We start from the raw sequence: 50,949 nt of genomic DNA, 5'->3' as shown, positions 1-50,949 counted from the left end.
CGTATACTCCGTAGACTACGAATACGACCAGGCCGGAAATATAACAGCGTTAACCTACCCCGGCGGCCTGCGGGTAAGCTACACATATAACAGCCTGAACCTGCCCGTATCGGTATCCGACTCGGTCTATTCGGCAAGCATATCCTACGACGAAGCAGGCAACAGGCTTCAGGAAATCTGCCCAATGGCATAATGGTAAACTACGGTTACGACCTTAGCGGTCGCCTGACAGTGCTGGAGCACGTTTACGGTCAGAGCGCCATCGCCAGGGCGGCCTATACACTGGACAACGTGGGTAACAGGCTGAGCGTGACCGACGAACAAGGCAACACCACCCAATACACCTATGAAGATCTTTATCAACTAACCAGGGTAGAATATCCCGACGACCAGACAGTGAATTACACATACGATCCGGCAGGCAACAGAACAAGCGCGAACGGTGTTACCTATACCTATGATAACGCCAACCGCCTGATCCAAGCAGGTGCCAATACCTATGGTTACGACCTTAACGGCAACCTGACATCAGTCAGTGATGCCACCTACAACAATTGCAGTTATAATTACGACTACGAAAACCGGCTGATCAACTTCTCCGACGGAACCCGAACCATCCAGTACACCTACGACGGCGACGGTAACCGTCTCAGTCAGAGCGTATCAGGTTCAGTCTACGGCTCAGACGAATATAGTTATATTTACGATATCAACACAGGAATACCGCGCCTGCTCGTAGAAAAGGATGATACGGGAAATACAAATAATTATACCTACGCTGGCAGGCTTCTGAGCAGGATTGACCCCGCAGGTATCGCATATTACCACCAGGATGGGCTAGGCAGCATTTCGGTAATAACCGATGTTTACGGCAACCCCCTCAACCGTTACACATACGATGCTTTCGGTAGTCCGCGTTCGGTTTCGGAGAGTGTTTACAACCCGTTCCGTTTCGCCGGGGAGCCTTACGATGCAAACGGTCTGATTTACTTACGTGCAAGATACTATGACCCGATAACCGGCAGGTTCTTAAGTCAAGATACGTTCAACGGGAATCTTAACGACCCGCTGTCGCAGAATAGGTATGTTTACTGTGGGAATAACCCGGTGCTGTATGTTGATCCCTCAGGGCGAGTTGTCGTATGTGTTGGTTTAGTGGCAGCTCCAGAAGCAACTGCTGCTGCGGCAGCTGTTGGCGCAGCGGCTGTGGCAGCTACTGTGGAGCTTGCAAATGAAGCCAAGGAAGCTTGGGACCGCTATTGGGCTGAAGAGGAAGTATTTAGGAATAAACTCAAAGATATGAGAATAACCCTGAAAACTGGGAAGAGACAGGATATTCCAGTGAACCTGCAACAGGGTTAAGAAATAGAGGTGGTGAAAGTATCGAAGAAGAATTCACCAATAAGTATACGGGGGAAAAAGTTTGAAACGAACACCTAACGGAAGCGGATAATGGGCGCAAAAAAGTGCCGTAATCCAATTACGGTACATTGAAAAAGAAAATATAATCGGACTAAGAAGCGATAACGCCATCGGAATCTACGACCAGAAAGCCGTGACGTCGAACAAAAGCGACGGCCTGCTCAACGGTAAAAGCCCGGGTAGCAGGAATGGACACCACCTTTCTATAGAGATTGGGGTTGTAGGCTTCGGAATTTTTGAGGATGGCGTAGATCGCGGTCAACAACATCCTGCAAATGGCAATGATGGCTTTCTTGTGCCCACGACGCTTTTTGAGCGCAAGATAACGACTTTTGATTTCAGGGTGCTTGTCTGAATTGCAGACGGTAAGAGCGCACTGAACCAAAAGCGGCTTGATGTAAGCTCCGGCACGGCTGATACGGGTAGTCTTTTTCTTGCCGGCACTCTCGTTGTTTTGCGGTGTAAGTCCCGCCCAAGAGCAAAGGTGCTTGGCCGTAGGGAACACGGACATATCCACGCCGATTTCCGAAATAATAGCGATGGAGGAAAACAGTTGGATACCCGGTACGGTCATGACCAGCTCAAATTGAGAACGAAACTGCTCGGCAAGGGAGAGGATGGCAGATTCAAGATTGGCCTTGCAGAGCTAAAGACTATCCATGTGGGAATGGATAATCTTTAGCTTTTCAGCCTGCTCGGAGCACATCAAGCCGTCAACAGCAGCTTGGACCTTGTCCGGTGATGCTTTGCAGCGACGATGAATAAACGGAGCAACGTCAAAGTCCCCATCGGGATGCGCAAGCAACTGTTCAGTAATAGCGGAAGCACTTTTACCAAAAACATCAGAAAAGACATCATCCAATTTGATATTGGAAACGGTAAGGCAATTTTGAGCGCGGTTCTTCTCTCCGACAGAGAAGCTAGTCAACTTGACACGGTAGCGCATGAAGTCGCGGAGTTGCCGGATGGCAAAGGGTGGGATAAAGCTGCCGGAGACCAAATCGTGCTTGAAGATATCGGCGATCCATTTGGCATCTTTGGTGTCGGTTTTCTTGCCGCGGATGGCTTTGACGTATTTGGGATGAGCGAGAACCACCTTACAGGTGGATTCGAGCATGTTGTAGACGGGTATCCAGTATTTGCCCGTAGACTCCATACAAACATCCCGGCATCCGTGCTCCGCAAGCCATTGGGCAAGCAGGCGGAGGTCACCGGTGAAAGTAGAGAACCGGCGCCGTTGGTAAGTCGTAACGCCCTTGTCGTCGGTTGCCGCGATACAAGCTACGACGAAGGACTTGTGGACGTCGATGCCACAGCAGACTGGATAAACGATTTTGAGTGCCATATTCGACCTCCTCGTAAAAGAATACGAGGATACCGACAGGGACTGACCGCTCACACAAAAAACGAGTAGCGTCTTTACAAAGATAAGTTTACGGGCTCAATGTCCCACTTATTTGTGCTTCACTGAGCGGCCGGCACACATAATTATTCGGTCAGCGAAACGCTGGGCCCACTCCCCTCCACGTGCTCTGTAGTGTGCCGGCATCCTCGCTGATATTGTACAACAAACTTCGCGTGAGGGCCGACGGTTTCATTCCGTTTTGTGCCTTTCGCAGAAAGGAATGGTCATAATTATGGAAACATACTTTGAAAAATCGTAATGGTGAGATTATTGATCAACACTATCGCCCTTATCCAAAACAGTAGTAATAAAGGGAGAATATTAATTGGAAAAACAAATGAATTTGCGTCAGAGTATACTTGATGCATTAGTTGATGATTCAGAAAGCATAGTTCAAATTAAGAATTACTTAAAATACTATAGAGTATCGCATACAGATGAAGCTTTAAGAGAAACAATACTTGAACTCCTAAATGAATCAGTAATTAAAATAAAATACCCTCCTAATAGTAGTATAATTGATATCGTCAATGCTGATAGCCTTATAATTAGAGATTACTGGTTTAAATTAACTGAAAAAGGTTACGAGGAATGGAATAATATTCAACTCTAATATGAAACACAGGCCTATAATGAGTAGTGTTTTACGGGTGTCGCGGGGACGGTTATATTGACAGATCCAGACCGGACGCTCCAAAAGTTTACCGTACTCCGATGGTAAAACAATCCAATACGATACACCTACGACAAGCTTAGGAGAAAACTAACACATACCCGGTTAGGAAATACTACCGATTATACCTATCATAGCATATATTTTTTTGAGGAGTATTCTGCTTGAGCAGGATATTTCGGCTTACTGTAAAAAACTGGTAATGGTAAAATTTAATTAGTTAATTGTAGAGACATTTAATTATTTTAAATCTTCCACATATTGGTTTATATCCTTTGATCATAATATTGTATATTCCGACATCTTGTTCCATTAATCCTGCTATCAGTTAAATATTTAGACAGGCTGCTAGGGAGCCTGATGATTATTTCGTACATTACAGTCCAAGTGTAAAAGTAAAAGTCGTGCATTCATTTTCCACACTTGTGACATTTATTTTGCCGCCCAATCTGTCTATAATTGTCTTTGCAATTGACAACCCTAAACCATAACCGCCGGTTTCCTGCGTTCTGGAGGGATCGGCCCGGTAGAACCTGTCAAAAACTTTTGGCAAATCTTGTTTTGCTATTCCTTTTCCACTGTTCTTTATAGAATATATAATTTTGTTTTTTGCTTTTTTTAGTAATATATCAATTTGTCCGTTATTATTTGTATATTTTACAGCGTTATCAAATAAAATCGTGACAACTTGTTTAACTCTTTCCGGATCGCCTTTTATAATTATGTCTGGCTCTATCGCATGACGGAGCTTAATGCCTTTTTCTATCACCAAAGCTTCCATCGACAATATCACATCATTAATAGCGTTGCTAATATTAAACGGCCTTTTTTGTGCTTTTAAATTTACATCCTCTATTTTAGCTAAAGATAAAAGGTCGTTAATAAGTTTTGCCATCCTGTCACTGCCGATTCTTATATAATCAAGCCACTTTATTTGACTTTTAATGCTTTCATTCTGATTTGCCAAAAGCGCATCATAGTTGGCGTTGATAATTGTAAGCGGTGTTTTCAATTCGTGAGATGCGTCAGCAACAAATTGTTTCTGTTTTTCCCATGTTTCTGCTATCGGTTTAATTGCCCGGTTGGCAAAGTAAAGGCTAATGATAAAAATAACAAAAAGCATTATTAAGCCCACTAAAAGTAAAGTGGTCAGCAGTGCCAGCAACGTATTTTTTGATTCCGTGACATCTAAAAATGTAATCTGATACTTGCCTTCGATGGAGGTATATGGTTGTCCGCTGATAATAACATGCATGAGTATTGGGGTTATAGTATACTGCCATTGTTTCCCTTCCAGTGTTATTGTGGAATTGTTTTTTTTGTCGCTCCAGGCAGTCTCGGCAGCTTTATAATAAGCTTCGTCAGGCAAAGCAATAAAAGAGTTGATTCCCCAAATTCTGCCATCCGCGTCTACTTCAATATTAAATGAAAGAGAATCACCTAAAGAAAAATTTGCGAGGGTGGAGAAGGTTTCTTTTTCCTTATCAGCAGGCAAGCCGACTCCTGTTATTGCTATCGGCTTATCAGATGGTGATGCGTCCAATTTATTTTGTTCTTCCGAATGTATGGTTATTTGCTTGCCGGATGACAGTGAATTCAGTTTTTTCAGATTCTCCGAGTGTATGTTGTTATAGGTAATGAAATAAATGATTGCAAACGCGGCAACCATCACAACCGAAGTAATTGACATATTCAGTATGAGAAATTTGTTGCGCAGTTTTGTGAACATTCTATTTCCTATCCTTTTAACGTTTGTAAGACATATCCTGCGCCCCGTATGGTGCGAATGAAAACATCAGATTCCAAGTGTGTTAATTTCTTTCTTAAAAGGGATATATATGTTTCCACATGGTTATCCTCGGCGCTGGTATCAAAACCCCAAAGTTTTTCAATAATAATCTCTTTGGAAATAATAGTGCTATTTCTTTTTATAAGCAATTCCAGTAATTGGGATTCTTTTAGAGTCAGTATAATCTCCTTGTTTCCACAGCCAAGCAGCAAGGTAAGCGGATTCAGCTCAATATCTCCGTATTTAAGCTTGCCGTCATTGATTAGTTCTGTTTTTCTGCGCCCCAATGCGCGCAAACGAGCTAACAGCTCGTCAGTGTGGAATGGTTTTGCCAAATAATCATCAGCGCCGCTGTCAAGGCCGCGTACCTTGTCCTCGGTTTCACCTCTTGCCGTCAACAGAATAACAGGTGTTTCAATGCCGTTTCGACGCAATTCTTTGAGTACGCTTATGCCGTCCATTTTGGGAAGCATGATATCAAGGATGATGATATCATAAATATTGGAATTCCCGCAATCCAATCCGTATTCTCCATCATAGGCCAAGTCAACGCTGTAATGATTCTTCTTTAAGACTTGAGCGATGGCCTCAGCCATATACTTCTCATCTTCCACCATTAAAATCCTCATTTCTATCCCTACTTCGTCATTAAATTAAAATATAAAAATAAGATGCATCCGCAACATAGGAACTGATAACGGCTCCTATGCTGTGGATGCTTTTCCGTTTATTCTATGCAAAGCGACAGCATCCGTCGTTTTGCGCTGATTAGTTCCCGTAAAATTACCGATCAGTTAGCATTTTCAGACGTAACAACCTTCATCATTCTGACTTTGCCGCCTTCGGTCACTGTTGCGCCTTCAGGCACCTCTTCACTCCAGGTCTTGCCGCCGTCCGTGGAGAAGCTTCTAACGCCGTTTTCCACTTTGCACAGCAAGCTTTTCCCCTCAGCATCTTTCGGCGAAAGAGTCGGGAGGCCGTTAAAAACAGTAAATTTACCGTCTTCGGATTCGCTGACCGTTACACCGTCGGGAGCTTTTTTACTCCAGGTTTTGCCGCCGTCCGTGGAGAAGCTTCTAAGGCCGTTTTCCACTTTGCACAGCAAGCTTTTCCCCTCAGCATCTTTCGGCGAAAGGGTTGGGAGGCCGTTAAAGACAGTAAATTTACTGTCTTCGGATTCGCTGACCGTTACACCGTCGGGAGCTTTTTCACTCCAGGTTTTCCCATCGTCCGTGGAGTAGCTTGCAATACCGCCTTGAATTTTATACAGCATGGAAGTGTCAGGGTTTGCCGCTAAAGCCGCCCCGGCGCCTGCTGTGGTAATAAGCGCTCCGCAAAGAAGAGCAACGGCCGCTTTCTTTTTTGTTGCCTCCATGATTGATAAAATTTTGCTTTTCATAGCGTAATACCTCCAAGAATTTTTTGTAAGCAGCTGCCTTACATTTACCATCATAAACCCATAACCTTTAGCGAACCTTTAATAAAAATTAAATTGAAAATTTTTATATCCGTATACTTCGTTTTCGAGTAAAAGTAATATTTTGTGAGTTCAGTTTCTAATATCTGGAGTTTAGTTCTAATATCTGCAAAAAATGGTTTTATCACAGCCGTATAACTTTAAGACGGAGTATCATAATACAAAGTAACCTGCTAATAAAGCGTATTTGTAAAATAATTTGAAAGAAATGGGGGTCATGGTAATCTTGCGGAAAAAAGCCCTGATACTTTTAATGGTCTTTGTATTAATTGCCGGTCTGCCGGCTGGTCAAATTGAGGGAGCGGCTTCCGGATATGTGGGAGTAGAAAAAACAGAATTGGAGGCTGCCGCGCCTGCCGTTCCGGAAACGACTGCCGTGGCGGCGGTGCTTTTGGAGCCTACGAGTAATAAGATTATTTATGAAAAAGAGCTGAATGAGCAGTTGCCGATGGCCAGTGTCACAAAATTAATGACGCTGCTGCTGGCGGTGGAAGCAGTGGAGCAGGGCAAGTTCAAGCTCGACGATAAAGTTGTCACCAGTGAAAACGCGTGGGAAATGGGCGGTTCGCAGGTCTATCTGGAACCCGGTGAGGAAATGAGCCTCTGGGAAATGCTCATGGCAATAGGCTTGCAGTCGGCGAATGACAGCAGTGTGGCTGTCGCGGAGCATATAGCCGGCAGTGAAGAGGCTTTTGTGCAGGCCATGAACGACAAAGCAAAAGAGCTGGGCTTGGTGAACACCAATTTTGTCAACTGTCATGGCCTGACTGCTGACAACCATTACACCAGCGCCTATGATATGGCTGTCATATTGAAGGAAGGATTGAAGTACCCGTTATTCCGGAAGATAACTTCCATGAAAGAATCGGAATTAAGGGGCGGGGCGTTCAAGCTTTGGAATACGAACAAGCTCTTATGGTGGTACGATGGAGCGGACGCCGGCAAAACCGGCTGGACGGAAGCGGCAAAGTACTGCTTGGCCTCGTCGGCCGAAAGGGACGGTTTGCGGATAATCTGCGTAGTATTGGGCACGTCTGAGCCGGGAAGTCATTTCCGGGAGTCGACAAAACTGCTGGATTACGGTTTCGCCAGGTATAAAGCGGTAAATTTTGCCGAACAGGGCGCCAGTGTGGGCGCTATAAAAGTAGGCAAGGGGCAAGCGGACCGGGTGGAGGCTCAAACTGCTGAAAAGGTTAGCGTGGTGGCTCTAAAGGGAGAGGAAAAGGGCTTTGAATCACGGGTTGAACTGGCGGACCACCTGGACGCTCCCGTGCGAAAGGGACAGGTAGTGGGAGCTTACGTTGTTACCAAAGGCGGCCAGGAGGTCAAGCGGGTTAATCTGGTGGCTGGCGACGATGTTCTGAAAACAACCGTGTTCGAACAGGTGAAACGTGTTATCGATCACGTATTCTGATATAAAAAAAATAAATAGCGGAAATAATATGCATCTATTTGGCGCGGATTGACTCCGGGCCTTTTTTATCTGTTGACACGCCTTGCCTTTTTAAAATATATTTGGTAAGATTTAGCAGTAAGGCATATATTAATTGGGGGCTTGCGTCAAGTCGTAAATTTATAGAAAAGGTGGTGCCTGTACGCTTGGAGCTTGAGCAAATACAAGATACATTGATTGCCCGGCTGAGCGGGGATCTTGACCTGGGTGTGGCCGATCATTTGCGGAACACTTTAGATGAAGCCCTTGACAATCAACCGGTTAGAAACATTATTCTAAATCTGGCGGGAGCGTCATTTATTGATAGTTCGGTCTTGGGGGTGCTGCTGGGAAGGTATAAGCGGGTTAGCAGAATAGGCGGCAGGGTTTGTATTGTTGAGCCTCAGCCGCAAGTGCGCAGGATCCTGGAACTATCGGGTTTGCTCCGGATTATGGACGAATTCCCCGGCGAAGCCGCCGCGTTGGAGAATATCGGTTAGGGGGTATTGTTTTGCGCTTGATTAATCAAATGAAATTGGAATTTCTAAGCATTCCCGCCAATGTGGCTTTTGCCCGCGTGTCTGTCGCCGCTTTTGCTTCGCAAATCGAATGTACTCTGTCCGACCTGGAAGAAATCAAGGTAGCGGTGTCCGAAGCGGTAGAGAATTCCATTATCCACGGTTATGAAAATGCCGCGGACCGCTTGGTGAGGATATACGCCGCGTTAACGGCGGACACCGTTGAGATCAGGGTTGAGGATGACGGCAAGGGCATTGAAGATATCGACGATGCTCTGCAGCCTACTTTTTCCACCGACGCTGAACGTTTGGGGCTGGGTTTCGTATTTATCAATTCGTTTATGGATAATTTCAAGGTGGAATCAACTCCTGGTCACGGTACTGTGGTAACAATGAACAAAAGAGTTGGTTCCGGAGTGGCTCGGATAAGCCCGGAGCAATAGGCAGGAGATGAAGAAATGAGTGGCAGGCTGGTTGAAATGAACCTGCCCCGCTTTCCGTTGCTGAAAGATCAGGAAATGAAAGAGTTGCTTGGCAAGGCAAAGGCGGGTGACGGTTACGCCAGGGACAGGCTGATCAATTGCAACCTGAAGCTGGTATTTAACCTGGTCAAGCGTTTTCAGAACCGTGGCTACGAGCTGGAGGACCTCTTTCAAATCGGTTGCATCGGGTTGATTAAAGCGATAGATAAATTTGACCCCAGTTATGAGGTTAAATTTTCAACATATGCCGTACCGATGATTATCGGTGAGATCAGAAGATTCTTAAGGGATGACAATCCGGTTAAAGTCAGCCGTTCGGTAAAGGAAATCGCTTACAAGATCCAGCAAGTCAGGGACATCCTCACCGCGAAGCTGAGCCGCGAGCCGTCAGTGGGAGAAATAGCCGCGGACATGGGGTTGTCCAGGGAAGAAGTCGTCAACGCGCTTGAAGCGGCTCAAGCCCCGACGTCAATTTATGAGACTCTGCACCAGGATGACGGCGATCCGATCTATCTGCTGGACCAGCTAAAAGGCAAGGAAGACGGAGAAACGCCCTGGCTGGAAAGAATATCCATGAAAGAACTTTTAAACAACCTTCCTGAACGGGACAGGCAGATTATCGCCTGGCGGTTTTTTGAGGATAAAACTCAGTCGGATATCGCGCAAAAACTGGGATTATCGCAAGTGCAGGTGTCGCGCCTGGAAAGACAGGCCTTAAAGAAACTTAAAGAATTGATGGAAAAGAGTGGCTGAGCAAACGTATAAAAAATAGTATTGCTGGTATAATACAATTGCTTTGAAAAATTAAAGGAGGGATGATGGTTGCACGTCAAAGTGTCTGAAATAGTGGGTGAATCTCCCGATAGCTGGAAGGGCGCCGTGCAGTCAGCCATTACGGAGGCCTCGCGGTACGGGAAGAACATCGTAGGCGTGGAAGTTGTCAATTTTACTGCCAATGTGGAAAACGGGCAGTTGGTGGAATACAAAGCCAACGTGAAAATTGCCCATACCGACTAAAACAGCGGGTATATCGCAGTATCTCCGGGCTGCTGACTAGAAAGTCAGCAGCTTTTTTGTATAAGGAAGATTTGAGTTGGTAAATATAAATTACGGGGTGACAAAAATGCCGGATAATTCAATGCCACTAATCAAACAAAAACAACGCTACATGGAAATGGTTAAAGAAAGCACGCCGAAGCCCAGGGTTCTAAGAAATGTTTTTTGGGCTTTTGTGGTAGGCGGTTTGATTTGTTTGGTAGGTCAGTTCATTCTCAGCTTTTTCCTGGCCAGGGGGTTGAGCTTTAATGAGGCGGGCGCGGCAACTTCCACCACGTTGGTCTTTCTGGCGGCGTTTCTTACCGGTATAGGTCTGTACGACGAAGTCAGCAGGTTTGGCGGGGCCGGCGGCATTGTCCCAATTACAGGCTTCGCCAATTCAATGGTGGCTCCGGCGTTGGAGTACCGGGCGGAGGGGCTGGTTTTCGGCGTCGGGGCACGGCTTTTCACTATTGCCGGGCCGGTGCTGGTGTGGGGCATAGTTACAGCCTGGATAGCAGGACTGCTATATTATTTTTTTAGGTAGTCAGGAGTCAGGAGATAGAAGTCAGGAGTCAGGAGTCAGGAGTTGGAAGACGAAAGTTGGAAAACGGAGCCTGGGAGCAGGGAGGCCAAGAGTCAGAAGACTGGAGCCAGGAATCAAGAGACGGAATGAAAGCATGTAACATTGGTATTTCTTGAGAGGTGAGAATTTGGCAGCGCCTAAAAAAAACGGAATGCAAACCGTTTATTTCGAAAAACCGCCCGTCATTATCGCGTCTGCGTCAATTGTCGGATATCTGGAAGGCGAGGGACCGCTGGGGAAAACATTCGACCAGGTGGTTAATGATACTTACTACGGCGAAAAAACCTGGGAAAAGGCCGAGCAGCGGATGATGCTGGAGACTATGCAAAAAGCCCTGGAAAAGGCCGGCTTGCAGGTGAAAGATATTGATTATATGCTGGCCGGCGATTTGCTGAATCAAATTATCACGGCAAATTTCACCGCGAGAGTATTGGGCATACCTTTCTTGGGATTGTACGGCGCCTGCTCTACCATGTATGAAGGCATGGCGCTGGGAGCCATGCTGATAGAAGGCGGTTTTGCCGAAAAGGTGCTGGTCGGTTCTTCCAGCCATTACAGCACCGCCGAGAGGCAGTACCGCTATCCCACCGAAATGGGGAACCAGCGTCCCATGACCGCTCAATGGACAGTGACCGGAGCGGGCGCGGCCGTGCTGGCCCGGGAAGGAAGCGGGCCGGTGATTACCCACGCCACCATCGGCAAGGTTGTCGACTTGGGGCAGGGGGATGCGCAGAATATGGGCGCCGCCATGGCGCCGGCGGCGGCGGATACGATAACTTGCCATTTAAAGGATACCGCGCGGCAGCCTGATAATTACGATCTGATCATCACCGGCGACCTGGGCTCTTACGGCAAGAAGCTTGCTGAACAGCTGGTAACGCAGGACGGATATGATATTTCCGATCGGTATACTGACTGCGGCATTTTAATTTACAGCGCCGCGCAGGATGTCCACGCCGGGGGAAGCGGCTGCGGTTGTTCGGCGGTAGTCACCTGCGGCTATCTTATGGAAAGCCTCAAAACGGGGAAATATAAACGCCTGCTTGGCATCGGCACCGGCGCGCTGTTGAGTCCGTGCAGTGTTCAGCAAGGGGAAACTGTGCCGGGGATCGGGCATGCCGTTGTAATCGAAATGAGATAGGAGGCTTGCGAGATGCAATTTTTTTGGGCTTTTGTGATCGGGGGCGCGCTCTGCGTAATCGGACAGTTGCTGATGGATTTGACCAGCTATAAGTTCACGCCTGCCCATGTGCTGGTGACTTTTGTCAGCGCGGGCGCGATCATCAGCGCTATCGGCCTGTACCAGCCTTTAGTGAATCTGGCCGGGGCGGGGGCGACTGTTCCCTTGACCGGTTTTGGCCACCTGCTGGCCCAAGGAGCGTTGAACGGGGTTAAACAGCACGGGCTGCTGGGCGTATTCAGCGGCGGAGTGACCGCGGCGGCGGCGGGTATTACCGCGGCAGTGGTTTTTGGCTACCTGGCGGCGCTTACTTTCCGGCCGAGAGGGTAGCGCCCGGGTGAAAGGAGAGCGAAGGCAATTGAAGGTTGGTATTCCCAGAGCGCTTCTATACTACTATTATTACCCGATGTGGCGGACTTTCTTTGAAGAGTTGGGCGCCGAAGTGGTGCTTTCATCGCCGTCAACCAGGGTGACATTGGCCCAGGGGCTAAAACATGCCGTGGATGAGGTCTGCCTGCCGGTCAAGCTGTTCTTTGGCCATGTGCTGGACCTGGCCGGGAAGGTTGATTATATTTTTTTGCCCAGAATGGTGAGTGTGGAACACCATAAATATATCTGTCCAAAGTTTCTCGGCTTGCCCGACATGATTCGCCGGCTGGAAGGCCTGCCTGACTTGATTGGCGTTGACGTCAACCTGTACAGAAAAGACAGGGATTTATACACGGTGATAAACAATGTGGGCAGTCTCTTTACCGGCAATAAGTTAAAGATATTTAGAGCTTATCGCAGTTCAGTCAAAACCCTGCAGAAATATTACCGCTTGCTGCACCTCGGACTGATGCCTGCCGAGGCCTTAGCTGTCCTGGATAACAAGGTTGGTGATAAACCGCTGAATTATCCGTTTGAATTAAATGTGGCCGTAATCGGCCACCCGTATAACATCTATGATTCTTATATCAGCATGAATCTGACCGGACGGCTGAAAGAGATGGGCGCCGCTGTTTTTACCGCTGAGCACGTGCCGGAAAAAACCTTGAGGAGCAACGCGGCCCGGTTGCCGAAAAAATTATTCTGGAGTCTCGGTCAGCGGATGATCGGAGCCGCTTTTCACTACCTTGACCGCCCGGATATAAGCGGTTTGGTGCATGTGGCTGCTTTTGGGTGCGGGCCTGATTCCATGACCGGCGAGTTGATCGAGCGGCATGCGCGCGCCTTGCGCGCGCCTTTCTTGAATCTCACTCTTGATGAACATACCGGGGAAGCCGGTATTGTCACCAGGCTGGAAGCTTTTTTAGACATGGTGCGGTGGAAGAAAGCCGAAGCTGCCGGGATATGAAACGGAGGTAAACAATGCGCGCAACTTTTCCGCATATGGGCAACCTGTATATTCCTTTAAGGGCGATGCTGCAGTATCTGGACGTGGACGTGGTGGTGCCGCCGCCTTCCAGCAAAAGGACTTTAAACCTGGGGGTCAAGCACGGACCTGAATTTGCCTGCATGCCTTTAAAATTAAATTTGGGTAATTTTATCGAAGCCCGCGAAATGGGCGCCGACACTATTATTATGGCCGGCGGGTGCGGTCCGTGCCGCTTCGGATATTACGCCCAGATTGAGCACGCCATCTTGAAGGATATCGGATGTGACATGCAGTTAATTGTACTCGAACCGCCTGAAAAAAATATATCTGAATTAATTATTAAAATCAAGAAAATAACCGGGCGCCGGTCGTGGTGGCAGGTGATCCAGGCTATCCGGTTTGGCTACCAGAAAGCGCTGGCAGTGGACGAGCTGGAAAGAAAGGTGTTTCAGGTCCGGCCCAGGGAGGCAAGGGCGGGTGCCGGCGAGCGAGCTTTTAGTGAAGCATTAAAACTGATAGACAACGCCGCGTCGCCGGGTGAAATGGCAGAGGCCAGGAAAAAAGCCGGCGCGATCATGGCCGGAGTGGCGTGTAAACCCAGCGGACCGCTGGTCAGAATCGCTGTTATCGGTGAAATCTATACTTTGCTGGAGCCTTTTGCAAACAACCGGCTGGAACGGCACCTGGGACTGCTCGGAGCCGAAGTCGACCGTTCGCTCTATTTGAGTGAGTGGGTGAACGACCATCTGTTGTTCGGGCTGGTTAAGGGGCTTCGTTCCAGCAAAGAGACTTGCGCTTCAGCCAGCCCTTATCTGTGTCACTTTGTGGGCGGCCATGGCCAGGAGACGATAGGCAGTGCCGTGAACTATGCCCGGGCCGGATACGACGGGATAATCCAGGTGTACCCTTTTACCTGCATGCCGGAAATAGTGGCCCAAAGCATCCTGCCCGGCGTGGGTTCGGATTACGACATACCGATACTGACTTTGATTATGGACGAGCACACGGGGGAGGCCGGCTTGCAGACCAGGCTGGAAGCTTTTATTGATCTACTGGCAAGGAGAAAGGAAACCAGGGAGGTTATCTGTAAATGAAGGGATATCTTGGCATAGATGTTGGATCTGTCAGCACTAATCTGGTTTTTCTGAATGAAGGCGGTATAGTCCGTGAAGCAATCTATCTCAGAACACAGGGACAGCCAATCGCCACGGTGCAGAAAGGGTTAAAAGAATTAAACGGACGCCTGCCTGACGGCGTGAAGGTAAGGGGCGCGGGGGTAACAGGCAGCGGCAGGCATCTTACCGGGGTGCTTGTCGGCGCCGACACGGTGAAAAACGAGATAACCGCCCACGCCGTCGCGTCATTGTTGCTGGTGCCGGGAGTGCAGACAATTTTGGAAATAGGCGGGCAGGATTCAAAAATCATTATATTGCGCAACGGTGTGGTGACTGACTTTGCCATGAACACCGTTTGCGCCGCGGGTACAGGATCTTTCCTGGACCAGCAGGCTGCGCGGCTGAATATACCGATAGAGCAATTCGGGGAAATTGCTTTGCAGGCGGAGTCGCCGGTGCGGATTGCCGGGCGGTGCGCTGTCTTCGCGGAGTCGGATATGATTCACAAGCAGCAAATGGGATGCGGCCTGCCGGATATCCTGGCCGGCTTGTGCGAAGCGCTGGTGCGCAATTATCTGAACAATGTCGGCAAGGGCAAGGAAATCCTGGCCCCGGTGGTTTTTCAGGGCGGCGTGGCGGCCAACGTGGGGATGGCCAAAGCTTTTGAAAAAGCGCTGGAATTACCCGTTACAGTTCCTGCGCACTTTGACGTAATGGGAGCGGTGGGCGCCGCCCTGCTGGCCCGTGAAGCGGTGGCGCGGACCGGTGTGAGCAGGTTCAAAGGCTTCAGTGTGGCGGACTCGTTATTTAAGACAGGCAGTTTTGAATGTTCCGGATGCCCCAATATGTGTGAAGTGGTGGAAGTAGCTGAGCAGGGGAGCGTTATTGCCCGCTGGGGCGACCGCTGCGGCAAATGGAGCGAAGACGTCGGCAAAAAAGAAAAGATAAGCTAAAAATGACGAATAATCTTGCATGGCGAAAAACATTGAGCTAAAATATTTGTAACTAATCAGGAGTCAGGAGTCAGAAATCAGGAGTCAGAATGAGAAAATGATTTGTCTCTAAATGTGATGAATTTTGACTAATGAATTCTAAACACCTGAATGGTTTAGTTTTTGCATATGTTGATTCTTAATAAACCAGAGGAGAGAGGAGTTCTTTAGAGGAGATGAGTGAAACTAAAATTCTGCTCAGCGAAAAAGAAATGCCGACAAAGTGGTACAACATCCAGGCGGACATGCCTAATTTGCCAAAACCTGCTTTGAATCCTATGACCAAGCAGCCTGCCGGACCGGAAGACTTGTCCCCTATTTTCCCAATGGAGTTAATTAAGCAAGAAGTAAGTGGGGAGCGCTGGATTGAAATACCGGAAGAGGTGCGGGAAATCTACCGGCTCTGGCGGCCGTCTCCACTTTGCCGGGCGCGGCGGCTGGAAAAGGCTCTGGATACGCCGGCAAAGATTTATTATAAATACGAAGGCGTAAGTCCGGCCGGCAGCCATAAGCTCAACACTGCCGTTGCCCAGGCTTATTACAATAAGGCGGAAGGAATCAAACGGCTTTCCACTGAAACAGGGGCCGGCCAGTGGGGTATTGCCCTGTCCCAGGCCTGCAACTTCTTCGGCTTGGAATGTACTGTTTATATGGTGAAGGTTAGCTATCAGCAGAAGCCTTACCGCCGTTCCGTGATGGAGATTTTCGGCGCTAATTGCATTGCCAGCCCCAGCAATCAAACCAATTGCGGCAGGCAGATTTTAGAGAAAGATCCCGAATCCCTGGGCAGCCTGGGGATGGCTATCAGTGAGGCTGTGGAAGATGCGGCCGGCCGTAGCGATACAAATTACTCCCTGGGCAGTGTCTTAAACCACGTTTGCCTGCACCAGTCCATTATCGGCCTGGAGGCCAGGGAGCAACTCGCCAAGGCGGACGCTTATCCCGACGTGGTCATCGCCTGCTGTGGCGGCGGCAGCAACTTCGCGGGCATCGCTTTCCCGTTTGCCCACGATAAGATTGTCAATGGCGCCAAGGTACGGCTTGTGGCCGTTGAGCCGAGCGCCTGCCCCACTCTGACACGCGGACACTATGGCTATGATTTTGGAGACGTGGCCGGGTTTACCCCGCTTTTGTGGATGTATACGCTTGGCAAAGACTTCATGCCGCCGGGAATCCACTCGGGCGGCTTAAGGTACCATGGCGCATCAACGCTGGTCAGCCAGTGCATCCATGACGGAATAGCCGAGGCGTTTGCCTACGGACAAACGGATACATTTAAATCCGCCGTTCTCTTTGCCAAATGTGAAGGTGTCGTGCCGGCTCCTGAATCTTCCCACGCTATTCACCATGCCGTGGTGGAAGCTGTTGCTGCGAAGGAAGCAGGCGAAGCCAGGACGATACTATTTAACTTGAGCGGCCACGGACTGCTGGATTTGCCCTCTTACGACACATACCTGGCTGGAAAACTGGAAGACTACCCGTTACCGGAGGAAAGCCTGAAAAAAGCTTTGGAAAAGTTGCCAGAAGTATAAATATCAAGAGATGGTAATAATTTATTTTTGAAAAAAAGCGGCCTTCCCGTATTTAACCAGGGCCGCTTTTTCTTTTAATTACAGCCGTTTGCCGCGCGTTCGGCAGGGGGAGGCAAAGCCGTATTTTACTCCGGTGCGTCCGCTTTAATATTATCCGTCATCCGGCGTACCGGCCTTTCGCCGTATTTGACGAGCCAGTCCAGGATTTGGCTGATATTGCCTATCGCCACGGCGATTGAAGTGTCGGCGGCCCCGTAATACAGCCGGAGTTCGCCGGTTTTTTCGTTTAGCGTGTAACCGCACGGGAAAACCACGTTATTAACGTCACCAACCAATTCATAAGAAGCCTTTGGCCCAAAGATCCATTCCTTGCTGCGGGAGATAATCCGTTTCGGATTTTCCAGGTCCAATAGGGCGACTCCGATGCGGTAGATGCATCCTGCCGCTGTATTGCGCACACCGTGATAGAAGAGCAGCCAACCCTCTTTAGTTTCTATGGGAGGTGTCGAAAGGCCGATCTTATTGGCATCCCACCATGAGCCCATGCGTGCTTTGATTAATGGAGTAGTCGAGGTCCATGTTTTTAGATTGTTGGAATATGATAGCCAGATGTGAGAGCCGGCGTAGATATCGATGGCGTGGGCAGTTTCCGGACGATGCACCAATAACCAGTTTCCGCCAATTCTGCGGGGAAAAATACACGCGTCTTTATCGTGCGGGAGAGTGATGTTGCCGATTTTTTCGAACGTGACAAAGTCTTTTGTCATGGCCATCGATACAAGCGGCCCGCTGGTGGAAAACGCCGTGTAAGTAATAGCGTATTGCTCCAGCTCAGGCACGTAAATTATCCTCGGGTCCTCAATTCCCCACATTTCTTCCGGGAAAATATCCGGTTCGGGAACCAGGGCGGGATTTGGGTCAATATGCCAGCCGGTCAACCCGTCATCACTGCGGATAACGTTTAAAAAAGAAACCCCGCGCCGGCTTTCCACCCTGGCCAGTAAAACTGTTTCGCCGCTCGGCAATTTGACGGCGCCCGGATTAAAAACCGAGTTGACCGGATAAGGCCAGTCATCCGCTGTAACGATCGGATTGCCGCTATACCTGTGAAATAATTCGCCGTTAATGAATTGTTCTTGTCTAGCCGTGATGATCTCCACCGTTCCTGTCTAATTTTGATTTTTTATTATTCCCCGTTTTTCCTTGTTGCCGATAGCCTTGCGTATTTTTGTTTCTTTTAAGGCGGTAACCGCGAGGGCGAAACTAATAACAGATTCAGCCCCGCTGTTGCTATTGCTGCCTGAGGCGTGCAGACCGTCAAGAGGATAATCATAATTGGCATTATAAACCGGCACTCCCAGACGGTTATTGCCGAAAAACCAATTGAAAGCTTTTGTTGCCAGCGTACGGTATTCTTCTTTACGGGTCAGACGCAAAGCTTCGCAATATGCTTCCACCAGATAGCCAATCTCAATTGGCTGCTGATCGAAACAAGCTCTTTTAGCTCCTTTATACAGCCAGCCCTTGTTGCCTATTAAATCAAAGCAAGTACCGTCATACTGGATGTTTGTGAGGAAATCCAAGGATTCCAAAGCTGTATCCAGGTATCTTTTATCTTTAAAAACATTATATGCCAGCATCAAAGAATAGGGCACTTTGGCGTTACCATAAGTGACGGCATGCTCAAACCAGTGCCAGTTCGTGCTCTTGTTGGTTTCGTAGAGTTCTATCAGATAATCCGCTCCGGACCGGAGCAAGCCTGCTGCTTTTAACGACTCCGGATATTTATGAAGATAACCGTATAAACCGCAGATAGCGTAAGCCAGTGCTTTAGGGAAGTCTGACAGCGGCCGGTCCGGCGGCAGGCGGTCTATGGCCCGGTCAAATATGTCTCTGGCAAACAAGGTGATCGACTGGTCGCCGCTCCAGGCAATGGCGCTGCCCAAGCCCGCAAGAACCCGGCCGAAGGTGTCTTCGCTGCCGACTTCATCCAGATACCTCCGGTCATAGCTGACAAAGTTGTGAAACCTGCCGTCTTCTATCTGAACGTAGTGAAGAAAAGATAGATACTTTTGGGCCAAACGATATTCACCGGAGAAGTTATTGTCAATATGATTGACGGCGCGAGCCCACCTTATTATTACTTCCAGCGCCCGGCCGGCGTCGTCGGCGGAATAACCGTGCTTTAAGTCCGGTATTCCATGCAAGGTAAATTGAAACATGCCGGTGTCGTCGGTGATGCGCTCAAACATATTCAGTATTTTATGGTTACCCAGGTTGTCCAGGCTGCCTTTGCGAATCGCGCTTACTCTTTTTATCACTTTCAGTGAATGTTCCTTGCACACTTCTCTGAATAAGGCGTGGTACTTTTCCGACACCCTGGACCAAATCATTTCACGTCCGTAAGCGTATGACGAAGAGCTCATTTCATTCAGGTATTCTCTTTTGGAGAGCAGCTCGTTCAGGGTATCGGCCAGGGCTTTAGGATTGCTGAAAGGCACCAGGCGGCCGCGCCCATCCGCCAGCAGTTCTCTGGCATACCAATAAGGGGTTGAGACAACAACTTTGCCGAGTCCAACCGCGTAAGCCAGGGTGCCGCTGGTAATTTGCTCCGGTGAAAGATATGGGGTTATATAGATATTTGCGCCGCTGATATACCTGAACAGTTCTTCATTGGAAAAAAACTTGTCAATGAACATCACATTATTTTCCAGTGAATGGTCGCGAACAATTTTCTGCAGGCTTTCCCGGTAGCTTTCCCCGTGGATCCTGGCAACTTCCGGGTGGGTTTTGCCAAGAATAATGTATATTACTTCGGGATGCTCCCGCACCACGCCGGGCAGGGCTTCCAGCACCATTTCGACGCCTTTGCCGGGGCTGAGCAAACCAAAAGTGAGGAGCACAAACCTGCCTTCAACACCCATCTCCGCTTTAAAATTATCCGGGTCCGAAAAAGGCAGATCCGGCACGCCATGCGGAATCATCACTATCTTTTCAGGAGGTACGTAATATACTTCCTGGAGAATTTCTATAGCCTTGTGGCTCATTACCACCAGGCGGTCGGAATGCTGAATGACCTCCATGAGTGACGTATAATAGCCCAGGTTGGGATCTTGCAGCACTGTGTGAACGGTGGTTACCACCGGTTTTTTTAACTTCTCCAGCAGCTTGGTGATCAAACGTCCTTCCGGACCGCCGAACAAGCCGAATTCATGCTGCAGGTTGACCACGTGCAAATCCGAAGAGTTGATATGTTCCGCCGCCCTGGCATAATCGGAAGCTTTGTTTCTGTCAAAAACAAAATCGACTTCAGAGGGAAAATTACGGTTCAACTGGTCGTCTACGGCAATGACTCGTCCCTTATTGGCAAATGAGTTTTGATAAGAATGAAATAGATTTTGTGTGAATGTGGCGATTCCGCATTTTTTGGGAACATAGGAACTGATAAAACATGGGTTGATATCCCTTTTCATTAATTATTCACCCCGCTTCTCATCATTATGTTCCAATAGTTCCATAAAGACCAACGCAGTTAATTTTACCTCTTTATAATTTATTTAGTATCTATATAAATTATATAATAATTCAGTCAATAATACAACGAGTTGATAATAAGAGTATCGTTTGCAATAAATTCTTACATAGCGGATATAGTAGTTGCGTGGCGCTTTTTTTGAATCAGAGGGTATGATATAATATTGTTCATGTTATTTAACCTGGGAGTAGTATATTATGGCGGAGGGCAGCAGTGGAGATAATCACCACCCATGTAAATACTGACCTGGACGCGTTAGCGTCAATGGTTGCCGCCCGGAAGCTTTACCCAGACGCTGTAATGGTCTTTCCCGGCAATCTGTCCAGGAGTGTGGAAGCTTTCATGGCTTTACACAGGGACGCTCTTGACATAAAATCTGCCAGGGATATTAAGCCGGATCCGGTTGAACGGGTGATCTTGGTGGATACCAAATCTCCCGGAAGACTGGCCAATCTGGCAGTTCTTCTTGAGAGGCCGGGAGTGGAAATACATATATACGACCACCACCCCAGAGAAACCGGTGATATATCGGGCACGGTCGAGGTGGTGGAAATGATCGGGGCCGCCACCACCTTGCTGGTGGAAAAGATCAGGGAGCGTGGACTGAAGGTCACCCCGCTGGAAGCGACCATTCTAGCCCTGGGTATTTACCAGGACACCGGTTCGCTTGTTTTTTCCAGCACAACGGCCAGAGATGTGGACGCAGTATCCTATTTGCTCACTAATGGAGCGAATCTGGCTGTTGTGGCTGATTTCCTCGACCGGCCGTTTACCGCGGACCAGCGCGTACTGCTAAGGGACCTGCTTTCTTCAGCGGAACATATTCAGGTCAACGGGGTAAAATTATTAATCGCCAAGGGGAATGTCGATGAATTTGTCGGCGGTCTTGCCGTCTTAACACATAAGCTTGCTGATTTTGAACGGCCGGACGCTGTTTTTACCGTGGTGGAGATGGATGACCGGGTTCATGTAGTCGCCCGGAGCAGTGTGCCGGAAGTGAATGTTAGAGAAATACTGGCTGTTCTCGGCGGGCGTGGCCATAACGCCGCGGCCTCGGTCTCAATAAAAAAAGCCGGTGTGGAGGAAGTAACCGGCCGGCTAATGGATGCTATCCGGGCAAGAGTAAAACCGCCGGTGACAGCGGCAGCCATAATGAACAGCCCGGTGAAGACAATTACTCCGGAAACAGTGGTAAATGAAGCGGAAAAAGTCATGCTGCGTTACGGCCATACCGGCTTGCCGGTGGTAAGAGACGATCGGCTGGTAGGAATAGTCTCGCGCCGTGATGTGGAAAAAGCGGCTCATCACGGCCTCGGACACGCCCCTGTTAAGGCTTTTATGACCACCAGTCTGGTGTCTGTCGGTCCCGAAACGCCGGCTTCGGTGGTGCGTGATTTGATGATCGAACATGATATTGGAAGGCTTCCGGTAATCGAAAATGGAAGGCTGGTAGGGATCGTCACCCGCACGGATGTTTTGCGCACCCTGCACGGCGGCGGTGAGCCGGGCCGTAACCAGACAGTCAAAACAGGCCGGACCCGGGCAATGTCCCCCGTGAACATAAGGGAATTGATGTACAGCAGCCTGCCGGCTGGGTACGTGGAGATATTAAAGTGGGCGAGTGAAACAGCCTCGGCTATGGGAGCCAGGGTGTACGCCGCCGGCGGCATAGTCCGCGACCTGCTCCTGGGCATGGAATGCCTGGATATTGATCTGGTGGTGGAAGGGGACGGCATTGAGCTGGCGCGAACCCTCAGCAGGGAGCGTCAGGGGCGGTTGCGTGAACATCCTCAGTTCGGCACGGCGAAAATATTGTTTCCAAACGGCAAACAGGTAGATGTCACCACGTCAAGGGTGGAGTTTTATCAATACCCGGCGGCCATGCCCCAGGTAGAGGCGTCATCACTGCACCAGGATCTTTACCGCCGCGACTTTACCATCAACGCAATGGCGGTTTCGCTTAATAAAGAAAGCTTTGGCGACGTGGTCGACTTCTTCGGCGGCCGGGAAGACTTGGAACGCGGTCTTATCCGGGTGCTGCACAATTTGAGCTTCATCGAAGATCCCGTGCGTATTCTGAGGGCGGTGAGATTTGAAAAGCGCTATTATATGAATGTGGAATCCCATACTCTCAAATTGGCGAAGGAAGCAATCAGCAATAAAATGCCGGCCAGGGTGTCCGCGGAACGAATTTGGGAGGAACTGCGTCATGTCTTTCTGGAACCGAGGCCGGGCCCGGTGCTGGCCCGTTATATAGAGCTGCGGTTATGGCGCTTTTTGTTTCCGGGCGTTGAGCCTCAGCGGGTGCGTCCGGTCCTCGGGGAAATCGCGCGGTCGGTGAGAACATTGCGCTCCTGGGATGTAGCGGAGCCCGGCGATATATGGATGGTCTATTTTTTAGCGGTGCTTCATATTTCCGACTGGACCGTTGCGGCAGCGGTTTGCGGACGCTACCATTTAAGCAAACGACAGACGAATAAAGTGGCGGCGGCGCTGGGCGGCTGGCGCAATTTGTCGAAAAACCTGCAAGAACCTTTTGAAATTACTCTGAGTGAACTGGCCAGACAGGTGAAGTCATTGCCTGTGGAAATTTATCCGCTGATTTTGTGCTATCTCACCAAAAACTCTGCCAGAAAACGCTTCCAGCATGTGCTTGCCGCCATATGCAGCAATAAGCTTTCCATTAACGGCAAGGACCTGCGGCTGCTCGGATATAAGCCCGGGCCGCAATTCAATAAGGCTATGGAAGCGCTGTGGCAGGCCCGCCTGGACGGAGCGATACGCACCAGGCAGGAAGAATTGAATTACGTTAAGGAGTATCTTGCGGAATCCGGAGGAGAGATGGAAATTGTTTAATTTGCCTAGTTTGCATACTGTTGCCTTAATGCTGCCGGCCATCGTCCTGGGCTTGACTCTCCACGAGTTTGCCCATGGCTGGATGGCTGACCGGCTAGGTGACCGGACCGCCCGTCACATGGGGCGCCTCACGGTTAACCCGGCGGCTCATATTGATCCAATCGGTCTGCTTCTTTTGTTTTTCATGGGTTTCGGCTGGGCTAAACCGGTACCCGTCAACCCATATAATTTGAAGCTTGATCCAAGACAGGGCATGCTGCTGGTGGCCCTGGCCGGCCCGGCGACGAACATGTTGCTGGCCGTTATTTCCGCAATTGCCTCCGGCGCTCTGGCCGGTCTGAATTTGCCTTATTTCGGGGGAATCATGCTGTATATGATCCATATCAACGTGGTTTTGGCAGTATTTAATTTAATCCCGATCCCGCCGCTGGACGGCTCGAAGATCCTGGCCGGCATTCTGCCGGGACGGCAGGGCTGGTTGGACCAATTTGAGCAATACGGGACAATAATATTGATAGTACTTGTTTTTACCGGGTTGATTGGGGTTGTTTTCAATGTTGTAATCGAACCGATTGATAGGGTGTTGTTTGCTCTAGGAGGGTTATCCACAAGGTAATATTGTAAGAGGGAAAGGGAGATGTGAAGAATGTCAAAAGGAATAATTGTCAGCGGCATGCGCCCAACGGGCAAGCTCCACCTTGGCCACCTGTATGTTTTGGAAAACTGGGTCAGGCTGCAGAAAGAGTATGACTGCCATTATTTTGTCGCTGACTGGCATGCTCTCAGCACGTCATTTGAAGATAACTCTTCTATGCGTGATAATACAAGGGAAATGGTGACGGACTGGCTGGCGGCGGGAATGGATCCGGAAAAAAGCGTGATTTTTGTCCAGTCGGATATAATGGAGCACGCTGAACTGCACTTGATTTTTTCCATGATCACGCCCTTGTCGTGGCTGGAGCGGGTGCCGACCTTCAAAGACCAGGTGCAGCAGTTGAAAGAACAAGGGAAAGACATTAATACCTATGGCTTTCTCGGTTATCCTCTGCTCCAGGCGGCGGATATTCTCCTGTATAAGGCGGACGCGGTGCCGGTAGGGGAGGATCAGCTTCCACACCTGGAATTGTGCCGGGAAGTGGCCCGCCGGTTTAATTACCTGTATCGCCCGGTATTTCCCGAGCCGCAGGGCCTCGTGGCCAGGGTGCCTTTGCTGCCAGGTATCGACGGGCGCAAGATGAGCAAAAGTTACCATAACGATATAGTGATAGGCGCGGAGCCGGACGTGCTAAAAGAAAGGGTTAACGCCATGATTACCGATCCCGCCCGCATCCGCAAAACTGACCCCGGTCATCCGGAAGTCTGCATTGTTCACGAATATCACAACATTTACGCGTCAGACAAGCTGGCCGGGTTGGAAGAAGAATGCCGCGGCGGCAAGATTGGCTGCGTTGCCTGCAAGAAGATGCTCGCCGCGAGCATAGAGGAGGTCATGGCTCCCGTCAGGGAGCGCCGGGCGGACATATTGAAGCGGCCGGGTTATATCGATGATATTCTCGCGGAAGGCGCCCGGAAGGCCAAAGCCAAGTCGGCGGAGACCATGAAAGAAGTAAGGGAGGTCGTGTCCGGCATTAAGAACAACTCTCACAATTAGCAATTGTGCATAGTCCCGGGAAGTCGTGGAAAAATAATGCAGAGGTGGGGTCGGGTGGGCAAGGTGTTCCTTGTTTTCTTGATGTTTTTAATCCTTCTTCTGCTTTTTCTTTCCCTGACCGTTGTGCGGGTGCAGGTGAATTATGCCAGGCGGGGAAAGGATGATCAGTTTACCGTGAAGTTTTCCACATGGCGTGGGCTGGTTCATTATAGCTTTGAGCTTCCCAGGATAAAAGTCAAAAAGGAAAAAGCAATATCACCGCCGAAGTGGTTAGGCATCGCATCCAGATTTTTTAAGCCTTTGCGTATAAACAGCGCCATTATTTTCTATCTGCTGGAGAAAGTCCGTTTGCGGCGGTTAACCTGGCGCACGGAGATTGGGACAGGCGATCCCGCGCAGACCGGGCTTCTGGCTGGCGTGATATGGGGGTTGAAAGGGTTGATATTCGCCGCCTGCAACCGTTTGCTTGCCCCCGGCGGCGCCGGGCCGGTGGTGGAGATTCGGCCAAGTTTTGATAGAGCTTGCTTTAATATGGCATTTAACTGCGTTTTAGATGTGCGGCTCGGTCATATTTTTATTACCGGTTTAAAGTATCTAAAAATAAAGCGCAAGTAATCAGGTGTTATGCTTTGCCTGAATACTTATCCCGCCGAAAATCCTTGTCTTGCCTGGGAGGAAATGTTTCTTTCTTGCAGAATTTTTACTAAAATTAAACATTATGTCGAGGTGAAATAATTGTGAGGTTATTGACTCGCTCAGATTTCGACGGGTTGGCATGCGCGGTTCTTTTAAAAGATGCGGGTATAATCGACGACAGGGCATTCGTCCACCCAAAAGATATACAAGACGGCATGATCAAAGTGACGGAAAACGATGTGCTGGCCAATGTGCCTTTCGATGCAGGCTGCGGCTTGTGGTTTGACCATCACTCCAGCGAGGAAGAGAGACTGGCATTAAAAAACAAGTACAAGGGAGACAGCCGCCCGGCGCCCAGCGCGGCAAGAGTAATATATGATTATTACGGCGGCAAAGAGAAGTTCGGGCACTTGGAAGAAATGATGTCTGCCGTTGACAAGTCGGATTCCGGCCAGTTTACCGCTGATGAGATATTAAATCCAAAAGGCTGGGTGCTGCTCTCTTTTATCATGGACCCGCGCACCGGCCTTGGTCGTTTCAGGGATTGCCGGATCAGCAATTACCAGCTTATGGACGACATGATCGACTACTGCCGGAAAATGTCAATAGATGAGATCCTGAAAGTGCCTGACGTACTGGAAAGAATTAAACAGTTTGAAGAACAGAGCGGGAAGTTCAAGGATATGCTGAAAAAGTATACAAATACAGACGGCAAGGTAATTATTACGGATCTCCGGGGTGTTGCCCCGATATACAGCGGCAACAGGTTTTTGATTTATGTTCTTTATCCGGAGCAAAACATTTCAATTTGGGTCGTTGACGGAAAGAATAAACAAAATTGTGTCTTTGCCGTTGGTCGCAGCATTATCAACAGAAGTTCCAAAACAGACGTTGGTTCGCTTATGTTAAAGTACGGCGGAGGCGGCCACAAGACGGTGGGAACTTGCCAGGTACCTTATCAAGAGGCCGGTAAAGTACTGGGAGAGCTGGTTGCTAGCATGAAAAAAGACGGTTAACTAACGGATTGGTTTACCGGATGCAGAGAAAGTTTTGGAGCACATGACCAATTAAGAAGAAAAGCGGAGGTCGCCACCGTACGGTGGAACCTCCGTTTAACATATAATCAAGCAGTTACGCGCATGCTTGATTCTTTATTGTTAGTCATCCAGTGTGGACAAATCTCCGACCGGTAAACCCATTTCCTGAGCTTTTAGAACCCGGCGCATGATTTTCCCGCTGCGGGTTTTCGGCAGCTTGTCCCGCACTTCGATTTCTTTTGGCGCGGCGTGAGCGGCCAGACCTAATTTGACGAATTGCTTGAGTTCTTTATCAAGCTCATCACTCCAGGTATAACCAGGCGCCAATGCGATAAACGCCTTGATGATGTTACCGCGCACCTCATCCGGCTTGCCGATAACGCCGGCCTCGGCCACTGCCGGGTGTTCAACCAATTTGCTTTCCACTTCGAAGGGGCCGACCCTTTCCCCGGCGGTTTTAATCACGTCGTCGTTCCTGCCCTGGAACCAGATATAACCGTCTTCGTCCATAAAAGCCTGGTCTCCTGAAACATACCAGGGATCGTTTTGGAAATACTCGTTATACTTTTCAGGGTTTTTCCAAATCTCCACCATCATGCCCGGCCAGCCTTTTTTCAAGGACAGGTTGCCCATTTGCATCGGGGGCAGGACATTCCCCTCGTCATCGGTAATGGCGGCTTCCACGCCGGGAATCGGTTTGCACATCGAGCCGACCCGGATTGGTTCGCACGCATAGCAGCAGACCATATTTACGCCGGTTTCAGTCATGAACCAGGTTTCGTGAATACGCACGTCGAAAACCCTCTTGGCCCAAATGATCACTTCCGGGTTTAAGGGTTCGCCCACGCTGGTGATATGCCTGAGGCTGGACAGATTGTATTTTTTAACAACTTCGTCCCCGGCTGCCGCCAGCATTCTGAAGGCGGTAGGAGCGCTGTACCATACTGTCACACCGTATTTTTCCAGAGTGGCATACCAGTCTTCGGCACTAAAGCGGCCGCCTCTGATGATCGTAGCTTTGCCTACCAGCCAGGGTCCCCATACTGAATAGGAAACACCCGTGACCCAGCCCGGGTCGGCGGTGCACCAGAAAACATCGTTTTCCTGCACGTCATGGGCGATTCTCATGGTAAAGTACTGGCCGACCATAATATTGTGGGTATGCAATACCCCCTTGGGTTTCCCGGTAGAGCCCGAGGTGTAAAGCAGGAACATCGGGTCTTCTCTGGTCAGCCAAACCGGTGTAAAATCTGCGGAAGCCTCAGCCATTTCCTTTTCGTAAGAAACTTCAAGAGACTCCAAGTTGTTCTCATCGGCTCCAATGACGATCACGTGCTTCAAGTTGGGCAATTCATCTTTTTTAATTCTGCTTTTTTGTCCGACGGTAGTGACAATGGCCACAGCCTCGCTGTCCAGCATGCGGTCTTTGACGGCTTCTTCCATGAAAGCTTCAAAGAGCGGTCCGGCGATAGCGCCCGTTTTTACGATACCGGCGAAAGCTATTAACATCTCCGGGCTCCTGGGGATAAAAAGAAACACCCGGTCACCCTTTTTGATTCCCAGCTTGGTCAGGACGTTGGCAAACTTGTTGGTCTGCTCTTTTAGTTGGGCAAAGGTAACTGTTACTTCTTTCTCAGTGTCACTATAAAGTATCGCAGCGTCATTGCCTTTATTCTTTTCGTCTACCCACCGGTCAATGGCTTCGTAGGCGATGTTTACTTTGCCGGTAGTATACCAGCTGAATTCTTTTTCAACGTTTTCCCAGGAGAAATTCTTGCAAAACTCCTCATAGTTCTCCATATTGTGTTTGCCTGGCGACGGCGGTAGTACTTCATAATCCATTTATTTCCCCTCCAATTGTTAAGATGTTGTATTGTAAAAAGGCCGTAAAAGTTCACCTCCTGGCGGCCTTAAGCTTTTTTTCGTAGTATTGGTACGGACACTTTAACCCAGTCTTTTCCTGGCCCGCGGCCGGAAACGGAACGGCACGGTGATTGTGTGCACCAGATTTATGGCCATTTCCCGGAAAATATCTTCCATTGTTTTAAGTGAGTATGTCTGATTAAGCCGGTATGGATGGTAGAGGATGTTGATTCCTGATTTGCTTACCACCGGGTCCAGAGAGAAAAAATCAAGCGCAATGGGAATGCAGCCTTGTTTAAGAAAGAATGATTTTCTTTTTTGGTAATTTTCTTTTTGACGGCATATTTCAAGAACGTGGCCGGCGCATTGCGGGTAATGTTTCTTTAATAAATCCATCATGTGACCGTATAGCTGAGTGCCGACACCTTGGTTGCGATAGCCCTCCAGCACAACCAAAGCCTCAATAAATCCAACCTGGTTCTTGGGGAAATAATAGAATATGGCAAAACCGAGCAGCTCTCCTAAACAATCAGCGTAGATAATGTGGGCTCTGACCTGATCGTTTTCATTGGCCTGCAGCTTGCTGATCAGAGAATTTATTTCTTTGATTGAATAGTTAAAGGTTTCCCTGCAACATTCGATAACCTTACTGAAATAAATAGAATCAAGGTTGTGCAATTCAAGGAACTTGTACATGTTCGTCCCCCTCCCTGGTTCCTTATGTCCCCATGTCCCTTGTGTTATTAATGCAATTACTGTGCCACTAATAACAGTGAAGAAAAAGCCCCGTATTTAAGGGATCTGTGTTTATGATTATCTCAGTGGGAGGTAGGAAAATGAAAAAAACTGCCTGCAATAATTGCAGGCAGTTGCAAATTAATTAGTCATGCATGAGTATTTTTCAGCAATTTGGAGTGGCGCTTGTTTAAGGAAGTGATGATTTAAGCCAACCCGTGTTTTTCCATTTTGTAATACAAACTCCTGACGGCAATGCCGAGCAGGTTGGCGGCTTTTGTTTTATTGCCGTTAGTCCTTTGCAGGGTTTCCAGCAAAATATTTTTTTCGGTCATATCCAGCATGTTGCCGAGGCTTCCTTCCCAATGGATCTCTGTTGCCGGTTTGGGAAAACGGTTGTCTGCTGTTGAACGCTGCATAGACGTTCTTTTGATAATGAATTCCGGAACATGTCTCGATAAAATAATTTCTTCGTTTTTATCCATTTTGATGATTGTTCTTCCCACCATATTTTCGAGTTCTCTAATATTGCCCGGCCAATCGTAATTCATCAGTATTTTGAAAACAGCCGGGGATATTTTAGAGATTTTTCGTTTATACTCATGTTCAAGTTTTTTAACCAGGTGGGTTGTCAATAAGGGTATATCATCTTTGCGGACCCTGAGCGGCGGCACGAAAATCGGCACAACATTCAGCCGGTAATACAAATCTTCACGAAAAGTACCTTCGCTGATCCTCTGTTCCAGATTAGCGTTGGTAGCGGCGATTATCCGTACGTTTACAGGTATCGGCCTGGTGCCGCCCACCCTGATGATCTCTTTTTCCTGCAGCACTCTGAGAATTTTTGCCTGCAAAGCGAGGTTCATATCACCGATTTCATCAAGAAAAATCGTGCCGTCGCTTGCATCCTCAAAGTAACCCTTTTTACCGCCCCGGATAGCCCCGGTGAAAGCCCCTTCTTCGTATCCGAACAACTCGCTTTCCAACAATGACTCGGCAATTGCCACGCAGTTGACCCTGACAAAAGGTCCCTTGCTTCTGCCGCTGACATTGTGAATGGCATGGGCGAATAACTCTTTGCCGGTGCCGCTCTCTCCCCGCAAAAGCACGGTGGCGGGAGTGTCGGAAGCGTGTCTGGCCTGGGCTATGGCCGCCTGAATCGGCTCACTATTGCCAATAATGTCGTCAAAAGTATATTTGGCCTGCAAGCGCCGGATTAATTTTTTGACATTAGCCAATTCTTCCGACAAGTGCATTATTTCCGTAATATCATGTATTACCCCGACACTTCCCCGCAGTATGCCGTCCATAATTATTGGAGCTACGTTTACCACGACTTCTTTTTTCATCGGCCCCATTTTAAGCCTGACCCCGCGCACCAGCTGCCTGGTTTGCAGCACCTTCAGGTGCATGCTTTCCCCTTCGGTCACCGCTACCGAAGCAGGTTTGTTGATCACGTCCGCCTCCGTGAGACCGGTAATTTTCGTGTAGGCGGGGTTGATTAAAATACCGTTTCCTTTTTCGTTGACCACTGTTATAGCGTCTTCAGTCGCGTAAAGAATGGCTTCCAGCAGGGACCTTGTTTCTTTTAATTCTGCAACCTGCCTCTCCAGGCTTCTTAATGAAGTGATATCGCCCATGATTGCTGCCGCGCCGGTTATTTTTCCTTGCCTGTCTTTCAGTGGGATAAAGCTTGCAACAATGGTGAGATCTCCGCTCTGCAATTGGTGGTTAAGCTCGGCAGTGCCTGTTTGCAGCACGGTCTGCAGCATTTGTGGCAGGGCGGGAACCGGAAAATCGTCTGCCAACGGTTTGCCCAGCACGTCGGCCGCCTTTAAGCCGGTGGTTTTCTCAGCCGCCTGATTGAATAAAGTAACCATGCAGGTTTTGTTTACCGCAACTAGAGCATCGTTAGAAGCGTCAAGAATTGCTTCATATGTCGCATGAGTGTTTTTACTTTGCATGGGATCACCTCGCAGATATTTATTCTACAATTGTGTGAAAGATCCTGCATGGTTTTCTGTTAAATGATGATATTACTCCACATAAGTGCACCAATCCCGGGCCAGGCTATTCACGAGATTCTTTCATGACTGTCCTGAACAAATATATTGCAACGGATTCAATTGAACTGAGTTAGAATATGAGATTTCACTCCGTGGCACAAATTCGGCAATTATGGGTTATAATGAATATATCATTAAATATCATTTATTATTTAGGAGATTTCTTGTGAATACTGTTTACGTTTTTGGAGCGGGAGCGTCGGCCGCGGAGGGCGCGCCGGTGCTGCACGATTTTCTCAAAATAGCCTTTAAGTTTTTTAAGGAAGAGCATTATAGTACTGAGCTGGATGTTGTTTGGGAGTTTCTTGAGCATTTTAATGGTTCCGGGGAGGTACTAAGCCATTCCGGTGAACTTGAAGATTTTCCCGGCTTGGAAGAAATATTCAATATTGTTGACTGGTCCCTGCTGCAAAACCAGGCGTTTTCAATCAGGTTTCCGAGACCGCGGTTGCATGAACTGAAAACGGCTTTGGTAAAATTAATCAGCATGACTCTTGACAAGTCACTTCCCTCATACAACGGCATGCATCAGTCTTTTGTGGCTGAGGTAATCAGGGGTGGGGAAGAGATCCCGACTTTCATCTCTCTTAATTACGATATTGTTCTTGACAATGCCATCCGAGCCACCGGTTATGAACCGGAATACGGTTTCTATGGCAACCATCTGAATCACATGGATCATTGCCGGAAAATACCTCTCTACAAGCTGCACGGTTCCTTGAACTGGTCATTTTGTCCCCTTTGCGGAGAAATTTCCGAACATAATGAAAAAGTTGCGCACCTCCTCTTCAAAGACAAGTATTCAATTGCCTGCCTGAACTGCGGGAGTGATAGTTCTCAGGCAATAATTATTGCTCCGACTCTTTATAAATCTTATAATATCAGCAGATTGCAGAATGTTTGGGATTGCGCGGTAAAGTCCATAAGCCTGTCCGACCGGTTGGTTTTTGTCGGTTATTCGCTTGCTCCGGCTGATACTTCAATAATAACGACGATAAAAAGGGCGCTTAACATAATAAATAAAGAGCGTGAGATAGTGGTAATCAACCCGAATGAACAGGCATGCCGCAGGTATAAGCAGATCTTTGGAAAGAACTGCCGGGTGCTGTGCCATAAATTTACCGGGGAGCATATATAAAATATGAAAGGAAATAAAAGACCTTGAATAATGAATTTAATAAAAAGATTATTGTGCGTGTGGATAAGGACCTTGCTGAAATTATTCCAGTTTTTCTGGAGAACAGGCAGAAAGACTGCAAATCTATAAAGGAGGCTTTAGAAAAGGGGGATTATGAGACCATCCGGATTTTAGGCCACAGTATGAAAGGAGTTGGCGGCGGCTATGGCTTTGACGCCGTCACTGATTTAGGAGCCTCCATAGAACAAGCCGCAAAGAATAAGGATGCCGCGGAAATAAACAATCTGATTGATGAATTGATGACATACCTTGACCGGGTTGAGGTTGTTTTCGTAGATTAGTAGATTAAATATTATTATGGTTATGGATGGGTTTAATTAGGGATTTCTAGTATTCCCTGTCAAATCGAGGCGCAGGATGCGTATGTATACCGCGCCTTTTTTATTTTGGCATTTGTCGTCAAAATAATCTAAGGAAGGAATTGCTGGAGTTTAAGGGTGGAAGAATATGATTACCTGATTGATTCGGACATCTAATAATAGGGTGGTAAATGTGTATGAATCCATATGTGCTTGATTTTCAGGAGATCGATAAAACAAAGCTCATAGTGGCCGGAGGTAAAGGCGCCAATCTGGGGGAACTATCCAGGATTGAGGGAATAAGGGTGCCGGAAGGCTTTTGTGTCACCACCGAAGCGTATAAAAGAATAATTGGGCATAACGAGGAGTTTCATGCACTGCTGGAGCAACTGTCGTTAATAAAGTTGGAAGATCGGGAAAGAATTACTGAAATCAGCGGAAAGATTCGCGGGGTTATCGAAAGGATATCCATTGCAAAGGATATAGAAGAAGAGGTCGCGCGCCATCTCTTAAAGCTTGGGGGAAAAAACGCCTATGCCGTACGTTCCAGCGCCACGGCCGAGGACCTGCCCCTGGCCTCCTTTGCCGGGCAGCAGGACACCTATTTAAATATCAAAGGAAAAGATGCCATCCTGCAGCATATCAGCAAGTGCTGGGCCTCGCTGTTTACCGACCGGGCAGTGATCTACCGCATGCAAAACGGCTTCGAGCACCGCAAGGTCTATCTGGCTGTGGTCATCCAGCGCATGGTTTTCCCAGAGGCGGCGGGGATTATGTTTACCGCCGATCCTGTCACATCAAACAGGAAGGTGCTGTCCATCGACGCCAGCTTCGGGCTTGGCGAGGCGCTGGTCTCCGGCTTGGTGAATGCCGATATCTACAAAGTGCGGGAAGGCAGGATCGTGAATAAGAAAATATCCAGCAAGAAACTGGCCGTCTATGCGTTAAAAGAAGGCGGCATTGAGGAACGGGAGATCGACGCCGAACAGCAGAACAGGCAGACGCTGACCGATGAGCAGATTTTGCAGCTTGAAGAGCTGGGCCGAAGGATCGAGGCCTATTTTGCCTGCCCGCAGGACATTGAATGGTGCATTAGCCGGGGACATTCCTCCGGCCCCGGAGCCAGTCTCCCAGATGAGGTCCGTCCCCTTTCATCCAGACATGAGTTTTATATTGTGCAGAGCCGCCCCATCACCACCTTATACCCCATACCGGAAGTGAACGATGAGAAAAACCATGTGTTTATGTCTCTGGGCCACCAGCAGATGATGACGGAAGCCATAAAACCATTAGGTATTTCTTTTTTTCAGTTATTGGGGTCTGATGAGGTCCCCATGGGTCAGGCCGGCGGAAGGCTGTTCTTCGATTTGGCCCATGATTTAGCTTCTCCTCTGGGGCGAAAGATAGTACTCGGCACTATGGGCAGAAATGACCCTCTTACGCATAACGCTATCTTGAGTCTAATGAAGCGGAAGGATTTTATAAAATCATTGGCGCGCGGAAAGAGATACATCAGGATGGGTACAGAGTATTTCTCCTGGGCGCTACCCATTCAGGCTATAAAGATCTACCGCCAAAACGACCCGGCCGTAGTGCAAACGCTAATGTCTCGCCATGAGGCGTCTATCAGAGAGCTGCGGCGCAGGATCGCAGGCCTGTCTGGAGATGAACTGTTTGCCTTTATTATAGAGGATCATAAGGAACTAAAGGAAATTATGTATAATGCACGAAGCCTGGCTGTAATTATGGTCGGGTTATATGCCGCAAACTGGATCAATAAGAAAATGGAAAAGTGGCTGGGTGAAAAGAGTGCAGCTGACACCCTTTCCCAATCGGTAGCCAACAATGTCACGTCCGAAATGGGGTTGGCCTTATTGGATGTAGCGGATACAGTCCGGCAATATCCCGCAGTGATGGAATATTTTCATCATGCCCATGACAAGACCTTTTTTGAGGATTTGGCCTCACTGGAAGGCGGCGATGCTGTCAGCGGCTCCATGCGGGATTTTCTTGATAAATACGGCATGCGCTGTTCCGGAGAGATCGATATCACCAGGCCGCGCTGGAGTGAGCGGCCGACCGCGCTTGTGCCTATGATTCTCAGCAATATCAAAAACTTTGCGCCGGATGCTCATAGGGCCATTTTCGAGAAGAGACGGCTGGAAGCAGAGCTTAAGGAGCGGGACCTGTTAAGACGCCTGAAGCGGCTGCCCGGCGGCAGACAAAAGGTTAAAAAGTCAAAGCGGATGATTAGCATTTTGCGCAATCTCATCGGCTACCGGGAATATCCCAAATACACTTTCATTCAACGTTACCATATTTATAAACAGGCCCTGCTGAAGGAGGCTGCTTTGCTGGTGCGAAAGAGTGTCATTAGAAAAGAGGAGGATATCTATTATCTTACCTATCAGGAACTCCGGGAAGTTGTCCGCACCAATAAGCTGGATTACCACATTATTAACAGCAGAAAAGAGGCGTACGAGGCATATGAAAAACTGACCCCGCCCCGGATGATGACATCAGAGGGCGAAGTGATATCCGGTGAATATGACACCAGCAATATCCCCCAGGGTGCCTTGGCAGGCGTACCGGTTTCAAGCGGCGTCATTGAGGGGCGCGCGCGGGTCGTTTTAAAAATGGAAGACGCTCATATGGAAGAAAATGATATTCTGGTCACTGCGTTCACTGATCCCAGTTGGACCCCGCTGTTTGTATCCATCAAAGGTTTGGTAATCGAAGTTGGGGGACTGATGACCCATGGCGCCGTTATTGCGCGGGAATACGGCATTCCGGCAGTTGTGGGCGTGGAAAACGCCACGAAGCTGATCAAAGACGGACAGAAAATCCGGGTGAACGGTACGGAAGGGTATGTGGCAACACTGTAACAAAATCAAAATGAATCTAGGTAAACGGCACGGAAGGGTATGGCGAATCCTATAACCTGTGCCGTTTACTTTTTATAATGAAGCAGCTTTGGGAAGCTCGTTTGTGTTGGTGTACCAGCTATAATCAAGGTCCGGGAAAATATTGTTTCTGTATTCCAGGTTGCCAAGGTATCCTTCGTCAATACAATTACCTTTAATTTCTTTTTGCAGCCGGAAAAAATTCAACAAGTGATTTTTGGTGCGTTTGACGGCATATTCAACCATGGTCCCGGTACTCATGATGAAGGCCCAATCGCTGCTTTGCGCCAGAAGAAGTTCGCGGGCCGCCTGATTTAACGCCCGCCGGTACAACCCTCCGGCATTGCTGTGTTGACTGGCGAGTGATATCATCATTTCGGACGCCATGTGCAAGTGCCGGTAGATCCAATCATTGGAACCGCACAGCCATACTTCGTGATAGCCTTTGTTGCCCCAGCTGGAAGAACAAGGTGTGGCCACCTGATTGCAGGGAAAATTCCGCAGGTAGTCGCTTGGTGTGGCCATTTCAACGACATCCTGATCGAAGGCTGTTTTACGGATGAGATAATCAAGCCATTTAGGCCCTTCAAACCACCAGTGCCCAAAAAGCTCGGCGTCGTAAGGCGCTACAATGATGGGCGGCCTGTCCATCAAATTGGATAGGTGGTATATTTGATGCTGACGGTTAAACATAAAGTTGCCCGCGTGTAAAGCTGCTTTTTCATCAGCCTGCCTGGGATTATAAGGCTGTTTTTGACTTAAATCCACCTTGCCGGTAATTTTGTAATATTTAATGCCGGTGTGAACCCTGATCCCGTCCGGGTGGATGTAAGGGCCAATATAATCAAGTCCGAGGTCGAAGCCAATGTCCCGGTAGAATTCGCGGTAGTCAAAGTCGCCGGGGTAGCCCTCCTGAGTGCTCCAGACTTGTTTGGATGATTCAATATCCCTGCCGAAGGCGGCAACTCCGGACGGACAATATATCGGCGCGAAAATACCAAAACGCGGTCTGTGTGAAGCGTAGAGCACCCCGTGCGAGTCGGTGAAGAAGAATTTTAAGCCGCATTCTTTTAATATTTCGTCAAGGCCGGGAGCAAAAGCGCATTCAGGCAGCCAGACTCCCGCCGGCGGCCGGCCCAAATGGCGGGTGTGCAAGTCAACGGCGGTTTTGATCTGGCCCCTGATCGCCTCCGGATAAATCATCATAAACGGCAAATAGCCGTGCGTGGCCGCGCAGGTGATGATTTCAATTCTTCCTTGGTCTTGGAAATTTTTAAAAGCAGTAACTAAATTGCGGTTATAGCGGTCACAAAAAGTAAACATAGCCTCGTGGAAGCGTTTTTTGTACATTAGCGCGGTCTCGTGGAAGGGGCCGCCGTATGTGCGGCCTTCCTCTTTATCCGCCAGTTCGATAAGTTTTTCTAAATGCCGAACATAACGCTCCTGGAGGAGCGGGTCTGTAAACATTGAGATTAGGGTTGGAGATAGAGTTAGGGTTACCCTGAACTTGACATTATCTTCAATAAGTCGTTCAAAAACTTGAATTAATGGAATATATGTTTCTGTGATAGCTTCGTAAAGCCATTTTTCCTCCAAGAAATTTTCATGTTCAGGGTGGCGTACAAAAGGCAGGTGCGCGTGCAATACTAAACAAAGATAACCTCTGGGCATTGATATGCTCCTTTCACATTTAACGATATTCGTACATGAAATAGTTTTTTTATTTTATTTTTCCTGTTTAAAACCCGGTGAGCTTATGCCAAGGGGTAAGCCAGCCGAGCGCATGGCCAGTTCTTCGACAATCATTGGTGAACCGACGCCAAATTGAAACTTGCCGATAGTACGGTACAGACCTTCAATCCACATCCATTCTTCGTCCAGGCGATCGGAAAGAGAAGCCCGCGGAGTGGTGACAGCGTTGGATCTCAATAAAGTAATAAAACGGCCGTCCGGAAACATTCTGCCCAGGTCCACGCAGAATGAACGGTCTGGTTCCCCCACCTGAACGTACCAGTTATCTGTGCTTTCACTAATATGGATGTCTGTATAGCCGAGCGCGTTTTTACCGTTGAAGTCGATACCTGTTATATCATATACTCTTAAAACCGGGTGTGTTGCCGACCATGCCTCCGGCCCGTAATGATTAGCAAATTCATCTTGTTTGGTTGCGGTGAGCTCCCAATAAGCAAAAAGCCAGTGCGGATCGCGTGCGAGAAGAACCATCCTGTCTATACCGTAATAATGAGGCAGTTCAGGCTCCGGTAGACACTGGAGTTGCTGCGCGGATAAATCAGCCGGTGGTAGACTCAACCCTTCGGCAAACTCCTCATTAAACAAAGGAGGCGACGGGTTTTCATATTCATTTTTTTTGACGCTGCGGCTGCGTCTTAATGGCCATAAAAAAATAACTGCCGCTGCCAGTATTACAACTAAAAAAAGCAATGGAAACAAAACATTCATTGATTTTTGTCCCCCCATTAAAAATAATAAGCCTTGCAAAAGCTTTGTAACATTATAAAATTAATCTGAAAGCTTTTTTTATTATTACCCGGATGAAAAAGGTTTATTTACGATCTTTAAAGCTTAAAATAATTTTTAAATTACAATTTAGCATAAGCAATGGCAATTGTTGCAGAGCTTGTGCCAAAGTCTTGGCGACATTAAAAATCAAGGGGGGGGCTGTTTTTTGCCTTTCAACTCAATTGAAAAAGAAATTAAAGAACTGTTAAAGAATAGCCGCTGTATTGCTGTAGTTGGCTTATCCGATAAACCGGAGCGGGACAGTTACAAAGTAGCTAAATACTTGCAGGAGCACGGCTACCGGATCATTCCTGTCAACCCTTCTTTAAAGAATGATGTGCTTGGTGAAAAACCATATCCTTCTCTAAAGGATGTGCCTGGAAATGTGGAAATTGTGAATATCTTCAGGCGCAGCGAAGATGTGCCCGCGATTGTGCAGGAAGCGCTTTTATTAAAACCGAAGGCTATTTGGATGCAGTTGGGCGTGTCCAATATAGATGCGGCTGAACAGGCGAATAAAGAAAATGTGTTAGTAGTGATGAATAGATGCATTAAAATCGCTCACGGGCTTTTATTGGGGAAAAATCAGCAGCAGTGACATTAAGCAGGGTGGAATTTTAGCAAAAGCTTACTGGAAAAGGTTTGCGCGATGAAAAAAAAAGATAAAATTAATAAGATCTTGGATATCCTGGCAGAAGTTTATCCTGACGCGGGTACCGCTTTGGTTTATAAAACACCTTTTGAGTTAATGGTAGCTGTTATCCTATCCGCTCAATGTACTGACAAGCAGGTAAACCGGGTTACCGCCAGGCTGTTCAGTAAATATAACACGCCGCAGGAATTCGCGGCGTTGTCTCCCGGAGAACTCGCGGAGGAAATCAAAGGATGCGGACTATACCGCCATAAAAGCAGGTATATTATAGAAGCTTCCCGTGAACTGGTAAAACGTTATGGCGGCTCAGTACCGCGGAGCAGAAGTGAACTAGAGTCGCTCCCTGGAGTGGGGAGTAAAACCGCTGGAGTAATATCAGGGGTGATTTACGGGGGGAGCGCGCTGCCGGTGGACACTCATGTCCACCGTATCGCCCGTCGCCTGGGTTTGTCAAGAGCAGGCAATCCCGCCAAGGTGGAGGAAGAACTGGCCGTTCATATTCCGCCTCGGCAGCGTATGGCGGCACACCATCGCTTGATCGCCCACGGCCGGAAAGTTTGTACGGCAAGGAAGCCGTCTTGCGGCAACTGCTGTTTGGCGGAATTCTGTCAGTATCAGCCAAAGGAGGAACGCTCTTGCATATAGTGCTGGTGGAGCCGGAAATACCGGCCAACACGGGCAATATAGCCCGGACCTGCGCCGCGACGGGGACTGCTTTACATCTTGTCCGTCCGCTGGGGTTTTCGACAGAAGACAAGTACTTGAAACGTGCCGGTCTGGATTACTGGCATCTGGTGGATATCTTTTATTACGACAGCTTTGAGGAGTTTACCGCAAACTGCCGCGACCGGAGGTTTTACCTGTCTACCACGAAGGCGCCGCGTTATTATACCGAAGTTTCTTATGAGCCGGATTCCGCGTTGGTCTTTGGCAAGGAAACAAAGGGGCTTTCGGCGGAAATCCTCAACGCATATCCGGAAAGTCAAATTCGCATCCCCATGATCGGTGAAGCCAGATCTCTCAATCTTGGCAACTCGGTCGCGGTAGTATTGTACGAGGCACTAAGACAGCAAGGTTTTAAAGGGTTAAAGTAATAGCCGGAGACAGGAGTCAGAATAAGGAATGGTGTTTGTCCCGAAATATTTTGAATCCCAGATACTTGGGAAAGTAAATAAAAAAATTCGACTGTAAAGAAAGAGATGACGGTGAAATTTGTTTATCCATTTGCATCTTCATTCGGAATATAGTCTATTAGACGGTGCGGCCCGGATCAAGGGGGCTGTGGCGAAGGCCAAGGAGATGGGCATGCCCGCCCTGGCTATTACCGATCACGGGGTGATGTACGGGGTGATAGATTTTTACAAAGCGTGCCAGAAGGCTGAAATTAAGCCCATCCTGGGCTGCGAGGTCTATGTCGCGCCGCGTACCATGAACGACCGCACTCCGCGCGTTGATGACAGCTACAACCATTTAGTCCTTCTCGCTGAAAACCAAGAGGGCTATCATAACTTATTGAATCTAGTTTCCTTGGGTTTTACCAAAGGGTTTTATTATAAGCCGAGAGTGGACAAGGAATCACTGGCCCGCTACAGTAAGGGGCTCATCGCTTTGAGCGGTTGTATCGCCGGAGAGGTGGCCGCTAAAATCCTGGCCGGGGAGAATGAAAAGGCCAGGCAGGCGGCCGGTTATTACCGGGAAATCTTCGGCCCCCAAAATTTTTACCTGGAGCTTCAGGACCATGGGTTCGAAGAGCAGAGGACTGCCAACAAGGAACTGCTGCGTATCCACAAAGAAATGGATATCCCCCTGGTAGCTACCAACGATGTGCATTACATCAGGCGTGAAGACGCCGAGAGCCAGGATGTGCTGATGGCCATTCAAACCGGTAAAAGTATCGACGATCCCGGCCGGATGAAGTTCCAGTCGGAAGAGCTTTACCTAAAAAGCCCTGAAGAAATGAACCTTCTTTTTGGTGAAATTCCCCAGGCTTTGCGGAATACGCTGGAAATTGCCGGTCGCTGCAATATTGAGATGGATTTCGGCAAATATTTTTTGCCGCATTACGCGGTGCCTGAGGGGTACACTGCCGACACTTACCTGGAGGAGCTTTGTTACCGTGGCGTCCGCAGAATTTTCGGTGACATAAGCGAAGCAATTAAAAAGCGTCTGGAATTTGAGCTCGGTGTAATCAAACAGATGGGCTATTCGGCTTATTTCCTGATTGTTTGGGATTTTATCCATTTTGCCAGGCAAAAAGGGATCCCGGTCGGACCCGGCCGCGGCTCCGCCGCCGGCAGCCTGGTGGCGTACAGTCTGGGCATAACCAATATTGACCCGTTAAAATACGGGCTGCTTTTTGAGCGCTTTCTTAATCCTGAACGAGTATCCATGCCTGATATTGATATTGACTTTTGTTACGAGCGGCGGGGCGAGGTGATCAATTATGTGGTGCAGAAATACGGCGCTGATAGAGTAGCGCAGATTATTACTTTCGGCACTATGGCCGCGCGGATGGCAGTCAGAGATGTGGGACGGGCGTTAAGCATGCCCTATGGAGATGTGGATAGGGTGGCCAAATTGGTTCCTGCTGAACTGCATGTCACCATTGAAAAGGCGCTTAACGACGTATCTGAATTAAAAGAGCTGTATGATCAGAAACCGGAGGTAAAAAAGCTGATTGATATGGCCGCGGCTTTGGAGGGGATGCCGAGGCACGCGTCCACTCACGCGGCAGGCGTGGTGATCACCCAAGATCCGCTTACTCATTATCTCCCTTTGTACAAGACGTCCGACGGTCCGGTAACGACTCAGTTTGCCAAAGAAACGGTTGAAGAACTCGGCCTGTTAAAAATGGACCTGCTGGGGCTGAGGACCTTGACGGTAATTGGCGACGCGGTGCGCCTGATTTTTGAGAGCACCGGAATTAATATTGATGTTGATTTAATTCCGCTTGATGATCAGGCTACTTATGAAATGCTTTGCAAAGGTGAGGCAGTCGGCGTTTTCCAGCTTGAAAGCAGCGGCATGCGCGCCATACTTAGAGACTTGAAGCCGGAAGTGTTTGAGGATATTGTAGCGATTAACGCGTTATATCGTCCCGGCCCGCTGGGCAGCGGCATGGTGGACGATTTTATAAAAAACAAGCATGGCTTGACAAAAGTTAAATATCTTCACCCAAAACTTGTACCCATTCTTAAAGACACATACGGCGTGATTCTTTACCAGGAGCAGGTCATGCGCATAGCAAGCGATTTGGCCGGCTTTAGTCTTGGTGAGGCGGATCTTTTACGCCGGGCGATGGGTAAGAAAAAGCCGGAGATTATTGCCGGTCTGCGTTCCCAGTTTATTCAAGGAGCTGAGAACAACGATGTCGAAAAGAACATAGCAGGCCAGGTTTTCGACTTGATGGAATATTTCGCGGGGTATGGCTTTAATAAATCACACAGCGCGGCATACGCTCTGGTTACTTACCAAACCGCCTATTTGAAGGCTAATTATCCGGTTCAATACATGGCGGCATTGATCACCTCGGTGAAAGATAACACGGACAAGGTGGCGGCATATATTGAAGAATCCCGCCGGCTGGGGATTGAAGTGCTGCCCCCTGATGTTAATGAAAGCAGGGAGAGCTTTACACCCGTCGGAAAGAAGATACGTTTCGGGCTGGCAGCGCTAAAAAACGTTGGCCCGGGCGCAGTGGAGGCGATTATCCGGGACCGGGAACAGGAAGGACCTTTCAGCGGATACGCAAATTTCTGCCAGAGGTTAGATACAAAAGTTATTAACAAAAGGGTGCTTGAAAGCCTGATCAAATGCGGCGCCTTTGATTCTCTCGGCCACCGCCGGGCTCAGCTGATGGCGGCGGTGGACGCGGGGCTGGGCTTGGCGCAGCAGTCTCAACGCGACCGGGAAAACGGGCAGCTTTCCCTCTTGGATCTATTCGGCGACGGCACTAAAGATTCAGTTAGTATTGATCTTCCTGCGATACCGGAATTCCCAAAAGGCCAGCTGCTAATGCTGGAAAAGGAAACCCTGGGCCTTTATATCAGCGGCCACCCGTTATCACAATACCGCGAAGTACTAAACCGGCTGACTACGTCCACCGCGGCGGAAATAAACGATTTGCCTGATGATTGCCAGGTGGTTCTGGGAGGTATAATCGCGGGGCTTAAAAAAATAAATACCCGCAAAGGGGACACGATGGCTTTTTTAACCCTGGAGGATCTGACCGGAACGGTCGAGGTGCTGGTTTTCCCGCGGCCGTACAACTCAAACAAGCTGATTATTAAAGTGGACGAGGCGGTGTTGGTTAAAGGGAAGGTCAGCGGGAACGGAGAAGAAGTTAAAGTGATCTGTGAAGAGATCTCGACCGTTGACAGCCATCTGGCTGGTGAAGTGCATATAATAATTGACGGCGCCTCCTCCTCTTTGCTGGACCAGGTGCAGATGATTCTGAGTAATTATCAGGGAAAATCACCGGTGTTTTTTCATCTCGAAAGAGAAAAGAAAGTGTATAAAGCAGGGGAAGAATACTGGGTTGACTTATCGAAGCCGGTTGTGAATAAACTGGTGGATTTGCTGGGTCAGTCCGGTGTTGAAGTCAGAAGAATAATTGACGGTCTTGAATTGACGGATAATGAACAAGCGACGGCGAGAAAAAAAGGAAAATTCCCCAGTCTGCTTGAATTATAATGTCATACCGCACCAGTAGATGCAAGAGGAGGATTTTATTGCTTTTTAAGCATACTTGCCAAGCTTAAAGACGTATGCTATGATTGCTTTGCAAATAAAGGAAACTCAGGGAGTGGTTATTTTGCAGGATGCGTGGGATGCTGTTACCGGTGAATATGTCGTAATTAAAGCCCTTGATAACGGGGTAACGATTATCGGTTTGACCAGGGGTAGGGATACCAAATTTCATCATTCGGAAAAACTTGACGAGGGTGAAATTATGATCGCGCAGTTTACCGAGCATACTTCAGCAATAAAAATTAGAGGCCGGGTGGAATTGCTGACCAGGCATGGACGAATCCGCTCGGGTGATTAAATGAGCGAGTTATATCCAGGGTGTAGACTCTGGGTATACTTTTTTAAAGAAAAAGAGGAATACTGACCGGCTGAGTAGAAAAAACTAACCATACGACGGCCAAAATGTGAGGAGGCTTTAATGTGTGGACAGTGGTATACATCGCTCCCAATAAGAGAGAAGCTGACAAGTTAGAGAAGCGTTTAACGGTAGAGGGTTTTTTAGTAAAGCTGAGGGCTATAGGACCGCAGCAAGCCGGCAATACTTGTTCAATAGAAATCCTTGTGCCCGAATCTGAAGTTGATGAGGCGTTGGAGATTATTAACTCCATTTAAATATAAATTTAAATATAAATTGTGTTATGTAGTTATGTGCTATCCGTAATATATTCATTTATGTGGAGGTATAGTCCGAATGCAGAGAATCGCCTTGTTGACAAGCGGTGGTGATGCTCCGGGAATGAATGCCTGCATCAGGGCGGTGGTACGCAAAGCTGTTTACCATGGCCTCGAAGTTATTGGAATAAAGCGTGGTTTTAACGGTTTTATTGATGCCGATATGGAGCCGATGAATCTCGGTTCGGTAGCCGACATCGTGCAAAGAGGCGGAACGATTTTACGTACAGCCCGCTCTGACCAGTTTTTTACTCCGGAAGGCCGGACTAAAGCATATAACAATATTAAGCGCTTTGGCATTCAAGGACTAATAGTTATTGGAGGCGACGGGTCTTTCCGGGGCGCCGGGTCTTTTCATCTGGAGCACAGCTTGCCGGTCGTCGGTGTTCCCGCGACGATTGACAACGATATTCCCGGCACAGAGCAGGCTATCGGGTTTGATACCGCGGTAAATACTGCCATTGAGGCGATAAACAAGATCAGGGACACCGCTACTTCCCACGAACGTGCCTTCATAGTTGAAGTAATGGGACGCCAGAGCGGTTTTATTGCCCTTGCGGCGGGATTGGCCGGAGGCGCCGAATCAATTTTGATTCCGGAGTTGCCTTTTAGTTACGATGAAATTTGTGAAAAACTCATGCGCGGATTTCGCAGGGGGAAATTGCATAGCATTATCGTTGTGGCTGAAGGTGCTTCCGGTGGTTTGGATGTCGGGCGAAAAATAAAAGAACGTACAGGAATAGATACAAAAGTAACCATTTTAGGGCATCTTCAGCGGGGCGGCTCGCCGTCCGCCGCGGATAGAATACTGGCCAGCAGGCTTGGAGCAAAGGCGGTGGAACTGTTGATGAACGGAGCGACCAAAATGATGGTTGGTGTAAGCAAAGGGGAAATTGACGCCGTTAATCTGGATGATGCCTTGATCCAAACCAGAACAATTGATGTGGAAATGTATCACTTAGCCAATATTTTGTCTCTTTGAAATGCTCGATAGCCGGTTTAATCGTCAGTTTGCGAAAGAAAGTCCTTTTTCCGGGCATCCTAAGTATGTGTTGGAGGAGGGATATTTTTGTTGGATTTGATTTTTAATTATCTGTCCGCGCTTGGTTTGGGAGGTTTGCTGGCCGGAGTCATAATTGAAGCTATGGGCATACCTTTTCCTGGAGGTATAATGGTTGTTCTGGCAGGTTTCATGGTCAACCAGGGCCGTATGAATTTTCTTAGCGCTCTGTTAACGCTGCTGTCTGGTTATACTGCCGGTTCATTAACGGCTTATTTGATCGGCAGAAAGCTAGGACAGCCTTTTTTTATGCGCGGCGGCCGGTTTCTTCGGATTTCTCCTGAAAAATTTGAACAAGCCCGGGGCTGGTTGGACCGTTCCGCGCCTGCGTTTATTATTTTTGGCAGGTTCCTGCCTGGACTAAGCAACCTTACTCCTTATATGGCGGGTATCAGTCGAATTAATATAGGGTATTTTCTCTTCTATAATTCGCTCTTTGCGCTCGGCTGGGGATTCTTATATTTAATGCTCGGCATGTTTTTTGGACATAATTATCAAACTATTGCCGGATATTTGAATAATAAGCTAACCCTAATTGGCCTTGTAATATTGGGTTTATATTTACTTTATCCATTCATTAAAAAAAACTACAGACGTATATAAAGAGCATTTTCGTTTTCATCAAAAGTTGTGCAGTACTTGCCTTTACATTGAATTTTAAAATGCTTTAAAAAACCTCTGGCGCCTATTTTGTTTTTGTTGACAGTTAACCCCTTGTCATTAACAGTAGGTTTTATTCTGATGGTTTTTGTTAACTGATCATATGCCAACTCGACATGACTCATATTCAGCTTTGAAGCAAGCTTTTTGTTTAGTGTCAAGTGATTTTTTGAAATAGATATAGTTAAATCTTGCTCAGTCTTAGGTTTATATACTTCATAAGTCATTAATTCCAACTCCACTCCTACTTAATCTATACTTTCCATTTTATACTAGATCTTATTGCCAGTCAAATAATTGTATTGTTTTTATATTTTGTTTAAATGCAATTTTATATTTCAATATTATGATATTCTCTCTAATCTCCATAATATATATCTTCCCCATTTAGTACTATGCTGTCGTCACGCATCCCCAAGGCGCTGTTTAACCGCGGATAAAATAATCCATAAGCTCGGGTCCTGTGGCCAAAAATAAGTCACTTTTTATCGCGGCTTCTTCATTGTAGGCTGTGATTTTGCTGTTAGTATTAACTCCATTTGCATATATCACAAAGGGGACCGGATTGCTGGAATGAGTGCGTATGCTTATCGGAGTATGGTGGTCGGGCAGGAGCATAATTTTATAATCTTTAAATTGGTTAAGCCCTTTTAACAACTCGGCCAGCATCTTATCCACTTCTTCAATGGCTTTGACCTTATTTGCCAGTTCCCCCCGGTGTCCGGCTTCGTCGGGCGCTTCAACATGAATATAAACAAAATCTTTTCCTTCCCTCAATTCTTCCAAAGCTGCCATGACCTTGCCCCGGAAGTTGGTATGAATGTCGCCGGTGGCACCTTCTACTTCGACCGCTTCCAGACCGGCGCAAATACCAATTCCTTTAATCACATCAACGGCGGAAATCACTGATCCGGTGAGTCTGTATTTATCGGTAAATTTAGGCAATGCCGGCTTTTTTCCTTGCCCCCATAACCAAATAGATGTAGCGGGCCGGAGGCCTTTCCTTATTCTTTTTAAATTAACCGGATGGACCGGCAAAAACTTGTTGCTCTCTTTCATCAAGCAGATTAATGTTTCATATCCTTCGCCTTTGGGAAGGTATTCCGCGATAAGCCGGCCTGATATGTCGTGTGGAGCCGTAAGGTCACTCCGCTCAGGTCCGCCTCTCCAGACTAAAAGATGTCTGTAACTGACGCCGGGGTAAAAGTGAATAATGTCGTTGCTCAGGCGTTGCTCTGTTTCTTCCATCAGCTCTTTTGCTTCCGGTGTGGAGATCTCGGTGCCATAATCTATCATTACTTTTTCTTCATATTTAACATTATCGGATAAAGTAACCAGATTACAGCGAAAAGCCACATCGTTTTCACCCAGGTTGACACCCATGCTGACGGCTTCCAGCGGCGAGCGTCCGGTGTAGTATTGCCGGGGGTCGTAACCCATTACGGAAAGGTTGGCGACATCACTGCCGGGCGGCAGTCCCTCCGGGATCGTTCTGGCCGTACCGATCACACCGTTGGCTGCCAGGTAATCCATATTTGGCGTGACGGCAGCTTGCAGAGGTGTCATTCCGCCCAGTTCGCTTATCTGTTCATCAGCCATGCCATCGCCTAACAAAATAATATATTTCATGGTAATCTCCTTAAAACAGCGGTATAATTAGTTGTGGTGAAAATATTCTCCAGATATCGGGTAAATCCTTTAATTGATCATGATATATCTGCGGAATATGTTGTGAGGAGGGGGTACTTGTTTTTGCTGTATACACCAAAATATGAGCTTGACCGGCGTATTAAGAACTTCCAGGATATTTTAAAGCGGCAGGGTATTGACGGAGCAATGATCATCCAAAATGTTGATGTTTTTTATTTTGCCGGTACGATGCAGCGTGCACACCTTTTTATTCCGGCTGACGGTCAACCGGTTCTGATGGTAAAACGAAGTTTTATACGAGCCAAAGAAGAATCGGCATTGGAGAACATTGTCCACCTTGACAGCCCTAAAGAAATGACAGCGGTGTTAAAATCCTGCGGGTATGGCCCGTTTGACACTATAGGCTTTGAACTGGACGTGCTGCCTGTCGCTCAATACGAGCGCTATCGCAAGCTATTTAAAGAAACGAAAATCATAGATGTGAGTCCTTATATTCGTTCTTTACGTATGGTCAAATCACCGTACGAATTGGAAATAATCAATGAATCCGCGGCGCTGAATCAGGAAATATATGAATTTATCAGGGAAAATATGCGGGAAGGTATTACTGAGCTGGAGCTGGCAGGGAATGTTGAAGCGGCTTGCCGGAAAAGGGGACATATTGGTATGCACAGGTTGCGGGGGTTTAACCAGGAACTTGGCTACGGCCATTTGATGTCAGGCTCGAACCTTGCCGTATCAAGTTACTTCGACGGGCCAACCGGCGGCATGGGGCCGGATCCTTCCTTTCCTCAAAGCGCCGGTTATAAGCTAATTGGTAAAAACGAACCTGTGCTGGTGGATTACGGGTTTGTTCATAACGGATATATTGTTGACCAAACCAGGATATTCTGTATTGGAAAACTGTCCGACCACTTAATTCACGCCTATGCAGCCGCACGGAAAATCCAGGAGAGCATAAAGATTTCGGCTAAGCCGGGGGTGACCTGCGCGGAGCTATATGGTTTGGCGCTGGAAACAGCGGAAGCAAGCGGTTATGGCGAACATTTCATGGGTTATCCCGAACGGGTATCGTTTATTGGCCACGGTGTGGGCTTAGAACTGGATGAACTGCCTGTGATAGCGGCAGGAGTTAAAACTGTGCTGGAAGAAGGAATGGTGTTGGCCGTCGAACCTAAATTTGTTTTCCAAGACGGGGCGGTGGGAATTGAAAATACTTTTGTAGTGACTGCGGACGGGCTAAAAACCTTAACCATATTTGATGAGGATATAATTTACATCTGACAAAAATAAAGCAGCTGCTGGCGGCACCGGTTAATGCAGCTTACAAACGCAAATTTTTGCAAACGGACAGTTAATCGCCGCCTTGGTGCAATTGTCAATCTCACCGGTACAATATATAAAATCATATTCCGGCGTGATGTTGTCACTGTGAATACTCGGGTTGAACTTTAACAGACCAATCACTTCCTGCTTTGTGTGGGGACAGTAAACCTGTACAGTTTCCCGCAAAGTATTTCACTCCTTTACGCACGATGGGTTTATTGTCAGAAACAAATTTATCGTTTGTAAACGTGAAGTATTCTTTTTGCCTGCTGATGTATTTATATTATGTATGCCTGCTAAAGTAAATAGTTCCATCATACATTTTTTATAGGACTATTGTCCCGTTAGGTAAAATAGTATAAGAAAGAGGCGGGAAGAATGATATCTCCCGCCTCTCTAAACAAGAATGTCAGGTTCCTGTTCGTATTCATTGATGAGTTTATTAAAAATCGTCTGCACTGGTAAAATGTTTTTTATTTGATAAACATTTTTTCCGACAAAGACTACTCCATCATCAACTTGACCGATGCGGGAGTTCTCCAGGGCTTGTACTATACAATATTCCTGTGAGCAATTTTTTAGACAACCATCGCATGCATGCGGCTCCGGCGCGTTGCCTTTGAGAATCTTGTCCGCAAAAGCGTTGCGCAAGGCCCGACCGGGCATACCTACGGGGCTGGATATGATTACCACGTCTTCTGCCGTGGCTTTTAGATACATTTGCTTGAAAGCCTCAGCTACCGCGCATTCAACACTGAGGACAAAGCGGGTGGCCATTTGAACTCCACTGGCTCCCATTCTAATCACTTTGGCGATACCTTTACCGTCCACAATGCCGCCTGCGGCGATTACAGGTATCTTGACTGCGGAAACGATTTCGGGGAGTATTTCATCAATTGAACGGGTTGTACCAAGATGTCCTCCCGCTTCGGCACCTTCAGCAACAACCGCCGCCGCGCCTTGTTTTTCCGCGATTCTGGCCAGTTTTGGGGAAGACACGATCGGGACGACCGGGACGCCCGATTCTTGGCTCCAGCGGAAAATATCCCGTGAATATCCCGCTCCGGTTAAGATTAGGTCAATTTTTTCTTCAATTGCTGATTGTACCAGCGCCGCAAACTGGCGAACGGCGAACATAATATTGACACCAATAATTCCCTTGGTGTTTTTTCGGGCTGTTCTTATTTCGTTTTTTAATTCATTTATAGACATGGCGGAAGCACCAATTACCCCAATTCCACCGGCATTAGCCACCGCGGCGGCAAGTGGGGCGGTTGATACCCGCAAAGCCATACCTCCTTGTATAATTGGATACTTTGGCATCAAATGACCGATTTTTAATTCCGGAAATTTCATTAACATATATTCTCCCTCATAGCAATATTTACCTATATTATTTCAGCCAATCAGTAAATTTATATCACCCTTTAGCTTATTAACTTATTCTTGCCCCTTTTACTCATATTCGGTGTAACAAGAAATAATCCTGTATACCAAAATTAAATAATATTTTATCACAAAAAAAACTTTTGCAAAACTTTTGTTGATAAGGATATAATTTTTTTGTATTATTTTTTCTATTATATATATCCGGAGGTTTTACTGCAATTTATGGAACTATTGCCGCCCTGTACCAATGCCTGTCCCGTACACACGGATGTCCGCGGCTACCTGGCCGCCATATCAAAGCGTGACTACACGGAAGCCTACAACTTGATTAAGGCGAACAATCCTTTTCCGTCAGTTTGCGCCTGGATTTGCTCACACCCCTGCGAGGGAGCCTGCCGCCGGGCACAGGTCGACGTACCTGTCGCCATTCGCAGCCTAAAGCGCTTTGTTGTGGAAGCAGTGGGTGCGCGGACGGAAGAGAGCAGGGCAACCGGATA

The 50,949-nt window shown here is 48.0% G+C and carries 47 protein-coding genes and 1 pseudogene (1 of these 48 cut by a window edge); 33 read left to right on the top strand and 15 right to left on the bottom strand.

Annotated features, from left to right (window positions below; genetic code table 11):
• Positions 1–193: hypothetical protein (locus tag A4E54_RS13730; protein ID WP_286726430.1), on the top strand; the 193-nt coding region annotated here is incomplete at its 5' end.
• Entirely contained in the window at positions 193–1,362 is a 1,170-nt protein-coding gene (locus A4E54_RS13725) for an RHS repeat-associated core domain-containing protein (RefSeq protein ID WP_286726429.1), read from the top strand. The genes A4E54_RS13730 and A4E54_RS13725, both read left to right, overlap by 1 nt.
• Before the next feature lie 151 nt (positions 1,363–1,513).
• Here the strand turns inward: A4E54_RS13725 and A4E54_RS13720 are convergent.
• Positions 1,514–2,767, bottom strand: a pseudogene (locus A4E54_RS13720) (IS110 family RNA-guided transposase).
• A gap of 385 nt (positions 2,768–3,152) precedes the next feature.
• Here A4E54_RS13720 and A4E54_RS13715 point away from each other — a divergent pair.
• On the top strand, positions 3,153–3,440 hold the full coding sequence (locus A4E54_RS13715) for a hypothetical protein (protein WP_240084062.1): 288 nt from the start codon (positions 3,153–3,155) through the stop codon (positions 3,438–3,440).
• Between the two features lie 436 nt (positions 3,441–3,876).
• Here the strand turns inward: A4E54_RS13715 and A4E54_RS13710 are convergent, their stop codons facing one another.
• From A4E54_RS13710 to A4E54_RS13700, 3 genes are all read right to left on the bottom strand, one after another.
• A complete protein-coding gene (locus A4E54_RS13710) occupies positions 3,877–5,229 on the bottom strand; it encodes a sensor histidine kinase (protein WP_286726428.1) in 1,353 nt (450 codons plus the stop codon).
• Positions 5,230–5,237: 8 nt separating this feature from the next.
• Entirely contained in the window at positions 5,238–5,918 is a 681-nt protein-coding gene (locus tag A4E54_RS13705; RefSeq protein WP_240084064.1) for a response regulator transcription factor, read from the bottom strand.
• Positions 5,919–6,079: 161 nt separating this feature from the next.
• On the bottom strand, positions 6,080–6,688 hold the full coding sequence (locus A4E54_RS13700) for a sialidase family protein (protein WP_240084065.1): 609 nt from the start codon (positions 6,686–6,688) through the stop codon (positions 6,080–6,082).
• Positions 6,689–6,983: 295 nt separating this feature from the next.
• Between A4E54_RS13700 and A4E54_RS13695 the strand changes: the two genes are divergently transcribed.
• The 12 genes from A4E54_RS13695 (at position 6,984) to A4E54_RS13640 (ending at position 16,995) form a co-directional block, all read left to right on the top strand.
• Positions 6,984–8,180: a D-alanyl-D-alanine carboxypeptidase family protein gene (locus tag A4E54_RS13695; RefSeq protein ID WP_286726426.1), complete on the top strand. Its 1,197-nt coding sequence runs from the start codon at positions 6,984–6,986 to the stop codon at positions 8,178–8,180.
• Between the two features lie 185 nt (positions 8,181–8,365).
• Positions 8,366–8,698, top strand: coding sequence for an anti-sigma F factor antagonist (spoIIAA, locus tag A4E54_RS13690; RefSeq protein ID WP_240084066.1), 333 nt, complete (start codon positions 8,366–8,368; stop codon positions 8,696–8,698).
• A gap of 11 nt (positions 8,699–8,709) precedes the next feature.
• Entirely contained in the window at positions 8,710–9,159 is a 450-nt protein-coding gene (gene spoIIAB, locus A4E54_RS13685) for an anti-sigma F factor (protein WP_240084067.1), read from the top strand.
• Positions 9,160–9,174: 15 nt separating this feature from the next.
• Complete coding sequence (sigF, locus tag A4E54_RS13680) at positions 9,175–9,951, top strand: RNA polymerase sporulation sigma factor SigF (RefSeq protein WP_240084068.1); 777 nt, start codon at positions 9,175–9,177, stop codon at positions 9,949–9,951.
• A gap of 69 nt (positions 9,952–10,020) precedes the next feature.
• The gene (locus A4E54_RS13675) at positions 10,021–10,215 is read left to right on the top strand and encodes a dodecin family protein (RefSeq protein ID WP_240084069.1); all 195 of its coding nucleotides are present in this window, start codon (positions 10,021–10,023) and stop codon (positions 10,213–10,215) included.
• A gap of 106 nt (positions 10,216–10,321) precedes the next feature.
• On the top strand, positions 10,322–10,780 hold the full coding sequence (gene spoVAC, locus A4E54_RS13670) for a stage V sporulation protein AC (RefSeq protein WP_240084070.1): 459 nt from the start codon (positions 10,322–10,324) through the stop codon (positions 10,778–10,780).
• A gap of 166 nt (positions 10,781–10,946) precedes the next feature.
• Positions 10,947–11,960 (top strand): stage V sporulation protein AD, encoded by a 1,014-nt coding sequence (gene spoVAD, locus A4E54_RS13665; RefSeq protein WP_286726425.1) that lies wholly within the window; start codon positions 10,947–10,949, stop codon positions 11,958–11,960.
• Positions 11,961–11,972: 12 nt separating this feature from the next.
• Entirely contained in the window at positions 11,973–12,329 is a 357-nt protein-coding gene (spoVAE, locus tag A4E54_RS13660; RefSeq protein ID WP_240084072.1) for a stage V sporulation protein AE, read from the top strand.
• Between the two features lie 28 nt (positions 12,330–12,357).
• Positions 12,358–13,335 (top strand): acyl-CoA dehydratase activase-related protein, encoded by a 978-nt coding sequence (locus tag A4E54_RS13655; RefSeq protein ID WP_286726424.1) that lies wholly within the window; start codon positions 12,358–12,360, stop codon positions 13,333–13,335.
• A gap of 14 nt (positions 13,336–13,349) precedes the next feature.
• On the top strand, positions 13,350–14,450 hold the full coding sequence (locus tag A4E54_RS13650; protein ID WP_286726422.1) for an acyl-CoA dehydratase activase-related protein: 1,101 nt from the start codon (positions 13,350–13,352) through the stop codon (positions 14,448–14,450).
• Entirely contained in the window at positions 14,447–15,424 is a 978-nt protein-coding gene (locus tag A4E54_RS13645) for an acyl-CoA dehydratase activase (RefSeq protein ID WP_240084074.1), read from the top strand. The genes A4E54_RS13650 and A4E54_RS13645 overlap by 4 nt, the downstream gene beginning before the upstream one ends.
• A gap of 215 nt (positions 15,425–15,639) precedes the next feature.
• Positions 15,640–16,995: a TrpB-like pyridoxal phosphate-dependent enzyme gene (locus tag A4E54_RS13640; RefSeq protein ID WP_240084075.1), complete on the top strand. Its 1,356-nt coding sequence runs from the start codon at positions 15,640–15,642 to the stop codon at positions 16,993–16,995.
• A gap of 125 nt (positions 16,996–17,120) precedes the next feature.
• On the opposite strand, the gene A4E54_RS13635 is transcribed toward A4E54_RS13640, so the two are convergent.
• Together A4E54_RS13635 and A4E54_RS13630 are read right to left on the bottom strand one after the other, a co-directional pair.
• Entirely contained in the window at positions 17,121–18,155 is a 1,035-nt protein-coding gene (locus A4E54_RS13635) for a glycoside hydrolase family 130 protein (RefSeq protein WP_240084076.1), read from the bottom strand.
• Positions 18,156–18,164: 9 nt separating this feature from the next.
• The gene (locus A4E54_RS13630; protein ID WP_240084077.1) at positions 18,165–20,468 is read right to left on the bottom strand and encodes a glycosyltransferase; all 2,304 of its coding nucleotides are present in this window, start codon (positions 20,466–20,468) and stop codon (positions 18,165–18,167) included.
• 275 nt (positions 20,469–20,743) lie between these two features.
• Here A4E54_RS13630 and A4E54_RS13625 point away from each other — a divergent pair, with 275 nt between their 5' ends.
• The 5 genes from A4E54_RS13625 (at position 20,744) to A4E54_RS13605 (ending at position 26,689) form a co-directional block, all read left to right on the top strand.
• The gene (locus A4E54_RS13625) at positions 20,744–23,386 is read left to right on the top strand and encodes a CBS domain-containing protein (protein WP_240084078.1); all 2,643 of its coding nucleotides are present in this window, start codon (positions 20,744–20,746) and stop codon (positions 23,384–23,386) included.
• Positions 23,379–24,002 (top strand): site-2 protease family protein, encoded by a 624-nt coding sequence (locus A4E54_RS13620; protein WP_240084079.1) that lies wholly within the window; start codon positions 23,379–23,381, stop codon positions 24,000–24,002. The genes A4E54_RS13625 and A4E54_RS13620 overlap by 8 nt, the downstream gene beginning before the upstream one ends.
• 30 nt (positions 24,003–24,032) lie before the next feature.
• The gene (gene trpS / locus A4E54_RS13615) at positions 24,033–25,037 is read left to right on the top strand and encodes a tryptophan--tRNA ligase (protein ID WP_240084080.1); all 1,005 of its coding nucleotides are present in this window, start codon (positions 24,033–24,035) and stop codon (positions 25,035–25,037) included.
• A gap of 36 nt (positions 25,038–25,073) precedes the next feature.
• The gene (locus tag A4E54_RS13610; RefSeq protein WP_240084081.1) at positions 25,074–25,652 is read left to right on the top strand and encodes a DUF2953 domain-containing protein; all 579 of its coding nucleotides are present in this window, start codon (positions 25,074–25,076) and stop codon (positions 25,650–25,652) included.
• Positions 25,653–25,774: 122 nt separating this feature from the next.
• Positions 25,775–26,689 carry a DHH family phosphoesterase gene (locus tag A4E54_RS13605; protein ID WP_240084082.1) on the top strand — a complete coding sequence of 305 codons (915 nt, stop codon included), beginning with the start codon at positions 25,775–25,777 and terminating at the stop codon, positions 26,687–26,689.
• A 141-nt stretch (positions 26,690–26,830) separates the two neighbouring features.
• Here A4E54_RS13605 and acsA read toward each other — a convergent pair whose 3' ends face one another.
• The 3 genes from acsA to A4E54_RS13590 all read right to left on the bottom strand — a co-directional run bounded on the left by acsA (position 26,831) and on the right by A4E54_RS13590 (position 31,272).
• On the bottom strand, positions 26,831–28,552 hold the full coding sequence (gene acsA, locus A4E54_RS13600; RefSeq protein ID WP_286726419.1) for an acetate--CoA ligase: 1,722 nt from the start codon (positions 28,550–28,552) through the stop codon (positions 26,831–26,833).
• A 102-nt stretch (positions 28,553–28,654) separates the two neighbouring features.
• Positions 28,655–29,269 (bottom strand): GNAT family N-acetyltransferase, encoded by a 615-nt coding sequence (locus tag A4E54_RS13595; protein ID WP_240084084.1) that lies wholly within the window; start codon positions 29,267–29,269, stop codon positions 28,655–28,657.
• 245 nt (positions 29,270–29,514) lie between these two features.
• Complete coding sequence (locus tag A4E54_RS13590) at positions 29,515–31,272, bottom strand: sigma-54 interaction domain-containing protein (RefSeq protein ID WP_286726418.1); 1,758 nt, start codon at positions 31,270–31,272, stop codon at positions 29,515–29,517.
• 268 nt (positions 31,273–31,540) lie between these two features.
• Between A4E54_RS13590 and A4E54_RS13585 the strand changes: the two genes are divergently transcribed.
• The 3 genes from A4E54_RS13585 to ppsA all read left to right on the top strand — a co-directional run bounded on the left by A4E54_RS13585 (position 31,541) and on the right by ppsA (position 35,756).
• Positions 31,541–32,512, top strand: coding sequence for an SIR2 family protein (locus A4E54_RS13585; RefSeq protein ID WP_286726417.1), 972 nt, complete (start codon positions 31,541–31,543; stop codon positions 32,510–32,512).
• 23 nt (positions 32,513–32,535) lie between these two features.
• A complete protein-coding gene (locus A4E54_RS13580; protein ID WP_240084087.1) occupies positions 32,536–32,853 on the top strand; it encodes an Hpt domain-containing protein in 318 nt (105 codons plus the stop codon).
• A gap of 215 nt (positions 32,854–33,068) precedes the next feature.
• Positions 33,069–35,756 carry a phosphoenolpyruvate synthase gene (gene ppsA / locus A4E54_RS13575; protein ID WP_286726416.1) on the top strand — a complete coding sequence of 896 codons (2,688 nt, stop codon included), beginning with the start codon at positions 33,069–33,071 and terminating at the stop codon, positions 35,754–35,756.
• 72 nt (positions 35,757–35,828) lie between these two features.
• Here the strand turns inward: ppsA and A4E54_RS13570 are convergent, their stop codons facing one another.
• Both A4E54_RS13570 and A4E54_RS13565 read right to left on the bottom strand, forming a co-directional pair.
• Positions 35,829–37,445, bottom strand: coding sequence for a glycoside hydrolase family 57 protein (locus A4E54_RS13570; RefSeq protein ID WP_286726414.1), 1,617 nt, complete (start codon positions 37,443–37,445; stop codon positions 35,829–35,831).
• A gap of 54 nt (positions 37,446–37,499) precedes the next feature.
• Complete coding sequence (locus A4E54_RS13565) at positions 37,500–38,234, bottom strand: DUF4912 domain-containing protein (protein ID WP_286726413.1); 735 nt, start codon at positions 38,232–38,234, stop codon at positions 37,500–37,502.
• Positions 38,235–38,460: 226 nt separating this feature from the next.
• Here A4E54_RS13565 and A4E54_RS13560 point away from each other — a divergent pair, with 226 nt between their 5' ends.
• The 8 genes from A4E54_RS13560 (at position 38,461) to A4E54_RS13525 (ending at position 46,030) form a co-directional block, all read left to right on the top strand.
• Positions 38,461–38,892: a CoA-binding protein gene (locus A4E54_RS13560; protein WP_240084091.1), complete on the top strand. Its 432-nt coding sequence runs from the start codon at positions 38,461–38,463 to the stop codon at positions 38,890–38,892.
• Positions 38,893–38,943: 51 nt separating this feature from the next.
• Positions 38,944–39,591, top strand: coding sequence for an endonuclease III (nth, locus tag A4E54_RS13555; RefSeq protein WP_240084092.1), 648 nt, complete (start codon positions 38,944–38,946; stop codon positions 39,589–39,591).
• Positions 39,582–40,040, top strand: a complete 459-nt coding sequence (trmL, locus tag A4E54_RS13550) for a tRNA (uridine(34)/cytosine(34)/5-carboxymethylaminomethyluridine(34)-2'-O)-methyltransferase TrmL (RefSeq protein ID WP_240084093.1) — start codon at positions 39,582–39,584, stop codon at positions 40,038–40,040. Before nth ends, trmL begins: the two co-directional genes overlap by 10 nt.
• Positions 40,041–40,158: 118 nt before the next feature.
• Entirely contained in the window at positions 40,159–43,638 is a 3,480-nt protein-coding gene (locus tag A4E54_RS13545) for a DNA polymerase III subunit alpha (RefSeq protein ID WP_240084094.1), read from the top strand.
• A 121-nt stretch (positions 43,639–43,759) separates the two neighbouring features.
• A complete protein-coding gene (gene mtrB / locus A4E54_RS13540; protein WP_240084104.1) occupies positions 43,760–43,993 on the top strand; it encodes a trp RNA-binding attenuation protein MtrB in 234 nt (77 codons plus the stop codon).
• 122 nt (positions 43,994–44,115) lie between these two features.
• Positions 44,116–44,307 (top strand): glutamate decarboxylase, encoded by a 192-nt coding sequence (locus A4E54_RS13535; RefSeq protein WP_240084095.1) that lies wholly within the window; start codon positions 44,116–44,118, stop codon positions 44,305–44,307.
• A 79-nt stretch (positions 44,308–44,386) separates the two neighbouring features.
• A complete protein-coding gene (gene pfkA / locus A4E54_RS13530) occupies positions 44,387–45,349 on the top strand; it encodes a 6-phosphofructokinase (protein ID WP_240084096.1) in 963 nt (320 codons plus the stop codon).
• A gap of 90 nt (positions 45,350–45,439) precedes the next feature.
• The gene (locus tag A4E54_RS13525; protein WP_286726410.1) at positions 45,440–46,030 is read left to right on the top strand and encodes a DedA family protein; all 591 of its coding nucleotides are present in this window, start codon (positions 45,440–45,442) and stop codon (positions 46,028–46,030) included.
• Here the strand turns inward: A4E54_RS13525 and A4E54_RS13520 are convergent.
• Positions 46,015–46,314, bottom strand: a complete 300-nt coding sequence (locus A4E54_RS13520) for a hypothetical protein (RefSeq protein ID WP_240084098.1) — start codon at positions 46,312–46,314, stop codon at positions 46,015–46,017. The genes A4E54_RS13525 and A4E54_RS13520 overlap by 16 nt on opposite strands.
• Before the next feature lie 199 nt (positions 46,315–46,513).
• Positions 46,514–47,716 (bottom strand): cofactor-independent phosphoglycerate mutase, encoded by a 1,203-nt coding sequence (locus A4E54_RS13515; RefSeq protein ID WP_286726409.1) that lies wholly within the window; start codon positions 47,714–47,716, stop codon positions 46,514–46,516.
• A 123-nt stretch (positions 47,717–47,839) separates the two neighbouring features.
• Between A4E54_RS13515 and A4E54_RS13510 the strand changes: the two genes are divergently transcribed.
• Positions 47,840–49,021 (top strand): M24 family metallopeptidase, encoded by a 1,182-nt coding sequence (locus tag A4E54_RS13510; protein WP_286726407.1) that lies wholly within the window; start codon positions 47,840–47,842, stop codon positions 49,019–49,021.
• A 30-nt stretch (positions 49,022–49,051) separates the two neighbouring features.
• Here A4E54_RS13510 and A4E54_RS13505 read toward each other — a convergent pair whose 3' ends face one another.
• Complete coding sequence (locus A4E54_RS13505; RefSeq protein WP_286726405.1) at positions 49,052–49,249, bottom strand: hypothetical protein; 198 nt, start codon at positions 49,247–49,249, stop codon at positions 49,052–49,054.
• A 210-nt stretch (positions 49,250–49,459) separates the two neighbouring features.
• Positions 49,460–50,419, bottom strand: a complete 960-nt coding sequence (locus A4E54_RS13500) for an NAD(P)H-dependent flavin oxidoreductase (protein ID WP_240084105.1) — start codon at positions 50,417–50,419, stop codon at positions 49,460–49,462.
• Positions 50,420–50,674: 255 nt separating this feature from the next.
• On the opposite strand from A4E54_RS13500, the gene A4E54_RS13495 reads away from it, so the two are divergent.
• Positions 50,675–50,949 carry the beginning of an FAD-dependent oxidoreductase gene (locus A4E54_RS13495; RefSeq protein ID WP_286726403.1) on the top strand. It continues 1,717 nt past the right edge of the window, so the window shows 275 of its 1,992 coding nt (coding positions 1–275); the start codon lies at positions 50,675–50,677; its stop codon lies off the right edge, out of view.

The sequence above is a fragment of the Pelotomaculum sp. PtaB.Bin117 genome, from assembly GCF_002067195.1.
Classification (GTDB): domain Bacteria; phylum Bacillota; class Desulfotomaculia; order Desulfotomaculales; family Pelotomaculaceae; genus Pelotomaculum_D; species Pelotomaculum_D terephthalicicum.
This window is presented reverse-complemented; position numbering and strand designations above follow the sequence as displayed.

What these genes read in the sequence shown, in the direction of transcription:
- acsA (WP_286726419.1), bottom strand. Translation starts at nt 28,552, where the DNA reads ATGGATTATGAAGTACTACCGCCGTCGCCAGGCAAACACAATATGGAG.
- A4E54_RS13725 (WP_286726429.1), top strand. Translation starts at nt 193, where the DNA reads ATGGTAAACTACGGTTACGACCTTAGCGGTCGCCTGACAGTGCTGGAG.
- pfkA (WP_240084096.1), top strand. Translation starts at nt 44,387, where the DNA reads ATGCAGAGAATCGCCTTGTTGACAAGCGGTGGTGATGCTCCGGGAATG.
- sigF (WP_240084068.1), top strand. Translation starts at nt 9,175, where the DNA reads ATGAGTGGCAGGCTGGTTGAAATGAACCTGCCCCGCTTTCCGTTGCTG.
- A4E54_RS13705 (WP_240084064.1), bottom strand. Translation starts at nt 5,918, where the DNA reads ATGAGGATTTTAATGGTGGAAGATGAGAAGTATATGGCTGAGGCCATC.
- A4E54_RS13570 (WP_286726414.1), bottom strand. Translation starts at nt 37,445, where the DNA reads ATGCCCAGAGGTTATCTTTGTTTAGTATTGCACGCGCACCTGCCTTTT.
- A4E54_RS13520 (WP_240084098.1), bottom strand. Translation starts at nt 46,314, where the DNA reads ATGACTTATGAAGTATATAAACCTAAGACTGAGCAAGATTTAACTATA.
- nth (WP_240084092.1), top strand. Translation starts at nt 38,944, where the DNA reads ATGAAAAAAAAAGATAAAATTAATAAGATCTTGGATATCCTGGCAGAA.
- trpS (WP_240084080.1), top strand. Translation starts at nt 24,033, where the DNA reads ATGTCAAAAGGAATAATTGTCAGCGGCATGCGCCCAACGGGCAAGCTC.
- A4E54_RS13610 (WP_240084081.1), top strand. Translation starts at nt 25,074, where the DNA reads ATGCAGAGGTGGGGTCGGGTGGGCAAGGTGTTCCTTGTTTTCTTGATG.
- A4E54_RS13500 (WP_240084105.1), bottom strand. Translation starts at nt 50,419, where the DNA reads ATGAAATTTCCGGAATTAAAAATCGGTCATTTGATGCCAAAGTATCCA.
- A4E54_RS13515 (WP_286726409.1), bottom strand. Translation starts at nt 47,716, where the DNA reads ATGAAATATATTATTTTGTTAGGCGATGGCATGGCTGATGAACAGATA.
- A4E54_RS13645 (WP_240084074.1), top strand. Translation starts at nt 14,447, where the DNA reads ATGAAGGGATATCTTGGCATAGATGTTGGATCTGTCAGCACTAATCTG.
- A4E54_RS13700 (WP_240084065.1), bottom strand. Translation starts at nt 6,688, where the DNA reads ATGAAAAGCAAAATTTTATCAATCATGGAGGCAACAAAAAAGAAAGCG.
- spoVAC (WP_240084070.1), top strand. Translation starts at nt 10,322, where the DNA reads ATGCCGGATAATTCAATGCCACTAATCAAACAAAAACAACGCTACATG.
- A4E54_RS13590 (WP_286726418.1), bottom strand. Translation starts at nt 31,272, where the DNA reads ATGCAAAGTAAAAACACTCATGCGACATATGAAGCAATTCTTGACGCT.
- A4E54_RS13650 (WP_286726422.1), top strand. Translation starts at nt 13,350, where the DNA reads ATGCGCGCAACTTTTCCGCATATGGGCAACCTGTATATTCCTTTAAGG.
- A4E54_RS13595 (WP_240084084.1), bottom strand. Translation starts at nt 29,269, where the DNA reads ATGTACAAGTTCCTTGAATTGCACAACCTTGATTCTATTTATTTCAGT.
- A4E54_RS13640 (WP_240084075.1), top strand. Translation starts at nt 15,640, where the DNA reads ATGAGTGAAACTAAAATTCTGCTCAGCGAAAAAGAAATGCCGACAAAG.
- A4E54_RS13565 (WP_286726413.1), bottom strand. Translation starts at nt 38,234, where the DNA reads ATGAATGTTTTGTTTCCATTGCTTTTTTTAGTTGTAATACTGGCAGCG.
- ppsA (WP_286726416.1), top strand. Translation starts at nt 33,069, where the DNA reads ATGAATCCATATGTGCTTGATTTTCAGGAGATCGATAAAACAAAGCTC.
- A4E54_RS13695 (WP_286726426.1), top strand. Translation starts at nt 6,984, where the DNA reads ATGGTAATCTTGCGGAAAAAAGCCCTGATACTTTTAATGGTCTTTGTA.
- A4E54_RS13630 (WP_240084077.1), bottom strand. Translation starts at nt 20,468, where the DNA reads ATGAAAAGGGATATCAACCCATGTTTTATCAGTTCCTATGTTCCCAAA.
- A4E54_RS13710 (WP_286726428.1), bottom strand. Translation starts at nt 5,229, where the DNA reads ATGTTCACAAAACTGCGCAACAAATTTCTCATACTGAATATGTCAATT.
- spoVAE (WP_240084072.1), top strand. Translation starts at nt 11,973, where the DNA reads ATGCAATTTTTTTGGGCTTTTGTGATCGGGGGCGCGCTCTGCGTAATC.